This window comes from Sphingopyxis sp. Soil_C_28 (assembly GCF_057657055.1).
On record NZ_JBDGJE010000003.1, the window covers coordinates 334,633 to 392,303 of the forward strand.

Consider the following 57,671-nt stretch of genomic DNA (forward strand, 5'->3'; position numbering starts at 1 on the left):
GTCCCTATTTATCGCGCGCCTCTCGGTTCGCTCTGCCGCGACAGGGACAATGGCGATAAACATGTTCGCAGCTTCAATTCTCGCTTTTTTAGACGCCATTCCTCTTGGCATAGGCGTCGCGTTTGCCGCGCTGACCGGTTTGGTCCTCGGCAGCTTTATTGCGACATTGGTGCTGCGCTGGCCGGCGGGACGTTCAGTGCTCGGTCGATCGCAATGCGATGGGTGTCAGCGGCCGCTCGGCGCGCGGGATCTTGTGCCGCTGCTCTCGGCTTGGATGTCGCGCGGGCGGTGCCGGACGTGCAAGGCAAAGATCGATCCCTTTCACTGTCGGGTGGAGTTGGGTTCGGCGGCAATCGGGATTATCGCGCTCGCGTTGCTGCCCGGAACGGCGGGGTGGCTTTGGGCATTATTCGGCTGGCTTCTCCTCCCGCTCGCGCTGCTCGATGCGCGTCATTTCTGGCTTCCCGACCGGCTCAATGCCTTGCTCGCCATCTTCGGAGTGCTGCTCGCGGGACCGATGCTGGGAACAACGCTGCTCGACCGCTGGATCGCTGTGCTTGCCGGGGGGGGCGGGCTCGCACTGGTCGCCTGGGCGTATCGGCGCACGCGCGGAGCGGAGGGCATGGGCGGCGGTGACCCCAAACTTGTTGCGGCGATCGGCGCATGGCTCGGCTGGCAGGCGCTGCCGCTGATGTTGCTGCTCGCCAGCCTCGGCGGCATCGTCTGGGCGCTGATCGCACAACGAAAAGGGGACCAGCCGCTCAGCGAGCGACGGGTCCCCTTCGGTGTCTTTGCCTGCGCCGCCGCGTTCGCCGCGGTGCCGCTCTGGCCGCTTCTTAGCGCCCGATAACGACGGTCACCGCGCGGCGATTCTTGGCATAGGCTTCCTCGGTCGAACCGAGTTCGGCCGGGCGTTCCTTGCCATAGCTGATGACGCTGATCCGCGACGGATCGACGCCGAGCGAGGCGAGATAGTTCTTGGCTGCGTTGGCGCGGCGTTCGCCGAGCGCGATGTTGTAATCGCGCGTGCCGCGTTCGTCGGCATGGCCTTCGAGCGTGACGCGGACCGCAGGATTGCGCTGCAGCCACTGCGACTGACTCTGCAGCGTCGACTGGTCCTGCGCATCGACATTATACTGGTCAAAGCCAAAGAAGATGCGGTCGCCTTCGAGACCGACACTGGCAAGGAAATCCTCCTGCGAACCGGGGACCACGCCCGTGCCGGTGCCAGCGCCCGTATCGGTGCCGGTGCCTTCGGGTACGGGGGGAAGCGTCTCGGGCGCTTTTTTCGCGCAGGCACCCACAGCAAGCATGGTGATCGCCGCGATCATCGCGGTGCTTTTCCGTATCGTCATGTCTTCTGTCCTCTTGTTGTTGTGGAGAAATTTGTTCGCGCGGGCGAAATGGCCCGTTCAGGACACGATATGGGAACCCCATCGCGCCCTTTTGGTTCCGCTTGCCTCAGGGCAGGACCGGCCCCCAGCTGGGGTCCGATCCATCCTGCGGAGTGGGCAGGCGGCGCATGTTTACGCCGGTCAGGTCGACTTGCCACAGGCTCGACTTGCCTTCGCGTCCCGGCGTGGTGCGGAAGAACTGGATGACGCGGCCGTTCGGCGACCATGTCGGCGCTTCGTCCTGCCAGCTGTTGGTGAGCATCCGGGTGCCACCCCCCGACGGGGTCATCACACCAATGCGGAATTCGCCGCCACCCATGCGAGTGAACGCGATCAGATCGCCGCGCGGCGACCATTCGGGGGTGGCTGAGCGGCCGCCGGCAAAGCTGATCCGCTGCTGGTTCGATCCGTCGATGTTCATCGTATAGATTTGCTGACCGCCCGACCGGTCGCTCTCGAACACGATCTTCTTGCCGTCGGGGGAGAAGCTGCCGCCGACATCGATGCCGGGCGTGTTGGTTAGCCGCACCGGGGTGCCGCCGCTGGCCGAGATGCGATAGATGTCGGTGTTGCCGTTGACGGCCATCGAATAGAGGATCTGGGTGCCGTCGGGCGACCAGCGCGGCGCAAAGGTCGCATTGCTGCTTTCGGTTACCAACTTCTGCGACCCGTTCGCTACGTCATAGATGAAGACGCGAACGCGGTTGTTCAGATAGCTGACGTAAACGATCTTCTTGTAATCCGGCGAGAAACGCGGGCTCAGCGCCAGCGCCTGACCGTTGGTGATGAAGCGGTGGTTGCCGCCGTCCGAATCCATGATCGCAAGCCGCTTGATGCGATTCCCCTTGGGGCCGCTCTCGGCGATATAAGCGACGCGGCTGTCGAAGAAGGGTGCCTCGCCCGACAGACGCGAATAGATGGCGTCGGCGCATTTATGCGCGGCACGGCGCCAGTCGCCGGGCTGAATTTCGAAACCCTTGCGAACAAGTTCGCTACCGAGCGCGGTGTCATAGAGATAGCATCCGACGACAAGCCCGCCGGTGCCGCTCGCATCGACGAAGCCGTGGACGACGTTTTCAGCGTTGCGCGCCTGCCATTCGGCAAAGCGTGGGGCCTGCACCTCAGCACGGCCGATCGCGGGGATGCCGCTGGGTCCCATCGGATCGTAGAGGCCGCTGCGTTCAAGGTCGGCGGCAATGACTTCGGCGATCTGGCGGCCGAGAGTGTCGGTGCGCAGCCCGGCAACGGTTTGCGCCGATGCGGTGGCCAGCGCGGGGATCGCGATGACGGTGCGTTCATTCGACAGCGTTCCCGTGATCGATTCCCGAGGACCTTCCGGTTGCGCCTGAGCGGGGCTCTGATCTTGGGCAATCGCGGGGACGGCGGCTACGGCGAAAATCCCCGCCATAAAATATCTCATAAGAGTCATGCTCATCTCGCTTTGTCAAAATCCAACGTATAATTCTGCCAGTAGCTGTAGTTTTCCTCCGGCAGATCGAATGGAGCGGCCACTTCTATAGCCTTTTTCGCGCACTCTTGATGTCGCGCGACTTGAAATCGGTTGCTGTCATTTTGCCCAGTGGTTGTGACGCTTGAAAAACCCGCTAGCGCGCCCGCCTGAGTGAGCCGGAATTTCACGACCGTCTTGAGCTGCTCGACATCGACACCACTCACGTTGCAGCGGTTCCATCGCGGACCGACCTTGGCCTTGATGCTGACGTCAATCGATCGTCTGACCTCTGCCGCAGTCGCCGCGGCGGGCGCGCCCTTGTTCGGCGGCGCCTTGGTCTGCTCGCGCCCCAGGCCTTCAGTGATCCCATCGAGCCGACCTGTGGGACGCGTTTGCGTCTTTTTTGCGGGCGGCGTTTTCGGCGCCGCCTTGGGCGCCGCTTTTGTAACCGCGGGTGGCTGTTTTTTGGGCGGCGCGGGAACCGGCCTCGCGACCTGCTTCGGTGTCGGGGAAGGCGTCGGGCGAACGATCGGTTCGGGAACCGATGGTGTCGGTATCGGTTCGGGAGCGGCGATATCAACGGCGTCTTCTTCGCCGAGCCGGGCTGACGGCGGGGCTTCGGTAATGATGGGCGCGGTCGATTGCACTGCAGTTTCTGCGATCAGGTCGACTTCCATCGGCGGATTGTCGAATCGCCGGTCGCCCGCGGTCCACTGGACCGAAAGCAGGCCGATGATGAGGACATGCGCCGCCACCGCGATGGCGATGCCGCGTCCTTCATTCCCCCTAACTGCCCGTGTTTCGGCCATCATTTTAACCTAGGGTTGGGTTTCTGAACCACCGGTGACCGCGGCGGGAGCGCTGTCGGCGGCGCCCTCCGATCCCGTCGTCACCAGCGAAATACGCGTCAGTCCGGCGCGATTGAGCTCGCCCATGACTCGCATCACGCGGCCATAATCGAGCCCCTTGTCGGCGCGCAGCATGATCTGGCGCGGTTTATCCTGACCGTCGTTCTCGCGCGCGATCGCGTCGAGCCGCGCCGGAAGCTCTGCCTCGGGCACGACCTCTTCGCCGATATACAGCGTATCGTCGGCGTTGATCGACAGCTGCACGGGTTCGCGCTCTTCGGTTTCGACCGGCTTGGCGCGGCTTTCGGGCAGGTCGATCGGCACTGCGGAGGCGAGCAGGGGGGCGGTAATCATAAAGATGATCAGCAGCACCAGCATCACGTCGACGAGCGGGGTGACGTTGATTTCCGCGATCGGCGCGCGCCGGCTGCCGCGGCCGCGACGGCCGCCGATACCGCCCGAGGGGCCGCTCATCGCCATCAGGCTTCGACCTCGAGTTCGCGGCTGAACGTCGCGTGCAACCCGTCGGCAAAGCGGCCGAGGCGCGATTCGAGCCGGTTGAGGCGCTGGGAAAAGGCGTTGTAGGCGATGACCGCAGGGATGGCGGCGAACAGGCCGATCGCGGTCGCGAACAGCGCCTCGGCGATCCCCGGCGCAACGACCGCGAGGCTGCTGTTATTTTCGGCCGCAATCGCGGTGAAACTGCGCATGATGCCCCAAACGGTGCCGAACAGGCCAACGAAAGGCGCGACCGATCCGATTGTCGCCAGTGTCCCGATCTTTTCGGCGAGGCGGTCGACTTCGCCCGCTACCGCGCTGTTCATCGCGATGCCGAGGCGTTCGCGTGTGCCGTCGCGGTCGACATTCTTGGTTTTGGTCGACCGGCGCCATTCGCTGATCCCGGCGCCCAGCACCTTCGCGCTCGGCAAGTCCTCGCTGCCGTTTTTGTCGAAGAATTTGTCGATATTGTCGGCGCGCCAGAAATCGCGTTCGAAGCGTTCGGACGCGCTCATCAGCTTGGCTACGCTGCGGCCGTGGGTGAAAATAACCGCCCAGACATAGATCGATGCGGCGAGCAGTCCGATCATCACCGCCTTGACGATGATATCGGCCTGCAGGAACAGCGCGACGGGGGACAGAGTCGCCGCGTCGGCGGCCAGCTTGATATTGTCTAGCAAGGGAAAGTCTCTCCATTCATGATGGCGGTAAATCGATCGGCCCAGCCTGCGGGCTGGCGGCGCGGCCGGCCTTCGGGCGACAGGAAGGCGGCGGTGACTTGCCCGTCGGTCAATGTCTCGCCGCTTAACGTGTCAGTTCCGCGAAGGATGCGCTGCGAAATGATCACGCTTGCGCCGCGTACCGCCTCGACGGTGCTGACGACGAGCAGGTCGTCGTCGAGCCGCGCGGGGCGGCGGTATTTGATCGCGAGGTCGGTGACCGCCCAGCTGCCTTCACCCGATTCCATCGCCGCGCGCTGATCGATGCCGGCGATCCGCAGCATGTCGGATCGCGCGCGCTCCATATAGCGCAGGTAATTGGCGTGATAGACGATGCCCGACAGGTCGGTGTCTTCGAAGTACACGCGTGCCCGGTAACGATGCTCAGCCCCGACGAAGGCGCCGGGGATGAAGGGAGGCGGTGCGTTTACCATTGTCCCAACCGATAGCCTGTGGGCGACTCGTCGCAAACCCCTCTTAAACGGTTCGTCGCAGATCGATGCCGGTTGGTGGAATGAAATCCGCGGAAATCCGCCTATTTTCCTTGATCGAAAAGTCCGTCCTGCGATCCCGTCGGCGGGTTCAGCCCAAGATGCTTCCACGCGCTGGCGTTCAGCATCCGCCCGCGCGCGGTGCGCGCGATCAGGCCGACCTGGAGCAGATAGGGTTCGATCACATCCTCGATCGTGTCGCGCGGTTCGGACAGCCCTGCCGCCATGGTCTCGACCCCGACCGGCCCGCCGCGATAGATATCGGCGATCATCGTCAGGTATCGCCGGTCCATCGCATCGAGCCCGAGCGCGTCGACTTCGAGCCGGTTGAGCGCGGCATCGGCGGCCTTCGCATCGACGATTTTATGCCCCGCGACGGTCGCGAAGTCGCGGACGCGACGGAGCAGCCGCCCGGCGATGCGCGGCGTCCCGCGTGAGCGTTTCGCGATCTCCAGCGCGCCGTCGGATGCGATCGGCAGCGAGAGCAATTTGGCGGCGCGCGTGATCACCTGTTCGAGTTCGCCGTGCGTGTAGAAATGGAGCCGCACCGGAATGCCGAAACGGTCGCGCAGCGGCGTCGTCAGCAACCCCTGCCGCGTTGTCGCGCCGACGAGGGTGAATTTGGGCAGGTCGATGCGGACGGAGCGCGCCGAAGGGCCTTCGCCGATCATGATGTCGAGCGCGCGGTCTTCCATCGCGGGATAGAGGATTTCCTCAACCGCGGGCGACAGGCGGTGGATCTCGTCGATGAACAGCACGTCGCCGTCCTCGAGATTTGTGAGCAGCGCGGCAAGGTCGCCCGCCTTGGCGATCACCGGGCCGCTGGTCGAGCGGAAACCGACGCCGAGTTCACGTGCGACGATCTGCGCCAGCGTCGTCTTGCCGAGCCCGGGCGGTCCATAGAAGAGCACATGGTCGAGCGCGTCGCCGCGCGATCTTGCGGCCTCGATGAAAATGCGCAGGTTTTCACGTGCGGCAGCCTGCCCAACGAATTCGGCGAGCGTTTTCGGGCGCAGCGCGGCGTCGGCGTCTTCGGGAGTGCGGATGGGGGTGGTTAGGTCGGTCAAATCAGCATCCCAATTGCGCCGCCAATGCGGTCAGGCTGTCGGCGCTATACTCCCAATCCTGCGCCGCGTCGGCATCGGGCGCGCGGGCGCCGCCATATTCCATGGGCCGGTTGATATGGGCAGTCATCAGCCCGCAAGCGCGCGCGGCGGCAAGATCGCTGTGATGCGAGGCGACGAGACAAAGCTCGTGCGGCACAAGCCCCAGCGCATCGGCGGTCGCGAGATAGGCGGCAGGTTGCGGTTTATATGCGCGGGCATATTCGGCGCCGAGGATGGCGTCCCACACGAAGCCGGCGCGGCGCGCCATATCGATCATCAGCGAGACATTGCCGTTCGACAGCGTGACCACGGGAAAGGCGGTGCGCAGCCGGGCGATCCCCGCGACGCTATCGGGCCAGGGATCGAGCCGGTGCCAAGCGTTGGTCCAGTTGGCGAGCAGGGCGGGATCGAGTGCGGCGGCATCGATGCCATGCTCGTGCAGCACCGCGTCCAGCATTTCGCGGTGCAGGATGTCGAGCTTGACGAAGCCGCGCTGACCGCCGCTGACCGCCGCCATCGCGGGCAGATAGCGGCGGCGCCACTGGTCGGCGAAATCATGCGGGTCGATGTCGCCGCGGTCGATCTTTGCAAGGAAGGTCGCAGATTCGCGGGCGATGCTGGTGCGCCAGTCGACGACGGTGCCGAACACGTCGAAGGCGAGGGCTTTGGGGCGGCGGGCGGCGGCGGGCTCAGTCATGATGCTCTATTGCATCGCCGGTGATCGAAACCCAAGGCTCCATGCGGTCCTCGTACACCGAATAGTCGGGGACGAAGCCGTGGCCGGGTTCGAAATTGCCGACCGGTATCGCGTAGGCATCGTGATAGGGGCGTGCCCGGTACCAGACGCCCGAGCCGCATGTGCCGCAGAAAAAGAAGTCGGCGGTGTTGCCGCTGTCGCCGGCATATTGCCACATCTTCGCACTCGCTTCGCCCTCGATGCGGACCTGCTCGGCCGGAAAGCGAACCTGCGCGGCAAAGGCGCTGCCGCTCCGCGCCTTGCACTCGCGGCAATGGCAGACCGACACGCGGATCGGCTCGCCGGTGCAGGCGATGCGGATCTGGCCGCAGCGGCAGGATGCGCGGCGGATGCGGTCGGTCACGCACCAAGCTCTTTGAGGCCGACATCCTCAGGATGGATCAACGGTAGTTTGGGAAAACGCGCAATTTCGTTCCCCAAGTTAATGATCGAATGCATTAGCAATGCTACTTGGACCATATTCTGCGCGGCTTCTTGAGTGCTTGGATCAAGCCCATGAGGACCGTCAGGGCGCGTACTATCGATCGCTGATTTGCAGTATGCATAGAAGTTTACAATTTTGCAGGCTTGCACAGGCTTCAGAAGACCCAAATCCGACACAAGGCCTTCAAAAACAGTGAAATAGTTCGATCTAATGTCGATAATATAGGACTGACCGTTCCACATTCCTCGTTGCACATCCGACGCGATCTTTCCCACGGTATCTGGGTAGCCCTGCGTAGTAATCAGTCGGCAAATCGAATCGACTTCGCTGCAGATGGCTGTGAGCACAACTTCAGCGCGCTTTCGCTTTTCCAAGAAGTTAGCGAGTATCTGGAATGCTCCGGTCGCAACGGCACCGATCCCCGCAGCGATAAGTTCGGAAACCCCGATGATCACTTCGCCGCTTTCTTCAGCGCCACCCGCACCAGCGCATCAAGGCTGGCATCGGCGCCCAGTTCCTCGCTCGCCGCCGCAACCGCTGCGCTGGCTTCGCCGGGTTTGAAGCCGAGGCCGGTGAGGGCGGTGACGGCGTCGGCGAGGGGGCCGGGGGTGGTGGGCACGTAGGCGGCGCCGCTGCCCGCGATGCCGCCCAGCGCACCTGCCTTGTCCTTTAGTTCATGCGTGATCCGCTGCGCGAGTTTCGGGCCGACGCCGTTGGCGCGGGCGATCATGGCGCTGTCGCCGCTGGCGAGCGCGCGTTGCAGGTCGGTGATTTCGAGCGCCGAGAGGATCGCGAGCGCGACCTTGGCGCCGACGCCCTGGACGCTGGTGAGCAGGCGGAACCAGTCGCGTTCCTCGGCCTTGGCAAAGCCGAGCAGGCGCAGGAAATCCTCGCCGACCAGCATTTCGGTGTGGATGGTGACCTCGCTGCCCGTAGGACCGAGCGCGTCCAATGTGCGCGCCGATGCCTCGACCAGATAACCGACGCCGCCGACGTCGATCACCGCATGGCCTGCGCCGCTGGAGTCCAGCCGTCCGGTGAGTTTTGCGATCATGGTCCGTGCCTAACGCGGGGAGAACGAAAAGGGAATCAATTTCCCTTCGTCGTACAATCCTCCCCATATTTCGTCACCCCGGACTTGATCCGGCATCGATGGCCGCGTGGACTCCGGATCAAGTCCGGGGTGACGAGATGCTAGTAGCGCGGTCTATGGTTCGCGTGGCAGATTGCGACCGCCAGCGCATCGGCGGCATCGGCGCCCGTCACCTTTGCTCCGGGGAGCAGCACGCGCAGCATCGCCTGGACCTGTTCCTTCGCCGCGCCACCGGTTCCCACGATCGCTTTCTTGACCAGCCGCGGCGCATATTCGCCCACCGGCAGCCCGGCGCGCGCGCAGCCGAGCAAGACGACACCGCGCGCGTGGGCGAGTTTCAACGTCGATTGCGGATTGTCGTTGACGAACACCTCCTCGACCGCGGCGCATAGCGGGGCATGGTCGGCGATCACGGCGGCGAGCACGGTGTCGAGATGCGCGAGGCGGTCGGGCAGGGGGGTCTTGGCGTCGGTCTTGATCTGGCCGTTGGCGATATGGCTGATCCGGCTGCCCTCGACGCGGATGACGCCCCAGCCGGTGCAGCTGAGCGAGGGGTCGAGGCCGAGGATGATCATGTGAACAATCCTCCCTGTGCCGCAGGCATGGGGAGGTGGCAGCGCGAAGCGCTGACGGAGGGGCCTTGGCGCAACCGTCGCTGCCCCTCCACCATTCGCTTCGCGAACGGTCCCCCTCCCCATCGCTTCGCGACAGGGAGGATTTGGTTCAACCCAATTTCTCCATCACCGCGTCGGGGATTTCGTAATTGCCCCACACGGTCTGGACATCGTCGTCGTCGTCGAGCGTGTCGATCAGCTTGAACAAGGTCTGCGCGGTCGCTTCGTCGGTGACTTCGCTTTTCAGCGTCGGGCGCCAGGCGAGTTTCACGCCTTCGGCTTCGCCGAGCTTGGCCTCGAGGGCTTTTGCGACTTCGTGCAGGCCGTCGATTTCGGTCCAGATATCGTGGCCTTCTTCGGACGATTCGACATCGCTGGCGCCCGCGTCGAGTGCGGCTTCGAATATGGTGTCGGCGTCACCCGCCTTGGCAGGATAGCTGATCAGGCCGAGGCGATCGAAGCCGTGCGCGACGCTGCCCGAGGTGCCGAGGTTGCCGCCATTTTTGGCAAAGGCGGTGCGGACGTTGGTCGCGGTGCGATTGCGGTTGTCGGTCAGCGCCTCAACGATCAGCGATACGCCGCCGGGGCCATAACCTTCGTAGCGGATTTCCTCGTAATTATCGCCTTCGCCGCCCGAAGCCTTGTCGATCGAGCGCTGGATATTGTCCTTGGGCACCGACTGCGCCTTGGCGGCGTTGATCGCCGCACGGAGACGGGCATTCGCGTCAGGATCGGGCAGGCCCATCTTCGCCGCGACGGTGATTTCGCGCGAAAGCTTGGAAAACAGCGAGCTGCGCTTTTTGTCCTGCGCACCCTTGCGGTGCATGATGTTCTTGAATTTACTATGGCCGGCCACGGGAGGATCCTGCTTGAAGTTAATCTATGAAGCGGCCTATCGCGTAGCGGGCGACATTTTTCAACGCCCTTGCTTGCTGCCCCTTCTCTATTCGGCGGGTTTCCCGGTGCGCAGATCGATCACGCGGCCGCGCTCATAACCCAATATGCCGGGAACCGGCGCGAGCCGGTTGATCCACTCGGCCCCGGGTTCGGGAAACAGCCCCACCGCGTGATAGTCCGCGATCGCCAGGGGAAAGGCCGCGAGCGAAGCCGGCCGCGCAAGCGCATCGGTCGGCGGGACAAGCGCTTGCCCGAGGGTGAAGCCATAGGCGAACATCGACGGTCCCAGATTGTCTTCCAGATGCGGGATCGGCGATTCCTTGTGCACCTTGTCGGCGAACAGCGAACCCATTTCAGTGATCGCTCCGGCGCGCGCCGCGAATTTCACTGTGCCAAGGCAGTTGCACGCGGTGATGCCGCGTCCGCCGACCGAAACGCCATAGAGAATATAGGTTCCGGCGGGCACCTCGACCAGAAACGTGCGCATCGCGCCATCTTCCAGAAAATCGCCGGCATCGACGGCAAAGGCATTTACCGGCCCACCATAGGTAAAGGCATATTCTTCGATCGTCGGCGGTTTCCCATCCTTCGCCTTTTTGGCGAGCTTGGGCAGATCTGCCGCATAAGCGGCTTCCTTTGCGCTGCGGTAAGCGGCGATCTCCGCCTCAGTCGGGATGCGCAGGAAAATATGCTCGATGTTGATCATGCCCGATTTTGCGGTGCTTGACCGGAACAGCAGATAGGCCTTGGCGGGATCGAGAGCGGCGGGCGCGACTTTGTGGTTGAGGACGCCGTCGCCGCCCTTGGCCAGTGCGATTCCGGGTGCGAACACCAGCAAACAGGCGAGGAGCAGGCGGATCATTCGCTAACTTCCGTCGTCGAGAGTTTGGGGCCGGACGCGAGTTTTGCCTGCATCGCGATGAGGGTCGCCTCATCGCCGTCGTTCAACCGGTCCCAATCCGCCTCGGCGATCGCGTAGCGGGCGTAGCCGCGGGGCTTCATACAGCGGCGCAGCTTGTTGTTGCGCTGCCCGCGTTCCAGCTTCGGCACGATGATCGAAGCCATCGCTGCGCCGACGAGACCATAGGAGCCGGCGGTGTAGCCTTGGGGTTTGCGCTTGAGGGGCTCGACCCAGGGACGGAAGGTCGGCAAGGTCGTCACGCCGTCACGAACCAGAAAGCTGCGGCATTCGGCAATGTCGACATAGGCTTCGGCGAAACTGACGGTCGGATTGTGAAAGAAGAAGAATTTATACCCGTCCTTCAGCCCCTTGGGATCGGCTGATGGCGCGATGTCGGGGACGTTGATCGCCGCGGGATCGGGCAGGGCATCCTGCGCCGCGACCGGTCCGCCTAACATCGCCGCGGCGAATATCAGCGCCGCCCTCCTTGTCGATCGCGCCCCCATAAACCCTCCCGTCAGATGATGACGGCCGTCCCGCTTGCCGAAACCATCAGCATCGACCCGTTCTGGCCGAGGACTTCATAGTCGAGGTCGACGCCGATCACCGCATTGCCGCCGAGGCGCGCCGCCTCGGCTTCCATTTCGCTGATGGCTTCCTTGCGCGCGCGCGCAAGGACATCCTCATATTTGCCCGAGCGGCCGCCGACGATGTCGGTGATGCTCGCGAACAGGTCGCGAAACAGATTGGCGCCGACGATCACTTCGCCAGTGACGATGCCCAGATATTCGCGGACCGGACGGCCCTCGACATTGTTGGTGGTGGTGCTGAACATCGTCACTCTCCTGATGGTTGTACGCGTTGGTGTCAGTCGATTCCGAGCGCCGATTTATACACGTCGAGAATCGCTTCCATTTCCTTGCGATCATGCACCGGCAATTTGCGCAGACGGACGATCTGGCGCATGATTTTCGGGTCGTAACCCTGCGACTTCGATTCATTATAGGTGTCGCGGATATCGTCGGCGATGCCCTTTTTCTCTTCTTCCAGACGCTCGATGCGCTCGATGAAAAGGCGCAGTTGTTCGTCGGATACGGTGGCTTCGCTCATTTTTGGCTCCGGTAGTTGGGATGATGTGGCGCGAGAATCACGCCTGGCGCGTCCCTAATAGCCTCAAGGGTTTTTCGCCATGCTTTCTTCCATCCGCGCGAGTTGTTCGGGGGTGGCGGCGGTGTGGTGCAGTGCTTTCCACTCCGCGGTGGAAGTGCCGTGGACGATGGTTCGGCCGGTTTCCTTGTCCATGCCGCCGGCTTCGGCAATCCAGTCGCCAAGGCAGTTGCGGCAGAATCCGGCGAGTCCCATCAGATCGATATTCGCCGCATCGCTGCGATGCCGGAGCAGGCGCACGAGGCGGCGGAACGCTGCCGCAGCAACGGCGTCGTCGAGCGCATCCAGCGCGTCGTTCGCGGCGGTCTGGTCGTCGCTGCAGGACATGGCGGAATTCCTTCTTGTCGGCGGATGAATAGCTATACGCGACTTGCCTTGGTCGGGGCAACGCGCCTACGCAAGCTGCCCCAGCTTTTTCATCCGTTCGGAGCATTTGTGGTCCAGAATTTTACCCCCCGCCAGCGCAAGGTGCGCATCCTGGCGACCCTTGGCCCCGCCAGCGCCAATCCCGAGATGATTGCCGAGCTGCATCGCGCGGGCGCCGACGCCTTTCGCGTCAATATGAGCCATGGTGACCATGCGGGCCATGCCAAGGTCATCGCGGCGATCCGTGCGCTCGAAAAGGAAACCGGTCGCCCGACGACGATCCTTGTCGACCTGCAGGGACCGAAATTGCGCGTTGGTACGTTCAAGGACGGCCCGGCCGATCTGGTGAACGGCAAGACCTTCTCGCTCGATACCGACAAGACGCCGGGCGATGCGACGCGCGTCTATCTGCCGCACCCCGAATTGTTCGCCGCGCTGGAAGCCGGCACGCGCCTGCTGATCGACGACGGCAAGCTGGTGCTCCGCGTGAAGAGCGTCGCGCCCGAGCGGATCGAGACGGTGGTCGAGGTGGGCGGCAAGATTTCGGACCGCAAGGGGGTCAATGTCCCCGACGTCGTTGTGCCGCTCGCCGCGCTGACCGAAAAGGACCGCAAGGACCTGACCTTCGCGCTCGAACAGCATGTTGACTGGATCGCGCTGTCGTTCGTGCAGCGGCCCGAGGATGTGGCCGAGGCGCGCACGCTGATCGGCGGCAAGGCGGCCTTGCTGGTCAAGTTCGAAAAGCCGTCGGGGGTGCAGAGGATCGAGGAGATTCTGGAGCTAGCCGACGCGGCGATGGTCGCGCGCGGCGATCTGGGTGTCGAATTGCCGCCTGAAGCGGTGCCGCCGCTTCAAAAGAAAATTGTCGCAACCGCACGGCGGATGGGAAAGCCGGTGGTCGTCGCGACGCAGATGCTTGAATCGATGATCACCTCGCCGTCGCCGACGCGGGCTGAAGTGTCCGACGTCGCGACCGCAATCTATGACGGCGCCGATGCGATCATGCTGTCGGCCGAAACTGCGGCGGGCGCCTTTCCGGTCGAAGCGGTGACGATGATGGATTCGATTGCGCGCTCGGTCGAAGGTGACCCCGATTATTTCCGCCGCCTGCATTTCACCGAAACATTTCCTGACGCGACGACTGCCGATGCGCTGGCCGAAGCTGCGGGTAGCATCATCTCGACGATCGCCGCCGATGCGATTATCTGTTTTACTTTTTCGGGATCGACCGCGCGCCGCGTTGCGCGCGAACGGCCCAATGCACCGCTGCTCGTGCTGACGCCCAAAAAAGAGGCGGCGCGGCGGCTTGGGCTGCTCTGGGGCGCGCATGCGGTGCCGACGAAGGATATCGGCAGTTTTGAAGAGATGATCGCCAAGGGCAAGCGGATGGCGCTGCGCCATGGCATCTGCAAGGCGGGCGCAAAGCTCGTCATGATGGCGGGCGTTCCGTTCGGCACCCCGGGGTCGACGAATGTGCTTCATGTAGCGACGCTGACCGGCGACGAACTTCGCGGCTACATTTAGGATTCGTGCCTTAGTCGATTCAAATCGGCACAAAAGTTACCGGCTGATTCACAAAATTTTCGGGTTGATTCAGAACGGGACGTCATAAAATGGTAAATGGACTTTGCACCATTGACGCCGCGCGGCATAGTTGGTGCAAGTAGCGCGTCGGACCCGCGTCGGGGGGGCTCCGCATCGCCAGTCCGGAGGTTTTTCCGCGTGTCCGCACCGTTCCGTTTTCCGCGCTTTTTTGTCACCAGCCCGGCGCCTTGCCCATATCTGGCAGGCAAGACCGAACGCAAGGTGTTCACCGAGCTTGGCGGCAACACCGCGAACGAGCTGAACGATGCGCTCGGCCGTATCGGGTTTCGCCGCAGCCAGTCGGTCGCCTATCGTCCGAGTTGCGCCGATTGTTCGGCGTGCGTCTCTGTGCGCGTTTGCGCGAGTGAATTCACGCCAAGCAGTTCGCAAAAGCGCAATATGCGTCGCAACGGCGACCTGGTCGCCACCGCCTGCAAGCCATGGGCGACCGAAGAGCAATATGCTTTGTTGCGCTCGTATCTCGGCTCGCGCCATCCCGACGGCGGTATGGCCGATATGGATGAGCAGGATTTTGCCGACATGGTCGAACAGACCCCGGTCGATAGCTATATGATTGAGTATCGCGAGCCTGCGGCCGAGGGTGGCAAGGGGCGGCTCGTCGGTTGTTGCCTGACCGATCGCCAGGGCGACGGGCTGTCGATGATTTACAGTTTCTTCGACGCGGCGCACCCGATGCGCGAGGGGCTGGGCACCTATATCATCGCCGACCATGTCCAGCGTGCGGCGCGCGCCGGGCTGGCCTATGTCTATCTGGGGTACTGGATCGAAGGGTCGGCGCGGATGGCGTACAAGGCGCGCTTCCGCCCGATCGAGCGGCTTGGCCCTGAGGGCTGGTCGCGGTTCGAGCCGACCGCGTCGGACGGCCTCGCAGCGATGTTTGAACTCGCCTGATCCTGCCGCGCGCGCAGCGCGCCGATGTACCGGTTGTGATTTCCGTCACAGGAGCCGTTCAGCATACTGCTAGCGTTCATCGCATGGGTTGCGATCGGATGACATACCAGCTTGGTTTTTCACAATATTTTTCCTGCGGGTCGATATTGACCCGGGACATGTGGCGCCGTGACCAGCGATTGCGAAACCGCTAGACCTTTAGCTGGAGAAGTTTCGCCCACGGCTCCGTGAAGGACGATAATTAAATGATTTGTCATGGTATTTGGCGCGCGATGATGGCGTTGTCCGTACTGGGCTTGCTGCCCAGTGCAGCGCACGCCCAATCTGCCGAGCAACAGGCCCAGCACGCCCGCGAGATGAACGATATTGCCGCGACGGCGCAAGCGCCGAACGGCAATGGGCCGCGGCCTTACTCCGAGCCAAGCTTTCAATATGATTTGCGACCGTCGAAACCAGGCAACGCGGCGGTCGCCTATCATGTCGATACGGGATCTTCATGGGTAACAACATCTTACAAGAGTGCCGATGCTGCCAAAAAACGGGCGCTGGATGGATGCAACGCGGCCACCGGCGGCGGATGCTACATCGCTGCCGCGTATGAAAGTTCCGGCGACATTTCAGAATCTGGCGAAATATTCATTGCAGAGGATGCGATGGGCCAGCTGTGGATCAAGGCAGTAAAAAAGCGTCCAGACACACCCTACACATATGATTATAGAATAACCGATCCAGCGCGAATCCTCTGCCAGAGGCAGTCCTTCGGTTGTTCGATGTTAAACAGTTATCACAACGGACATATCTTTCTCGACGTCGATCCTGATCGCGATCAGTCCGAAAATTTCTTTCCCAAAGGCAAGCTTCACTGGAATCGCTGGGCCATGGTCGCGCAGCCGACGACCCAGGCCGCCGCGGCGCAGGCCAGAAGCTGGTTGATCAGCGGCAAGCAAAATTCGGCGGCAACCCGCAAGGAAATTCTCGATCGATGTCAGGCGGATGCAGGGGTGCCGTGCGCGATATCGGCCTATGCCGTGAACGACAGCGAGGTGCTGACCAATGACACGGGTTCAGCAAATGGCCTGTTGGTGCATTTCGTCGATGCGCGAGGAGTAAACCGCTGGATCAGCGCCGTGGCGACGAAGCCAAAAAAGAAAAAATACAAAAAGCTGTATCGTGGCGAACCTGATCCGGCGGAGGAGGCTCTCGATCCGGTGACCGTGCAGGAACGCGTCAACCGGATATGCCCGCCATCGTCGTGCCGCGTCATCGCCACCTATGATGCCGCGACGCCGCGGATGCAGGTGATCGAGGATGTGAAGTGACGGCGTGCAAGATGATTTTGGAGTGATGATGATGCAATATTTCCGACCAACCCTGCTCGGCGCGGCCGCCATTTTGGCCTTCCAGCTTTCCGCGCCCGCCCAGGCCTGTTCCGATTTGCCCAATATCTGCGCCGCACAGGCGCAGCATAACCAGAGTATGAACGACATCGCGGCGACGCCGCAGCGGAACGATAACAGCCGCGACGACGACGACGGCCCATCTGGCGAGCGGCCCCGCGATCCGATGGCACAGGCGATGGCCGACATTTACGGCGTCGGCGAAGCATCGTCGGCGTTCGGCGGCGAGCTTCAACAGCGTATGAAAGACCCGGAGTTCAAGGCGGCCTATGATCGTTACCACAATGGCGGCTGGGACTTTTTTCAGGACAGCAACAACCCGAAGCCCGGCGAATATTGCTCGGCCTTATATATGAAGGGCGAAGCCATGGTCCGCATATCGGGTCCCGGCAAAGATTATGACGGCGCAATGCTGACATTTTCGGGGCCCGACATCACCGGGTCGCCGGACGTGAAAAAAATTAAGGTTACGCTCGATCAAAGTGACGGCACCTCGCAGTCGGTCCAGGCTTTCAATTACAAGTTTCCCGGCGAAGTCTACGCCTCGATCGCCTTTGCCGTGCCGACAATCGAGGCGGGGCTGGCAGAAATGAAAGAAACATGGGGCTTCGACGTGCTGGTCGAAGGCAAGTCGGTGTTGAAGATCGAATGGAAAGACGGCCTTGCCGCGCGCAAGCAGCTCGAAAATTGCCTCAGCAAACGCAAGTCGAGCTAAGGCTATGACAAATCGATTTCGCGTGCGGCACACGGCCATGCTGATGGCCATCGGTGTCGGCGTCGTCCCGTCTGCCGCTTCGGCACAGGCGCTCTTTTTCCATGTCGATGGCGATCCGGGCGACCGTCAGGCCTATTATTCGCAGACGCTGGTCATGAACCGCACGTCGCCCAGCGAGGCGCTGGGTCCGATCGCGATCAAACAGCTCGACCTCACCATCATCCATGAAAATGCGGCAAAGCCCGAATGGACCATGCTGCGGCTGCAGTTCGAATGCCCGAGCATGTTCGCAATCGCGACCGGCAAAGCGGACGGGAAAATTCCGGAATCGGCCTCTGTAAGGATGCGGATCGGTGAAGGCAGCGTGACGTTACGCCGCGATTTGCAGAATGAAGAGGTTCCGCCGGGATCGTGGGCAACGACCAGCGATCCGGCCATGCTCAAGGCGCGAAAACTTGCCTGCTATGAAGCCGATATCAAAACGGCGATGTTCGAATCCTATCGCAACCAGCGGTTCGACATGGCTGCGTTCAATGCAAAACTGAAGCCACTTGGGTTTACCGAAAGCGTTATGGTCCTGGCCGAAACAACGGGGCCGGAGCAGATTGAACTCACTTGGTCGCGGCTATGGCGCGGCAGCAAGCGGCCAGACCCAACCGGCATGTTCAGCCGACCCGCCACCGACGCAGAGCGCGCTGAGGCCACGGCGAAAATGGCCGTCCTCACCAAAGAACTCGAAACCTTGACGGCAGAGATTCGCGGCAAATATGAGCAGAGCACCAAAAATTTGGCCGCCGGGTTCGAATTCGACGAAGCCGCCGCAAAGCTGCGCGGCGACCGCAAACCGCGCGGCATCGCATCCCAGCTTCTCATGGCCTGGCAGGCAAAGCCCGAGGAGGATGTGGTCGCAAAGATGGGGCGGCCGCTCATCTCGGATTCTGGAGACCTGCGTGTTCTTTCCTATGGTCAGCAATATGACAATCGCGTGCTGGTCGGCAGCACCAGCGGCGCGACATGGGTCGAGGGCACGTACATGGCGTGCGACGTACAATTTGTAACCATTCCCGACCGCAACGGGGTTCGCCGTGTTGCCGACGTTCGCATCAGCGTCGACAGCAACAAGCCCGGATGGGGTGGCGCCGGCACCGGCGAAGCATGCGGCGAATTGTTGCAGGCACCGGGCCAATGATCGGCCACGTCCCATTGCGGTATAGTGAGGATGTTCAATGACGCTTTTTCGGATGTGGGCGGCGCGTTTCCTCCTGCCGTGCTTGCTTGCCCTTGCGTTTTGTTTGCTGCCAAACGCCGCATCGGCCGAGGGCCGCTGCCCGCCCGGAATGTTTGAAACCGGCTCGCGGGACTTTATCGCCTGCGCCCCAATTCCGGGTTATGGAGAATCCGACCAAGACGGCGGCGATGAACCGAGCCGTCCCCGGGCGCCGCCGGTGGAAATCCAGCCAAGTTATATGGCAGCGGCACAACATGTGGATACCGGTTCGCTCTGGGTATCGGTAGGCCACCGGACGCTCGATGCTGCCAATCAGCATGTGCTCAAAGCCTGCAACGCTGCAACGCGCGGCGGATGTTATGTTTCCGACACGCATTTTGGCGTGGGTGAGCTCTATGTCGCCGAGGACGCCATGGGCCAGCTTTGGACCAAGATGCAGCCCTATGATAAAGCTGCACCCAGGTTCAGTATCGTCGATTGGAATGCAGCGATCGAACACTGCTGGAAAAACTCTTTTGGCTGCAGATATGCGGGCCGCTTCGAAAGCGGTTTGTTGCCGCTCAACGACAATCCAGACAAGGAATATTACGAAGACCGTTTCCCCAAGGGCCAAATGCGATGGAAGCGTTGGGCATTGGTCGCTCGGCCGACGCAGACCGCTACCGCCGCTGGGCAAAACAAGAGCTGGCTGATCAGCGGCAAGGAAGACTCGGTCGCCGCGCGGAAGGAAGTTCTGGATCGCTGCCAGACGGCGTCGGCCGCACCATGCACCGTCGCCGCCTATGCCGCAAAAACCGATGATATGGTGGCATTTTCGGGCGGCCCCACGAGCGTCAATGGCCTGTTGGTGCATTTTGTCGATGCGAGAGGGCGTAACCGCTGGACGAGTGCGGTTCCGGACAGTGCGGAATACCAAAAAAGGAAAAACAGGAAAAAGGCCTACATCAGTCCGATGACGGTCCGACAGCGCATCGACCAGCTGTGCCCACCCAAGCTGCCTTGCCGGGTTGTCGCCACCTACGATGCCGCGACGCCGCGGATGCAAATAATCGAGGATATTCAATGACGCATTTTCGCATATCGGCGGCGCGCTTCATTTTGCCGTGCCTACTGGCCGTTGGTTATTGTTTTCTTCCAAGTACCGCTTGGGGCTGCCCGCCCGGAATGTTCCAAACCGGGTCGCGGGACTTTATCGCGTGCGCCCCAATTCCGGGTTATAATCAGGGCGGCGACGATGGTGGTGATGAATCTCAATCCACATCGCAAACCTACAACGTACCCGTTCGGCCGATTCAGCCCAGCTACATGGCGGCGGTGACGCATATCGATACGTCGTCCTATTGGGTTACGCGCGCGCACTGGACTGCGGATTCAGCCAATAATCGTGCGCTTGCGGCCTGCAAGGCGGCGATGGGTGAAGGATGTGTCCTCAACGAAACGATATATGGATATGGCACTTTCGGTGTGATGATCGATGCGATGGGTCTGCGCTGGATTAAATCCGGTGCCGATGTTCCCAGAGGCACACCAGAATCGATCCGATACCAAGCGCTTGCTATGCTGTGCGTCAAAAATTCGTTCGGCTGCGAGTTCGACGAAACTATATGGCAAGGGGCCATACCAGAAGATGCGGTGCCGCCGACCAATTTCGTCACCGATAATTTTCCGCTTTATGGAGTCAATCGGCACCATTGGGCGTTGCTTGCCAGGCCGGAAAGCACACCATCGACTGCCTGGCAGAACAAGGCCTGGTTGATGAGCGGAAGCCAGAATTCTGCGGAGGCACGCAAAGCAGTTCTTGATCGTTGCCGGGCGGACTCAGGCGTATCTTGTGCCATCGATGTTTATGTCGCGAACGGCGTGCTGGTTCGTTTCGTCGATGCGAAAGGAAAAGCAGGCTGGACGAGCGCGGTGACGAAAAGGGTGGTTGAGTCGATCGGGAGCTACAGGAGGAAAAAGCCCAAGATCGACCCGGCGTCGGTTGCGGCCCGTGTAGAGCGGCAATGCTTCGTCAAGCCATGCAAAGTCATCGCCACCTACGATGCGGCAACGCCGCGGATGCAGGTGATCGATGACGCCCGATAAGGTCGGTCGTCAAGGTTGGGCGAGTTTGTGGGATAGGCATCGACCGAACCCGGCGCTGCCTTGTTCCTGGAAGGAAAGCCCGTCGACGGCGTGTCGAAATCATGGAACCGAAACCGCTTCAAACCATTGAAACAAGCAAGTTTCTCGGCACGAAGGAGAAGGGTCTTGGGCTTGAAAATGTTTGATTCAAAATTTTTGATCGCTGCGGCCTTGCTCGGCATTTCGCTGCCGGCACATGTTGCCGCCCAGTCGGGTACGCGCGACGGCGCGACGGTCAATGGCGTCGACCAGACGCTGACCATCGATTGCGAGGGCCGTCCGGCCGCGGTGTCGGGATCCGACAATCGCATCACCTTTGTCGGCGATTGCCCCAGCCTGACGCTGAACGGCGTCGATAATCAGGTGACGATCAGCCTGCGCGGGGGCGCGCCGCTTAAAGTATCGGGCGTCGACAATGTCGTGACGTGGCGCGTAAATGGAAAGGGCCGGCCGAAGGTGTCTATCCAGGGCGTAAATAACCAGGTTCGCGCGGCGCAATAGCGACGGCGCTGCGACGCAATGGCTCACCTTCGCGGCAAGCTTTTGCCCGCGACCAGAATCTCTTCGCCACCGGTTGACCTTTCCTCGCTTTCAAGGGCATAGCTTTGCGTCCAGGACATTAGTCCGGGTCGCATCCGTTATGAATTCGCCGGGGGGCTGGCGAGAGGGGGAAAGGATGCCCGTGCGCGCGTTCGTCAGCATCTCGGCCAGCGATTGCAAATTCGGCTTTAACTGCCGGGTTCCACGCGCATGAGCGAACCCGTCAAGGTCGCGATCATCGGCTCGGGCCCCGCGGGACTCAGTGCTGCGTCGCGTGCCGCACAGCTTGGGCTCAGCCACATATTGCTCGAAAAGACCGACCATCTGTCGGACACCATCTTCAAATATCAAAAGGGTAAGCGCGTGCTCGCGACGCCCGAACGGCTCGACCTGCGCTCCGACTGCCGTTTTGCCGAAGGCGCGCGCGAATATATCCTCGGCAACTGGGACGAGGACGCCGCGAACAATAAAGTCAACGTGGCGTATCACGCCGAGGTCGCGGAAGTGACCGGCGAGAAAGGCGCCTTCGCGATCAAGACCGCCAAGGGCGACGTCTATACGGCAGAAAACATCGTCCTCGCCATTGGTACGCAGGGCAATCCGAACCGGATGCGCTGCGAGGGCGCCGACATGCCGCACATCATCTATCAGGTCGATGATCCCGAAGATTTCAAGGACAAGCATATCACCGTCGTCGGGTCGGGCGACGCGGGGATCGAAAATGCGCTCGGCGTCGCCGAGGAAGCGCTCGAAAATACTGTCACCATCCTCAATCGCTCGAAGGATTTCGCGCGCGCCAAGGCGAAGAATGTCGCCGACATGACCGAGGCCGGCGAGAATGGCTTCATGTCGATCCGCACCGAAACGCAGCCGAAGAAGGTCGAGGCTGGCTGGCTGACGCTGGAAACCCCGACCGGAGAGGAGCGGATCGAGTGCGACGTGATCGTCGCGCGGCTGGGATCGGTCGCGCCGCGCGGTTTTGTCGAATCGATGGGAATAGAATTCACCGGCCCCGACCGCGAGGCTTTTCCCAAGCTGTCGCCGACCTTCGAAACCACCGTCCCCGGCCTTTATGTCATCGGCGCGCTCGCGGGCTATCCGCTGATCAAGCATTGCATGAACCAGGGCTATGACGTCGTCGAATTCCTGAACGGCAACCAGGCGCTGACGCCCGCCGACGAAAAGGATCTGGCGGCGATCTTTGAAAAGCTGCCGCAGCAGAAATCGGTTAGCGAATGGCTCGAGTTCCTGCGCACGCGCATCCGCATCTTCGCCGACGTCTCGCCGCTCCAGATGCGCGAATTCATGCTCGATTCGAAGGTCGCCTTTTATTCCAAGGGCGACGTCGTGTTCGAAAAGGGGGATCCGGGCTCGTCGCTCTTCGCGATCGCCGATGGTCATGCGGTGGTCGAGGTCGGCCCCGATTTTACGGTGCCGATCGAGGAGGGCTCGATCTTCGGCGAGGTCGGCCTGATCTCGGGCCGCAAGCGCGGCGCGACGATCCGCGCGGGCGAAGACGGCATCTTTGTCGAAGTGTCGCGCACCGCGGCGCTCAAGCTGATGGCGGCGGTCCCGGGCGCCAAACGCGTGATCAACCGCATCTCGCTCGAACGCCAGCTGCTGCAGATTTTCAAGGGCGGGCTGACGGTCGAGGATCTCGAACCGATCGTCGAGGATCCGGCGATCGAACGCGTCGCCGCGGGCAAGGTGGTGCTCGCCGAGGGCGACGAGGGCGACGACGTCTATGTCATCCGGTCGGGGTCGATGGTCGTCGAAAAGGATATCGGCGGAAAACCGATCTTCCTCCGCTATCTGCCCGCGGGCAGCTTTTTCGGCGAAATGGCGGTTCTCAGCGGCGCGCCGCGCAACGCCACCGTCAAGGCCGCAGTCGCGAGCGAAGTGATCCGGCTGAAGGGTGATGTCTTCAAGGCGATGCTCGCGAAACGTCCGCAGGTCCGCGAGGCGACCGAGGCCGCGGTCGCCGAACGTGCGCAGATGAACAGCTTCATCGAATCGCGCAAGGCAAGCTATTCGAGCGCGGTCGATCTCTATTCAGACACCGCGACCTTCATCATGAAGGAAGGGCTGGGCGAGGCGACCGACGCGCTGCTGATCGACGAGAATCTGTGCGTCGGCTGCGACAATTGCGAAAAGGCGTGCGCCGACAGCCACGAAGGCCTGTCGCGGCTCGACCGCGAGGCGGGCAAGACCTTTGCCCATCTGCATGTGCCGACGAGCTGCCGCCACTGCGAGCATCCGCATTGCATGGCCGATTGTCCGCCGAACGTGATCCACCGCGGCCCCGACGGCGAGGTGTTCATGGAGCCGGGCTGCATCGGGTGCGGCAACTGCATGCGCAACTGCCCCTATGGCGTGATCCGCATGGAAGCCGCGCCGCCCGAGAAGCCGAGCCTGCTGCGGTGGTTGCTCACCGGCTTCGGTCCTGGCCCCGGCGAACCCTCGCCCAAATGGACCAAGAAGCAACTGGGCGACGAGAAGCCCAAGAAGATCGCGGTCAAATGCGACATGTGCAAAGGCATTTCGGGCGGCCCGGCGTGCGTGCGTGCGTGCCCGACCGGCGCCGCGATCCGCGTCTCGCCCGAAGAATTTCTGTCGATCGCGCGGCTCGAAGAGGATGCCGACTGATGGCATCGCTTTTTCAGCGCCGCCGCACCAAGGCGACCCAGACCGAGCGCGTGCGCGAGCGGCGGCACGAGGGCTTTCTCCGCTACGCGGGCTTCCGCTGGGCCAAGATTTCGGGCGGACTCTGCCTGCTCATCATTATGAGCTACGCGCTGGTCGACGTCACACCGCGGCATAATGGTGGCAGCTGGTACGGCTATACGCTCGGCACGATCGGCGCGGCGCTCATCCTGTGGCTCACTGCTTTGGGATATCGCAAGCGCAAGATGACGAACGACGCCTGGTCGCTAAAGGCCTGGACGTCGGCGCATGTCTATCTCGGGCTCAGTCTGATCGTCGTCGGCACCTGGCATACGGGGTTCCAGCTCGGCTGGAATGTTCATACCCTAGCCTGGGCGCTGATGATGCTGGTGATCCTCTCGGGGCTCTATGGCGTCATCGTCTATGCGACTTTGCCCGCTGCGCTGTCGAACAACCGCGACGAGATGACGCAGATGCAGATGCTCGAGGCGATTCGCGCCTTCGATCGCCAGCTGCATAGTGCCGCGCAGCCGCTGACCCCCGCCGACACCGCGCCCGTACTCGCGGCGCTCGACGAGGACCCGTTCGCGGGCGGCGCCGTGGCGCGTTTGTCGGGCCGCTATCCCGATTGCGCGACCGCGGCTGCGCTGCGCACGCTGTCGCTCTCCAACAGCAGCGACCGCGAGGCGCGCGAGAAGGTCGTTGGTCTGCTCAAGCAGAAGGAGGCGGCGCTGACGCGGCTGCGCCGGCACCTCAAGATCCGCGCATTGCTCGAAATCTGGCTTTATGTGCATGTGCCGCTGACCTTTGCGCTGATCGCGGCGTTGTCGGCGCATATCATCAGCGTCTTCTTTTACTGGTAAGGCGGGGAGGGGACCATGAGCTTCATCCTGCGCCGTATTTCGACGACGAAGACCGGCAAACAGATCGTCCGCGATACGCCGTTGCCGGGCGATGCGATCACCCTCGGGCGCGAGGGCAGCAATGTCATCCATGTCGCCGACCTGGCGGTGAACCCGCATCACGCGACGATCAGCAGCGCCGACGGCCGCCACGTCCGCGTCGCGGCAAGTGAAGGGCTGGGCTTCGACCTCAACGGCCGTAGTGAAACCGTCGCCGATATCGACAGCAGCGCGGGCGGCGAATTGCGCTTCGGCGGACACCGGCTGACGATCGCGCGGGAGAGCGAGAATATCATCCTGCTTGTCGAGCGTATCGACGAGCTGTCGCAATCATCGAAGGATGTCGATGAGGCCAAGGCTTTCTCGTTGCAGGGCGTGATGCTGGGCAAGCGCATGGGGGCGTGGCTGTTCGGCGTGCTGATGCTGCTCGCTTTCCTGATCGGGCCGATCTGGGCGTGGTACAGCTACAAGAATGTCAACGAGCGCCCCGATGGCTATCACGCCGACAGCGCATGGCTCTCGGGCCCGCTGTCGAGCGCGCATGCCAGTCTGAAGAACGACTGCCAGTCGTGTCATGTCGAGCCCTTCGTCGCGGTGACCGACAAGGCCTGCGTGGGCTGCCACACCGGCGAGCATAAGACGATGAGCATGGCACACGCCAATGCACCGACCGCGATGCTGCTCGCTGCGCGGCATCCGCCGGGCGTTGGCGAGCGCATTCTCGATGGCTTCGCCAAGACCTTCAACAAACCGCAAGGGCGCTGCGTCGAGTGCCATACCGAGCATGAAGGTTCGGGGCCGATGCCCGCGACGCCGCAGAAATTCTGCGCCGACTGTCATGATGGCATGTCGGCGAGGCTCAAGACCGCAGGGCATCCCACGATGCTCGCCGATGCCGCCGATTTCGGCACCAACCATCCCGAGTTCCGTCCGCTCGTCCGCCCGTCACCGGGCGCAAAGTTGGTGCGTGCCGCCGCCGGCAAGGGGACTGTCGATTACAACGGCCTGAAATTCCCGCACGATATGCATTTGCAGGCGACAGGCGGGGTCGCGCGCACGGCAGCGAGCTTCCGCGGCCGCTATGATTTCGGGAAGAAGCTCGAGTGCCAGAATTGCCACCGCGTCGAGGCCGACGGGGTGCGGGTGAAGCCCGTCGAGATGGAGCGCGACTGCGCGATGTGCCACAGCCTTGCGTTCGAAAATGTCGGCGGGGTGACGCGGACGCTGCGCCACGGCGAGCCCGATCAGGTCGTCGCCGACCTCACCGCTTATTACCGCTCGACCCCGCCAGCGCGGCCCTTGCAGCTTGGCGGAATGCAGCGGCGGCGTCCGGGCGCCTATGCTGAGGGGCAGGTCTACAACATCTATTTCAACGAAGTCGCGATGCGGCCCTCACGTGCGCAGGATGCGGTACGCGCGGTCTTTTCGAAGGGCGGCGCGTGCTATGACTGTCACACCATCTTTGCACCGCAGGCGGGTAAGGGGTGGCGCGTGGCAGCGGTCGACCAGACGCCGCGCTATCTGCAAAAAGGCTGGTTCGACCATGACGCGCACCGCGAGACCGAATGCGCCGATTGCCACACCGCGGCACCGGCTTCGACAGTGTCGACGGACCTCCTCGTTCCGGGCCTTCGCCAATGTCGCGATTGCCATGTCGGCGAGGGTGGCGCACGCGTGGTGAAGGTTGAAACCGCCACCGAATCGCCATGCGCGATGTGCCACGAATATCATTCGGACGGGGGCAAGCCGTGGCTGCCGCCGCGCCAGCGCAAGAAAAATACAGCCGCAATCACAAATAAACGTCTTGGTCCTAGCCATGGTGTGAGCATGATCACAGGAACCGGGGGGCGGGGCCTTTACGAAGTGACATGGCGCACACCTTCCTTGCACGCGGCAAGGCAGGGCGGGTAGGTTTTGGGTCGCCGGGCCAGGCCGGCGGGAGCAGGGGACGGATATGCTGATCGCACAGATCACAGATATCCATATCGGATTCGATCCGGACAATCCGGCCGAATATAATCGCAAACGCCTCGACGAGGTGCTCGACGTGCTGATTGACGGGCCAAACCGTCCCGACCTGTTGCTCGCCACGGGCGACATCACCGACCGCGGCGACGACGACAGCTATCGCCGCCTGGCGACCGCTTTTTCGCGCTGTCCCTTTCCCGTCTGGCCCAGCGTCGGCAATCACGACCTGCGCGACAATTTCCACACCCGTTTTCCGGGCTTCGACGACGGACAAGGCTTTGTGCAGTATACGATCGAGCTGCCGCAGTTGCGCCTCGTGACGGTCGATACGCTGGAGGAGGGGCGCCACGGCGGGGCCTTTTGCGCGCAACGCGCGGCGTGGCTCGATGCCGAACTTTCGAAGGACAGCGCCAAGCCGACCTATATCGTCATGCACCACCCGCCGGTCGAAAGCGGCATCGAGTGGATGAACACCGATCCCGACGAGCCCTGGGTCGCAGTCTTTACCGACGTCGTGCGCCGTCACCCCCAAGTCCGCGGCTTGATCTGCGGCCATCTCCATCGCAGTGTCACCGTCGCGTGGGAAGGGCGCACGGTTGCGATCTGTTCTTCGACCGCGCCGCAGGTATCGCTCGATCTTCGCCCGATCGACGAGAACAAGCCCGACTTTCGCCCGATGATCGTCGCCGAAGATCCCGCCTATGCGCTCCACCACTGGAACGGGCGCGAACTCGTCAGCTTCTACGACCATGCCGGCGCGCACACGATGCTCGCCAAATATGACGAGCGGCTGCAACCGCTGGTGCGCGAATTAAAGGCCGAACGGCCGGCTCAATAGCCGAGCGTCAGATCGACCCGCGGTTCGACGGCTTCACCCTGGTTCCAGCGATCGAGATTTTCGAGAAAGCGCTGCGCCGAGCGGACGAACATCTTGTCCTGCGCGCGGCCTGACAGGTGCATCGTGATGTGGGCGTTGTCGAGGCTCCACAGCGGGTGACCTTCGGGCAGGGGTTCGGGGGTAGTGACGTCGAGGAAAGCCGAAGCGATCTGCTGGCTGTCGAGCGCAGCGACGAGCGCTTCCTGATCGACGACGCTGCCGCGCGCGATATTGATCAGCGTCGCGGTCGGCTTCATCGCGGCCAGTTCCGTAGTGCCGATCATGCCGTCGGTTTCGGGGGTGGCGGGGACCGCGAGGATCACCCAGTCGAAATCGCCGAGCTGGCCCCGCCACTGGTCGGGGGTCAGCGTGTTCGGGCCGGGCGAGCGGCGGACGATCGTGACATCGACCGCGAACGCCTTGAGCCGCTCCTCGATCAGCTTGCCGATCGCGCCATAGCCGAGCAGCAGCGCCTTAGACCCAAATAATTCGATCTTGCCCGGCGAATCCATCAGCCATTCGCGGCGGTCCTGCGCGCGGACGACGTCGCGATAGCCCTTGGCGACGGTGAGCATGCCCATGACCACATATTCGGCGATGGTGATGGCATTGATCCCCGCGCCGTTGGTCACCACAGTGCCGCGTTCGTGGAGCAGGTCCAGCGGCATGCCGTCGACCCCGGCATAGATGGAGTTCAGCCATTTGAGCTGGGTTGCGGCAGTGATGATGGCGGCCATGTCCTTCTTGTCGTACATGTCGAACCAGCCGATCTCGGCCTGCGGCGCGAGTTCGAGCGCCTCTTCTTTCGACGCGAAGAAACGCGGTTCGATCCAGTTGGGCAGGCGGTTTTCGACGAGCGGACGGATAAGGCCCGAGAGGACAGTGACGGTCTTGGTCATGATTTTCCTACTGCTGAAATGCGTGCCAGCCGGCCCAGGCGAGCGGGACGAGGCCGATCAGGTCGACGAGGGCGATGGTGCCGAGCGCCGCGGGGCGCCCGTATGACTGATAGAGAAACAGGAAGCTGAGCATCGAGATCGCGGCGAGCAAGGTTGCGAGCTTGCGCCCTCCGGGGTCGAACGCCGCCCAGACGCAGGCGACGAGCACCGCGAAAAACAGCGCTGCGCGGTGGTGCATCAGCAGGAAGAGGGGACTGTCGGGCTGGACCCCGTAAAGCCGCGTGATCAGCGCGGGCCGGAACAGCGCCAGCGCCGGAACCAGATGGACAAGACCGACAAGGAGCCAGCAGATCAGTTGCGACATGCAACGAAGCTAGCATCCCGCGGAGTCAGGGCAAGTCTCTAATTGGCGTCGAGCCGCCAGTCCCAGCCGAGCGGGTCGCCGTCCATCACCTCGACCCCCGCGGCAATGAGTTCGTCGCGAAGCGCATCGGATGCAGCAAAGTCTTTGGCGGCGCGTGCTTCCCTGCGGCGGCCGAGTGCAGCTTCGATCTCGTCCTCGCTTATTGTTGCGGCCTTGGGGCGAACGCGCAGATCTGCGCGTTCGATCGTCAACACGTCGAGACCGAGCACTGCGTCCATCGCGGCTATCACCGCACGCTTTTGGCCGGCGTCGATCTTTTTCAGCGCGGCTGCCTCTTCGAGAAGCGTCATCGCGACCGCCGTATTGAGGTCATCCGAAATCGCCGTGTCGAATTTAGCGAGCAGGTCGGTGACCCGGCGGTCGACCGGGTCGGCATTCTCGGCCTCGCGGACTGGAGCCACGGCCATCACGAGCCGTTTGAGCCGCGTCAATGCAGCACCAAGGCCCTCCCACGAAAACTCCAGCTCGCTCCGATAATGCGCCTGCAAGCACATCAAGCGATAGGCGAGGGGATGATAGCCCTTGTCGATCAAGAGGTGCACGCGGAGGAACTCGCCGCTCGATTTCGACATCTTGCCGCTGCGGTCGATCAGGAAATTATTGTGCATCCACATCCGCGCGCCGCTGTCGGTCGAGCAGCTGTGCGCCTGATTCTGGGCGATTTCGTTCGGGTGATGAATTTCGCGATGGTCGATGCCGCCGGTGTGAATGTCGAACGGAAAACCGAGCAGCGCTTCCGACATGACCGAGCATTCAAGATGCCAGCCGGGGGCGCCGCGACCCCAGGGCGAATCCCATTCCATCTGGCGTGTCTCGCCCGCGGGCGTCTTGCGCCAGATCGCGAAATCGGCGGGATGGCGTTTGCCGTCGACGGGGTCGATGCGGCTCTCGCCCTCATCGGTGCCGTGGCGCGCGAGGCGGCCGTAGTCGGCAACGCTCGTCGTGTCGAAATAGAGGCCGCCGTCGAGCTCGTAGCAATGCTTGCCCGCGATCGTCTTTGCAAATTCGATCATCGCGGGGACATAGTCGGTGGCGATCGACCAGTGCGCAGGCTGGCGGATATTGAGCGCTTTCACGTCGGCCCAATAGGCTTCGGTATAATGGCGCGCGATGTCCCAGATCGACTGGGCGCGTTCGGCCGCGGCCTTTTCCAGCTTGTCCTCGCCCGCATCGGCGTCGTCGGTCAGGTGCCCGACGTCGGTGATGTTGATGACATGGGTAAGCTTGTACCCTTTGTACGACAGCGTGCGGCCGAGCGTGTCGGCAAAGACATAGGCGCGCATGTTGCCGATATGCGGATAGTTGTAGACCGTCGGCCCGCAGCTATAGACGCGCGCCTCACCGGGGTGGACGGGCTGGAATATTTCCAGACTGCGCGTCAGGCTGTTGAACAGCTTCAGCGGGTGGGCAGGAGCGTCGGTCATGACCGCGCACATGCCTTGCGCCGGGGCAATTCGTCAACCGAAACGCGAGTTCCGTTCCCTTAGGGCTGCTCGGTCGGCGCGGTCCACAGATCGTCGTTGCCCGCACCGGTCACCGGATCGTCGAGCAGCGGCTCGCCGGTCAGCGGATCGAGCTCGCGCATCGTGATCAGCGGCTGTGGCAGGTTGTTGCCGTCGCCGTCGCCATCATCGTCGCTATCGATCTCTTCCTCGATGACATCCTGAACCGGGAAGCCGTTTTCGAAGTTGGACGTGAGAGCGGTGCAGGCGGCCGGATTGGCGATGAAGCAACCGTTGACGGTCGACCGCGGATCATATGTGCCCGGCACGCCGCTGGCTTGCGGCGCGATCGTCAGCAGCGGGATCACGTCGAGGCCGGTGACCTGGCCGTTCGCGCCGAGTTGCACGCCGTTGATGGCGATGCGCGACGGTCCCTGAGTCTGCACCGTGAGTCCCCCGGCGCCGAACGTCAGCCCGCGTCGCTCGCCGAAAGCGGTGCCCGCACCGCTGTTCTGGACATAGAAGCCGCCCGCGACATCGGCACGGATTCCGCGCGCGAAAAGCGCGCCTTCGTCGAGAAGGACGCCGTCATTCTGGCCGAGGCGCGCGTTGATCGCGTCGATGCCGGTCGCCGCGCCGACCGCCGTAATCGCGGCCTGCGTCGCGACGATGATGTCGTCCGATACCATGTTGAGCTGCCCGCCCGGCGCGGTGCCGGTGCCGAGCAGCCGGACGCTGCCCTGACCCAGAATGACTTCGAGTGCATCGTCCGCGATAAGATTGAGCGTATTGGTGTCGTTGAGGCCGGTCAGCTGGACGTTGCCGATCACGCGCATCTTGCCCGGCGTCTGGATGGTCAGCGATCCGTTGGTGTTGAAGTTCGAGTTGAACGCGCCGCCGGTAAGCGTGAAACTGTCGACGATGACGTCGGGCGGAGCGGCCGACCCGACCGACGTGCTACCCGCCGCCTGTACCTTTGGGGCGAAGACTTCGATCTGCATGCCGTGCAGGCGGGTCAGCTCGTCTGCGTCGAGGTGATAGCCGCCGCGCGTTCCGGTGCCGCCGATGAAGGTCTGGCTGTCGCTGTTGCTGTTGGTGATCGAAAGCGCTTCCGTCGTACCTTGGACTCCGATGCTTCCGTTGGGGGAAATGATGATGTCGTCGGAGGCAATCGAGACCGTACGGCCGGTGACGATTCCGTTGGCCGTCAACGAGGTACCCGCCACCGCGTCGAAGCTGTTCCTCCCGTTCACGTTGCTCAACAGCATCGCCCCGCCCGAACTGAATTGTGCGTCGAGTCCTACGTAATTGTTGACGGTGAGCTGGCCATCGCTGTGGAATGAGGCGTCTCTGAAGGTCGCGCTGCTGCCTATGAACAGATCGCCGCGCGTCCGTACTGTTGCATACAGCCCGGTCAGCCGGGAGAAGTTCAGGTTTCCGCTGGATGCGATGTTGAGCCTGTCGACTGCGTCAGCACTAACCGGGCCGGCGGATATCAGGTTCCCGATATCGAGGATCCCCCAACTGAACAACTCGGGAGTCCCGGTGCTGGTGAGCTGACCGATCCGGAGTGTAAGGCCGCGACCTCCGTTTTCGATATACATGTTGCGGCCCGAGACACTGGCGAGATCCATCCCTCCAGACGACGACCGGATTTCGAGATCACCCAGCGCCGATATTCCGCCGCCGTTGAGGCTTGTCGCACTGACGAAGATATTGCCATTCGCCGATAGCGCGTGGCGCAGTTCGCCATTGGGCCCCGTGCCAGTACGTGTGTCCAGCGAAACCGGGCGGGCATTGACCCTGATGTTCCGGTTGGCGAATACGAGATTGAAGGACGCCGAGGCGAGGGTGTCCACGAAAATATCGTTCGCAGAATTTACCGATGACAATGTCGTCGCCGCGCTGCTGCTTATTCCGGTGCGCTGGATACGGATGTCGGAACCGGCTCCGACGTTGCCGAACCCCGATGTTATGGCGTTGAAGATGGTGATCGGTCCATCCGAAGCAACCGTCAGATCGTCGCCTGCCGACAGGCCCAGCCCCGACACGCCATTGCCGGCGGATATGGAAAGATCCGACCCATAGCTTCCCGATGCGCCGTCGTCCGCCGCGATCGCAAAGCCGCTTCCCGGTGCATAGGTCAGCGTGCGCGCGTCCGGTCCGCCGCTGACCGCGCTGCCTGCGCCAAGGGTCTGGCCGTCTACGCGGCCCGCCGCCTGGATCGTCATGTCGTCGCCAGCGCCAAAATTCTCGAACGCCAGATTGCCGCCTGTCACGACCAGCGCATCTTCGCCGGCGAAGGTGAACTCGATCGTTGTCGATCCATCGGCGTGGACGCCAAGCATCCTCGCAGCCCGGCTGCCGGTCAGCGTTACATCCCCTGCGGCATCGACGAAAATATTGCCGTCGGCGATTCCGCTGCTGCCGAGGAAACCGCCGTTGGCCGTGGCCGATGCAATTATGTTGGCTCCCGAGTTCAAAAAGATGTCTCCGCCGGCGATATATGTCCCGCCGAGATTGCCCGTCGACGAGACCGAAATGTCGCCGGCGACATTGGCGCGGTTGATTGTGGCACCGCCGCCGGTGGCCGTCGCGAAGAGCGACGCGCCGCCGGTCGTGAGACCGGTGAGCGCGACGCTGTTTCCGGCAAGGGAGATGGTTCCGCCCGCCGTAATGCCGGTTCCGCGAATTCCCTCGGCGCCGGCCGCGGTTCCCGTTGCGGAAAGATCGACCGTGCTGCCGGCGTTGATCGCGGCGAACGTAATGCTGGCGCCGTCGATGTCGGTCGCAAGACCCGACTGGAGAAGGCCGGTCGCGGTTACCGCGCCTGCTGCGGTTGCGGTGAGATTGTGGAACGCATTCATATTGCCGCCGACGATATTGCCCGCTGCGGCGGTGAGCGAGATGTTCGACAGATCGGGCGCTGAGGTCGCGATCTGAAGAATGTTCAATCCCGACGAACTCGAGGGGCCGTAGAACAGCGTCCGATTGTCGGCCCCGGCGCCCGTCGTCAATATGCCATTGGCGGTAATGCCGGCGGGGGCGGTTACGGTCAGGTCGTCGCCGGCCGTCACATTGGCGAGGGCCGCGGTCGTCCCGGCCACTACGAGCACATCTTCACCCGCCGTCGCCGTGGTCAGCGACGCCGCCTGTCCGGCGTGCACGCCGAGCATCGTCGCCGCGCTGCTGCCCGTCAGCGTCGCATTGCCATCGGCGTCGGTGAGGACGTAGCCTTCAGCAGTGATTCCATTACCATCGACATATCCACCCGTGGCATTGGCCTGTGCGACGATATTGCCGTCCGCCGTCAGCGTGATATTGCCGCCCGCAGCATAACTGCCGGTCACATCTCCGTCGGCAACGATACCGATATTGCCATCGACGTCGGCCAGCCCGATTCCCACATTGCCGCCACCTGCAAAGGCAAATAGCGAAGCGGTACCCTGTGTCGTGCCGGTGAGCGCGATGCTGTTGGCGAACAAATTGATATCGCCCCCGGCGGTAATGCTGCCACCGCGGATGCCCTCGGCGCCCGCTGCGGTTCCGTCCGCCGACAGGCCGACGGTCAGGCCGGCGTCGATATTGTTGAAGACGATCGACTGGCCCGTCACCTGGACGAAGCCGCCGGCGGTCGAATTGCCGAGATCGACCGCACCCGGCGAGGTGATGACAATGTCGCCGCCGGTGATGATCGAATTGAGTCCGGTGCGGAAGCTGCCGGCCGTTGCCGTGAAATCATTATCGGCCTCGGCGTGCTCCACGCTGGTGGCGCCATTGCTGGTCAGGGTGATGTTGACGCCGTCGAGGCGATCGACGCCGATCGTACCGTTGACCCCGGTGACGCTCAGCGACAGCGTCTCGCCCACGCCGAACAGGCTGCCCGGCGCGGCGCTGATGCTGGTCACCGCGCTTGCGATCAGGCTGTCACTGGCGCGGATCGTGGCCGCTTCGCCTTCGCGGAATTCGTGCCTGATGTCGATCTGGTCGCCCGCGGCGATGGTCAGGATACCATCCACGTCGAAGAGGCCGTTCGACTGCGCGTAAACGCCGACCGAGCTGTCGGTTGTCAGCGTCACATCGCCTTGACTGCTGATCGTGCCGCCGTTCAGCGCGGCAAAAATGCCCGTCGGCGCTTCGTCGGTGTTGTTGTTGGTCGGATCTGCTGACCCCAAAGCCGCAGCGTTGAGGCCGGCAAAGCTGAGGTTTCCTTGCGCGCGCAGTTCGATGCGCCCGGCGATGTCGCCATTGGCGGCGATGTCCGTTGCACCAAGCGCGATCTGTCCCGCGCTGGCCGACCCGTTAAGCGCATCGATCAGAACGCGGCCCCCGGCCGTGCCGCTGAACCCGCCGTTCGTGCCGTTGGCGCCCGAGCCCTGGCCCGTGCCGCCGGTACCGCCGGTGCCCGACGTGCCCGTGACCGAAATATCGACGTCCTCGCCGTTCGACGTAATCGTGCCGCCGGTGGTGACCAGGCGAACGGCGCCACCCGTTCCGGCGCCGCCATTGCCGCCGTTGCCGCCGCTCGTATTGCCAAAGAAGCCGCCGTTGGAACCGTTGCCGCCATTGCCCCCGGTGCCCGAGCTTCCCAGGACGATGCTGTCGCCGGTCAGAATGCCAAGCGTGACGATGCCGCCTTCATCCGCGGCGATTTCGATCGTGCCGCCCTGGCCGTTCCCGCCGTTCCCACCGGAGGGCGCAACCGCCGGGCTGGCGGAGAAGGCAAGCCCTCCGGCGCCGCCGTTGCCGCCAACGCCGCCACCGATGAAGTTGGTCTCGATCGCCGTGAGGCTGGCGCCTGCTCCATCGGCGAGCATGCGCGATGTACCGCCGACGCCGTTGCCGCCGTTGCCGCCAGCGCCATCGCGTCCGTCGCCGCCGTTACCGCCGCTGCCGGTCGAATCGAGGCTGACCGCCAGCTCGCCGGCCTCAAAACCCGTAACGATGGCTTGAGCGGTGCCGCCAACGCCGTCGCCGCCAGCGCCGCCGACATTATGAGTGCCGCCGGCACCGCCTGTGCCAAGTGCCACGCTGCTGGCCGACCCCACGCCGCCGATCGGCGTGGCTAGCGCGATCGTCGCGCTGCCGCCGCGGCCGGCGCCGCCGGTTCCGCCTACGCCGATGCCCGTCGCAGCGCCGCTGCTGCTCGAGAAGAAACTGTTGCCGCCTTCACCGCCGAGGCCCGCCGCATTGGCGATCATGCCATTCGCGGTCGTCGTGCCACCGGTGACGTTGATGCTTGCGTCGCCGCCGATCCCTTCGCCGCCTGCGCCAGGCGCGCCCGGCACGCCGCTGAAGCTCGAGAAATTGAAAAATTCGCCGCCGGTTCCGCCCAGACCAACGGCGCGGGCCTCGATCACGCTGGCCGTGACGACCGCCGAGCCCGCAATATTGATCGTTGCGTTGCCGGCGCGACCTTGTCCGCCGACGCCGCCGGGGATGATGTTCAACGGATCGTCGTCGGTGCCGAACGAGCCTTGCCCACCTTCGCCATTAGCGGTCGCTACGATGTCGGTTGCATTGATCGTGCCGCCGAGCAGGTCGATCGTCGCGGTGCCGCCGAAGCCGGCGCCCGACTGACCCTGCACGATTCCACCGAAACCGTCGGCGCTGACCACCAGGTCGGCAATATTCACCGCGCCGCCGGTTTGCGTGAAGGTGGCTGTGCCGCCCGTGCCGAGACTGCGGTCGCTGGCGCCGTTGCCGCCATAGCCGTTTGCCGAGGCGTTGATCGCCGACGCGTCGAGCGTCCCGCCCTGAATATCGAAGTCGATGGTGCCGCCTCGGCCGCTGCCCGACGTTTCGCGGGGAAGTCCGGGGGAGCTTTCATAATCGACCTGGGTGCGGCCTTCGGCCGATGCATCGAAATCGCCAAGGCGTATGACGCTGCTGTCCAGTGCGTCGGCGACGACCTGGATCAATATGGAACCGCCCGTGCCCACAGAAGCGCCCGTTCCGGGCGTTATTGCACCACCCGAAAGGCCACCGGCTGCGGCCGTCGCGCCCGCGCCCAGATCGATAGTGCCGGCATTCGCGATCAACCGGATCGCGCCCCCGGTCGCGCTTGTCCCTGACGCGCTGGCGCCCGTCCGGGCACTGGCGTTGAACTGGTTTGGCGAATCGAGCGTCGAAACAATCTGCCCGCCGCCGCGCGCCAGCAGGTCGATTGTCCCGCCCTGCGCGGTACCGCCGGTGCCGGTGACATTGACCGTATTGCTGCTGACGTTCACGTCATAGACTTCGGCCCGGATCGTGCCGCCATCGGCGAGGAAGTCGACGTTGCCGCCAATGCCATTGCCCGCGCTTTGTCCGATCGCGGTCGACATGCTTCCGCCCATCGCCTGAACGGTGAGCCGGTCCGTCGTGGCGATCGTGCCGCCTGCAGTCGCGTTGACGGCAACATCGCCGCCGGTGCCCGTTCCGAAATTCTCGCCCGCGATCCCCATGCCTACTGCGAAAAGATTGATCGCGCCGGTGCTGGTGATGGTCGAGTTGTTCGTTGCGGTCACGGCGACGTCATTTGCACGGGCGTTGCCGGTCTGTCCGCTGGTGCCGCTGGGGCTGAGGGCGGTTCCCGCCTGCGCCGATGCGTTCAGCGTGATCGCCGTGAATTGCGCATTGACCCCGCCGTCCACCGTCAGCGTTGCTGTGCCGCCCAGCGCATCGCCGCCGCGCGCATTTTCGCTGCCGCTGGCATTGCCGCCGACGCCGAGCGCGCTGGCACTGAGGGCGCCCAACGAAATGGTAGAAGCCGCGTCGGTATTGATCAGGACTTCTGCGGTTCCGCCCGTCCCGTTGCCGCCGTTCTGGGTCAAGAAACCGGCAATACTTCCACCGCCCGTGCCGCCAGCCTGAACGAAGCTTTGCGTCGTCGACAGAAAGGATCCGGGACCCGACACCTGAATGCGCGCGGTTCCGCCGGTGCCGTTACCCGACTGGACGGTCCCGATACCGCCAATGCCTCGTGCGTCGAGCGAAAGCAGCGCGGCGGGTCCTACGCTGCCGCCATTGGCGACGGTCAGGCTGGCGGTGCCGCCCGTTCCGTCGCCATTGATCGCGGGAGGGCCGCTGACGAAGTTGAAATCGCCGCGACCGAGCGCGTCGATGAAGATGTTGCCGGCGGTCAATATGCTACCGCTGTTGCTGACCGTGATGCTGGCGTTGCCGCCGCGCCCATTGCCGCTGACGCCGCTTGTGCCCAGGTCGCCGATGCCGTTGGCTTCGACCGTGACGCCCGACGTCGTCACGCTGCCGCCGGTGATCGTCAGGCTCGCCGTGCCGCCTTGGGCATTGCCGGTCACCGCGTCAGCTACGCCGGACGCCCGGATCGTCAGGGCGCCGGGTGCCGAAAGCGTGCCGCCCGTGACATTGACCGCCGCGTTTCCGGCCGCGCCGTTGGCGCCGCCCGACTGCACGGTCAGGGTCCCCGTCGCACCGCCGCGCTGGCCCGCGCCGATGGTGAGCGTCGCGCCGGCATCGCCGATGAACATGCCGCTACCCTCGACGAAAAACTGGCCCGCAGAGGATAGGGGCGGCGGGGTCGCCGGCAATTGCTGCGTCGGCGCAGCCGCGAACGCTCCGCTCGCGCGGGCGATCGTGTTGCTGCGGAACAATGTGTCACCGGCCGTGATATTGGCGGCAGTGGTATTGACCGGCGTCGCGGCCAGTTCGCCGGCGACGATGTTGTACCCCGCCGACAGACGCACCGCGCCGTCGGGGTCGACCTGCGCCGACAGGGCATCATCATAACCGATCGCGCCCGACACCAGCATCGTAACCGCGTCATTCTTGGGAATGGCGACCATATAGATGCGGCTCTGGTCGGTATCACCCTGCTGATGCGCGGGGCCGGTGGTGGTGCCGGTATGCGTGATGGCGTTGCCGCCTTCCGCGCCGGTCGTGACATTGATGTCAAAGAGGCCGCCGTTGATCCGGATTTCGGCCTGTTCGGCGGCGACATAGGCGGCCGAACCATCGACGCGGACGGCTCCGGCCTGCACCACGCGCGGTGCGACGAGCGCGACGTAAGCGCTGCCCGCGTTGAACGCATTGTTGGCGTTGATCGCTCCGTTGACGGTGATTGCCGATGTGCTGCCCGAGGCGCCGTTGAAGCGGATCGTGCCGCCGGGGCCGAACAGCCCGCCGGTGGTAATGATATCGTTGGTGGTCAGCACCAGGCTTCCGACGTTGATCACACCTGTCGCGCCGATCAGGATGCCGCCGGCGTTATAGAACCAGATGTTGCCGCCGCGTCCGCCCGATGTGAAGAAGTCCGTCGAATTGACGGTTCCGTTGAGCGCGATCTGGCGACTCAGCGCGCCGCCGCCGCTGTCTACGAAACGGTTGAGGACGGTATAGTCGCCGCCGCCGTTGAAATTCCAATTCTCCCCGACTGGAAGAAAATCGATCGCGCCGCCGGTCGCTGCGCCGTCGGTCGGGATCCAATTGATGATGCTTTGGGTGCCGTCCACATTGACTGTGGTCGTGTTGGTCCCGGCATTGCTGTTGATCGAGCCGGTGCCGGATGTGAAGCTGCCGGTGCCGGCAACCTGCGCCAGCGCCGGTCCGCCATACGCCAATGCGACGATGCCCGCGGCGATCGCGCAACTGGCCAGCAGGCGCTGCTTGCCTTCGCGAACGGGCGAGAGAGAGACCGTGGCACGCATGTCGGTTGTCCTTGATGTAAAGGTCATGGTCAGCGCGCCCTCACGCCGAATTGGGTGGTAAATGACACCAGCAGCCGCGGATCGGGCCGTTCGGCAAGGAAGCCGCCGCGATTGAGCGGGACGGCCATTGTCACGTCGAGCCGAGCGAAATCGCCATAAGCGACGCGCACGCCGCCGCCCGCCGAATAGAGTTTCTGCGGGTCGAGGCCGTCGAAGGCCACATCCTCGTTCCACACCCATGCTGCGTCGAAAAAGACAAAGGGCTGGAACGCGAAGCTTTTGGTGTTGGCGGGGACGAACGAGCCGTAGCGGGCTTCGAGCGCGACCGAGATGCCACTGTCGCCGATCACCGTGCCGGGGTCGAAACCGCGTCCCACGGTGAAATTGCCGCCCGAAAACTCCTCATAGGCGAGCAGCGGATCGCTGGCCCATTGCGCCCGCGGTGCCGCCGACAGCGTGAAGAGCTTGGTCGGCCGCCATTCGGCGAGCGCGTTGGTGCGGATGAGGAAGGCGTCGGGCTGACCCTCGACGCGCGTGAGCGGCACTGCGCCGGGCAGGAAACAGGCCGCGCCCCCGGGACCGCAATCATCGCTGGCGCCAAGGAAGTCGACGCCTTTCCGTGCTTCGAACGATGTCGTCAGCGACCAGCGCGGTTCGCTGGGGCTATAGCCGCCGCGGCCGGCGATCGACGCCGGATCGATCCAGCTGGCGTCGGTGCGCAGGTTCAGGACGCGCAGGCGGTCCCTGTTGATCGGGACGCCGGTCAGGCTGATGTCCTGATCGATTATGTCGAGCCCGCCACCGATCGTGACGCGCCGCGCCTGCGTCAGGACGAGCGGGTAGGCGCCGAACAGGCTGACGATCTGGGTGTTTGACTTGACCGGAAGACCGGTAATGTCGGGGCGCGTCCAGGCGTAGGTGTAATTGGCCCCGAAGCGCAGCCCTTCGCCGCCAACGCGGAATTCATGGCCAATTTGCACGACCTTTTGTTCGTCGAGATCGGGGGTCGAATAGAAGCTGACTGTGGTGAGGTCGCCCATGCCGGTCAGGCCCGCAAAGCGCGCGCGCGCGATGCCGCCCCAACGGCCGACATCGCGCGACCCGAAATTCTGGGCGTTGAAGTCGAAGCTGAACGGCGTGCGTGCGACCGTGACTTCGCCGACGACTTCACCCGGGACCGCGCCGGGGCGCAGCGTCAGGCGCGCGTCCATGCCCGGGATGTCGCGTGCGAGCAACAGATACCGCTCGGCGTCGACGATGTTGAACACCGGCTGGTCGTCGAGCCGCGACAAATAGCGTTGAAGCAGTTTTTCGTTGGACCCCGCATCGCCCCGCACCTCGATCCGCGCCATGCGTGCGGACAGGATATCGAGCTTGACGACACCGTCGCCAATCGTCTGTGCGGGCACGCGGACGGCGGCCAGATAGCCTTGTCCGCGTAATATCGTCGCGGCGCGGTCGCGGATGTCGCAGACCGCCGATATCGGCAGTTCCTGGCCGACGCGGTCGGACCAGCTCGGCGCGAGGATTGCGTTGTCGATACCCTCGACGCTAGAAAATTCGACGGCGCGCAGCGTGAAGCGGATGTTGGCGAATTCGGGGCTGGCGAGCGGGCATGGGGCGTGTTCGATGCCGTCGTCGACCGCGACGACCTGTTCGCTCGGCGGCGCTGCGGGGGCGATCGTCGGGCGCTGGATTTCCTCGCGCGTCGGGATTTGCGGTGTCGCCTGCGCCAGCGCCGCGACGGGCAGCGCTGCGGCGATCAATCCCGCCGAACCGGCCAGCGCCCTGCGGATCGCGGCCCGCTTTGGCCTTGCGATCGCGATAGTCCCCAAATCCCCCGAAACGCTCATTACCACCCCTTGCGCGCAGGCGCCGCCGCGAGAATCGCGGTGCGCCCATTCCACTGGCTCTGCCGAAAAACGACAGGGCGAATTGCGACCCAAGGAAAGGTCCGCCGATTGTTTTGGCGGAATTTCCTCAGATAAATATCAGACGGATAGGGCGGCGACAATGGCTGCCCGGCTCCGTTCACCTCATCTCGCTTCGGCTTCCGACATCGTATCGACCAGTCGGTTGAGCTGCGGCGTGCAGCCCTTTGCCATCAGCAAATCGATCGACCCCTCGACGGTATCGGGCGCGCTCTCGACGGCCGCGAAGCGCACCGTCATCGGCCGCGCGAGGCCGCCCCCCGACAGGTGATAGTCGGCGCCATATTTCACCGGCAGCACATCGACTGGCCATTTGCGGAAATTCGCGCCATCGACGATCGCAACGGTCGTCTTCTTGCCGGCGCTTTCGATTTCAAGCGCAGTGTCGCCTTCCATGTTCGGACGCCAGAGCATCAGCATCGCGGGATCGAGGACGCAAAAGGTGCCTGCCTCGCGATAATCTAGCAGCCACAGGTTCGGTGCGCGCAGTTCGGTCGGCGCCTGCGTTACGGCGTCGCGCGAAAATCCGCCGCGCGACCGCATCGTCGGCCCTTTGGCGAGCATCCGCGTCACATTGCCGCCGAGCGACTGGCTCGCCTGCACGGTGCCCGTCGCGCCGAACGTCCCGGGTCCCGACAGCGTGCGGGTCTTGCCCGCCTGCATCAGGACGACCTTGTCGCCGTTTACCAACGTCAACTTGTCGGCGGACTTGAGCTTTGCGCCAGCGGGATATTTGCTGGCCGATGGCCCCGTTGAGCGGACGACCATCGATTGGGCGGCAGCGGTGCCGACGATGGCTACCGCGACGGTTGCGGCGGCAGCGGCCAGGCCGATGCGGCGCATCCGGAAGTCAGGAAAGGACATAGCTTTCTCCCTTTTTGGTATCGTTCAAGCGTTCTATCAGGAACATGATGGATGCATCCTGACCGAATTCGGCCTGTATTGCTGTGGCACAGGTCACATAGGTATTTTCACCCTCCGCAGCATGCGCCGCGACAAGCGCCGCGATGCGGTCCCGCTGCGGGGCGGTTAGGTCGGGGCGCGGGGTGAAGACGTCGACGGGTTGCGCGCGGCCGCGTAGCGTGACGCGGCCCATCGGGACCAGATCGTCGCGGTCCGACCGCGCCGCCGCCTCGGCCGAGATCAGCACGCCCGTTTTCAATCCTTTGTTCGCGGCCTCGAGCCGCGACGCGGTGTTCATGCTGTCGCCAAGTGCGGTGTACTGGATGCGTCCTTCGCCGCCGAAGTTGCCGACGATCGCATCGCCAACGTGCAGGCCGACGCGGGTCATGCCAAGCGGCGGGACGCCTTCGGCCAGGTCGGTGCGAAATTTCTCGCCTGCTTCGTACAGCGCGATGGCGGCAGCGGCGGCCTGCCAGCCGTCGTCGGGCCGGCTGAGCGGTGCTCCCCAGAAGGCGACGATGGCATCGCCGACGAATTTATCGATCGTCCCGCCATGTTGCAGAACGATGTCGCTTAGCCGGTCGAGATAGGCGTTGAGCAGGCGCGCAACGGTTTCCGGCGTCACCGCGTGGCTGAGCTTGGTAAAGCCCTCGAGGTCGGTAAAGACGCAGAAGATGTTGCGCCGTTCGCCGTGGAGAGACAGCTGGTCGGGGTCGCGCATGATCTGCGCCGCGACGTCGGCGGGCAGATATTTGCCGAGCGCTGACTGCGCAAAGGCGCGCTGGCGCGACCCGACGGTGCGCGCGGCGGTGCCGACCGCGGCATAGCCGAACAGCCAGCCGATCGCCCAGCCGAAGGTGGGAAGCGTCGTCGTGTCGACGCCGCGACTCTGCAACCAGAAGGGGAAAGCGATGAAGAAGGCCATCTGGCCGAGGAAAGCGAGCGCGACCCAGCGTGCGCGAAGATCGATCAGGCTGGTCAGTCCGCCCGCAAAAACAATCAGGATCGCGAGCGCCCATAACGCCGGGCTGGCGATCGGCCGCGTCCAGGCCTTGTCGAGTTGCTGCGCCAGCATATGCGCGTGCACCTCGAGCCCGATCATCGTTTCATGCTGCCCGGTGACGGCATCGGGAAAACGGCTGAGCGGCGTGTTGAACTGATCATTGTCGATGATGTCGCCGCCAATCAGGACATAGCGACCCTTGACCAGCGCTGAAAATCCGGCGCGCATCTCGGCATCCATCGGCAGCGCGAAGGTGTCGATCGGGATGTTGGCAAAGACGGGTTCCTCCTGTCCCGCCGCGGCGCGCGCGGGGACGAGGAAGCGGATATTGCCCTGAAAATTCGCATGCGCCGGGTCAACCGGAGCGAGCGCATTGGACATGAGCGGCGGCAGGTTTTTGGGCCGATCGGGCCAGTTGCGGATCACGCTGTCGTCGTCGGTGCGGAAGAGGACGCTCGTCGGCTTTGTCTTCGCGGTCGTGACGTCGGCGATGTAGGTTTGAAGGAATTTCTGCTGTTCGTAAAAGATCGTGTTCGGATTGCTTGCCTGTTCGGCATAGGCGAGCCAGGTCGGCGTCTTCATCGAGCGCAACTGCGCCTTCAGCGCGTCGTCGTCGGGGCGCGGTGAATCGAACGCGATATCGATGCCGATCGCCTTGGCACCCATCTGGTCGATATTGCCGAGCGCATTGGCAAGCAGGGTGCGGTCGAGTGGCGAGCGGATGCCCGTATTGAACAGGGTTTCGTCATTATAGGTGACGAGGACGATGCGTTTGTCCTGCTCGACATGCGGCGCCATCAGCGTCACGCGGGCATCGTAAAGCGCGCGTTCGGCCGCGTCGATCAGCGGCATCTGCCAGCTGAAGCGCGCGATCAGGATTGCGACGAGAAGAAAGACGATCGTCGCCGCCATCCGCGACGGACCAAGCTGTGTGACCAGCCGCCGCAACCGCTTGCGCAGCGGAACCGCGGCCTGCCGGCCGTCCTGCGCGGGCGTATCCGCGGGAATAAGGACTTCGGGTGCGTTCATTGGATCAGCGAGCAGCGCGGCCGGCAGCCTCTCCGCTTTGGGCGGTCGCAGTGCCGCTGTGCAGCAGCGCCTGACCACCGTCGCCGATGATGGCGAAGCCCGCCCAATAATAGGGGTGAGACGTCTGTTTGTCGTTCATCAGTCGCATCTGCGTTCCCCACAAAGCGTCGGCGACGCTCGCGCCCTGATTGGCTGTAAATAGTCCGCCGATCAGGCGCTTGGTCGCGTCGAAATCGTCGGGCGCGGGCCAATGGCTTGCGATCACCGATCGGCCGCCGGCACCGATAAAGCTGCGCACCAGCCCATCAAGGGCGTTGCCGCCGCCCGAGAGGCCGGCCTCGCGCGTCGCCGCGACGCTCGCCGCGCCGGCGGTGTCACACGCCGACAGGATGACGAGGTCCGCATCGATCTTGAGGTCGAAGATTTCCTGAAAAGTGAGAAGACCATCGGAATCCTGCCCGCCGAACGAAGTGACCAGCGCCGGCCGTGCGGGGCAGGCGGGGCGCGGCGCGGTGACGAGGCCATGAGTAGCGAAATGGATGATACGATAGTCACTCAGGTCGGCGCGGCTCTTTACCGCGGTATCGGTAAAGGCGCCGCCAGTGAGCAGCGTGCCCGCCGCGCCGCCCATCGCATTGCGCGCGGTCACCAGTTCATCGGCCGAGATCGGGCGTGCCCACTGCGCGGCATCCCACAGGCAGTCGCTGTCGAGGCTGGCGCTTGCGGCGCCGCGGGTACCCAGCGATGGCAGCCGGCCGCCGACCGGCAAATTCTCGCCAAGGCCGAAATACTGATTGCTCGCCTTCGACGGCGCGGCCTGACGCGCATTGCGGAAGCCGAGCGTCGAAACCGCGGTGCTCGGCCGCGTCGTGCGGCCCAGCCATGCGATCTGGCGCATGTCGAAGGGATCGGCGTTGGGGTCGAGCAGCCGCTGTTCATAGGCGGCAAGCCCCGTGTCGGCTGTGACAAGAAGGTTGATCGGCAGGCGCAGCATCGCGCCATCGGGCTCAAAGATCAGGTGCGCCACGCTCGGCAGGCGCGCCGCGACGGGTGCGAACAGCTGGCCATAAAGCTTGTACGCGGTCGCGGCATCGAACGGATAGGTGACGCGGCGCCCGTTTTCCATGATCGAGATGGTCGAGCGGATCGTATCGACTGCGGTGTCGAGCCCCGATGCGTTGATGTCCGATTTCCAGAGCTGAGCGCCGCTCTTTTCGATCAGCATCGCATAGACCGAGTCACCGACGACGAGCATCTTCAGATAGGCTTCGTCGGGGCGCAGAACCTGCTGCAGTTCGGCAAGGTCGAGCTTGCCCGATGCGACGACGCGATATTGCGGGAAGGCCGACAGCGCGACGACGGTCTCGGCCTGCTGGAAACCGAGGTTGTCGAGCTGGGTCTTGAGATCGGCACGCAGCGCATTGATTTCAGGCGAAACCGGCAACTGGGCAAGACGTGCATCCTCGATCCGCGCGCGTTCGATATCGCGGTTGAGTGTCGTCGCCTGCCGGAACAGTCGCGCGCCATCGTCGCTGCCGCTCGACAATTCGCGCGCGAGCACGGCCTGTGTGTCGGCGACGCCGGGGCGGACCTGCAACTGACTGGCGACGAAAAAATCGCCTATCGCGGTGGGATCGGCCGCCGAACGGCTGGCGAGCAAGCGGTAATAGGGCGCCATCATGTTCGCCATGCCGGTGGTCGACCGCTGCGAGCTGACAAGCGCGCCAACGACTTCCCGGTAAATGGTGAGCGCCTTGTCGTCCTGCCCCTGCCGGGTCAGGAAGGCGGCGTAACGTGCGCGTGCCGAGGCCAGTGCGTTGGTCTCGGGATATTCGATCGCCAGTGCGTTGACCGATTCGAGGAAGCGCGCGTCGGCCGCGCCCTTGTCGCCGAGCGCTTCTTCGGCGAGCGCGAGTTCGCCCAGCATCTGTGAACGCAGGCGAATAATCGACGTCACGCGGCCTTCGCGAACCGCGAAGGCATCCGCCAGGCCTTTCATCTGCGCCGATTTTGCCGCCTGTGCATTGCCACGCAGCCGCTCGACTGTACCCAGAAGGTGAACCGCCTGCGCGTCGATGATCTGGGCACGTTCGAGCGGGCTCAGCCTTTCGCGGTCTCCCGTCTGGCGGACCGCCCGCGCATTGTCGCCGCTGTTCACGCCGGCGACGATCTCGGGCGTCAGCGTCACTGCCGCTCCGTCGACCGTGACCCCGCTGGTCAGCGCCGGAATCGGCCTTTTCAGCAGGTCGGCCGCGCCGTCATAATCACGCTGGTTCAGCGCGTTGATCGCGCGGAAATTGCGGCGGAGCCGAATCTGGACCGGATCGCTGGTCGGGATCGCTTCGACCTCGCCGAACAGTCGCTCGGCTTCGGCAAATTCGCCAAGGTTCGAGCGTTGCAGCGCGCGGTTGAGCGTGAATTCGGTGGGGTCGATGTCGGCGACCGATTGTTCGTCGAGCGCGCGACGCGACAGGGCTTCGAAAAATTCGGCCGCCTCGGCATAATCGCCGCTGTGATTGCGGCGGTATCCCTCGGCCAATGCTTTGTCGACGTCGATCGTGCCGGCCAGCGTGCGCGCGAAACCGTCGTTGCCGCCGACCGATGTCGTCGCGACCTTGATCACACCTGGCGCGACCTTGTGCTGGCGAACCGATTCGAGCGCGAGGTTCAGTGCGTCACCGTAGGCGGTGAAACCTTCGACGCTGTAGGTCACATTGCCCTCGGCCTCGATGCGCGTTTGCCACGCGATATTGCTATCCTTGACGGTGCAGGCGCTGTCGGCGGTGCAGACGATCGTACCGGCGCGGCCCTGTTCGATCCGGGCGAGAGCCTCGGCCGGCGTCGCGCGAAGTTCGCGAACATAGCCGACCGGCTGGCTGGCATCGCGGCAAATGATCGTCCAGGCCCGGTCGAACATGCCTTTGATCACGCCGTCGCGGACGGTCGCCTGGACTTCGCATAGCGAGCCGCCCTGATCGCCGATTGAAAAGCTATCCCGGAGCGTGGGGTCGCTGCCCTGCGCCAGTGCAGATCCGGGCGCGGCAAAAGCCAGCAGCGCCAGAATCGGCACAAAATGCGGACGTCGAACGGTCATCACAATCCCCCAAACACAGGCGTCGAAACGCCGTGCCGACGCTATGCCGGCATGGCGTAGTCTTTATTGCTGCGGTGCGACCCATTTCCCTTGTCCGGAACCCTAAACCCTTCGTAACAGAAAGGGAAGTGATCTGCCGCACAGGCGGCTTGCGCCGCCGGGGTGTGCAACCTATCTGCAAAGAGACATTTCATTCGGATGAGGACAAAATGAGCGGATTCGACGATCGTGAGCGCGCCTTCGAGGCTCAATTCGCCCGTGACCAGGAGGTGCAGTTTCGCATCACGGCGCGGCGCAACCGGCTTGTCGGCGAATGGGCGGCCGAACGCATGGGTCTGACTCCCGAAGAAACCGACGCCTATGCCAAGGCGGTGGTGCAGGCCGATTTCGAGGAAGCCGGCGACGAAGACGTCATCCGCAAACTGGCGGGCGACCTGACCGCGGCGCAGGTCGAGATCAGCGACGCCGAAATTCGCGCGGCGCTGAACGACAAGGCGGTCGAGGCACGGCGCCAGTTCATGGACAGTCAGGGCTGATCTCATGGGTATGCGCGAGGATGATTTGCGGGCGATGATCGTCGCGGCGTTCCCCGATGCGGAGGTCGCGATCACCGACCTCGCCGGCGACAACGACCATTATGCGGCGCATGTCGTCAGCGAATCCTTTCGTGGGCTCACCCGCGTCGCACAGCATAAGGCGGTTTACGCCGCGCTGGGCGGGCGCATGGGCGGTGAACTTCATGCCTTGCAATTGACGACCGCGATCCCCTCATAAGGGACATGGAAATTTTGGGGCGCGACGGCGCGCCTGCCCGGAGACAGACAATGACCGACCCGACCACCCACGACCGCATCGCCAAGCTGGTCGCCGACAAACCCGTTCTGCTGTTCATGAAGGGCACGCCGCTCTTTCCCCAATGTGGTTTTTCCTCACGCGCGATCGCGATGCTCGACCGCCTCGGTGTCGAATATGACACCGTCGATGTGCTGCAGGACATGGAAGTCCGCTCGGGCATCAAGGAATTTTCGGACTGGCCGACGATTCCCCAGCTTTATGTGAAGGGCGAATTCGTTGGGGGATCCGATATCATGATGGAAATGTGGGAAGCCGGCGAACTTCACACGCTGATGACCGGAATTCCGGCCCGCGCCGAATAAGGGCGTTTCGTCGGACAATAAAAGCCCGCCGGCGCTCAGGCTCCGGCGGGCTTTTTGATTGCTAGCGGTATTCCACCGTGATGTCGGGCGCCAAGCGGGCAAGGAACGGCTTCGCGTCAAATAACTCGCCCGGCGCGCGCACCCCTGATTTATGCTCAGCGTCGAGCACCGAAAGGCATGCCTTGACGATCAGCGGGGCCGAAACGGCGTAGATGTCGATGCCCGTCGCTGTCGCGTGCCTGTTCTGTCCGTTCGCCGTAACGCGCGCCTCTAGGACGAACTTTTGCGCCGACCGCCCGCGCGCATCTTTCGGCCGCGGCGGTGGCGTGCTGTTGTCGTGAAGATCATCGAGCGGCTTCAGGTTCATGAAGCTGGTGATTGAGTTCGCGTTGATATGCCGCGAGATCAGGATTATTTCGCTGAGCGCGACGCAAGTGACGGGCTGCTCGCCGAGCGGAGCGGGGAAGGTCCATTGTCCGGCGGGGGCCGGATCGGGAATCGGAGCAAGCGCGCCGTCGCGTACGATGACGCGTGGATAGACATTTTTCTCGCCGGTTAGCCGCGTTCCTGGCGTCGGTTGCCAACTGTCGAGCCCGACCGCGATCTCGATGGAATCCGCAGAGCCACCCGCCAGCAACGCCGAAACGAGAAGGTCGGCGAGGCCGCCGTAAAAGGCCATTGCGGGTATAATCGTCACTCCGGCGCTTTTTGCTCTTTCGTCGAGCGTGTCGAACAGGCGCAATGTGGTGGTCTGTTCGGCGGCGACGTCGAGATAGGGGATGCCGGCGCGCAGCGCGGCTTCGGCCGCGGGCAGGGCGGTGTCGAAAAACGGGCCCGCGCAATTGATGACTGCACTCGCGCCGCTCAGCGTCCGGTCGAGCGCGTCGGATCGTGAAAAGTCGAGGATGCGGCCGTCTTCTCTGGTCCCGTCGATCGCGGTGAACTCTCCCGAACGGGTCGCGGGGATCGCGGTGGCGCCTTCGCGGCGCAGCGTGTCGATCACAAACCGGCCGGTATGACCACCCGCGCCCAGTACAACCACCTTGTGAACCATCATTTTCATCTCCGCTACCAATCGGTATCGTTTTATTGAGTGACACCGATCGGTATCGTTGTCAATGAGGCACGATGAGCGATGAGATTTCCGGAGCCTCCAAACCTGCCACCCGTTCGCAGCGCGCGCGTCTGCAGGCGCTGAACGTCGCGTCTTCGCTCTTCTATAAAAAGGGCGTGCGGGCGGTCGGGATGGAGGAGATCGTTGAGACGTCCGGGATCGCCAAGACCACCATCTATCGTCATTTCCCGACCAAGGACGCGCTGATCGAGGCCTTTCTGGAAAAGGAGGATGCCGAGTTCTGGCGGCAGTGGGACGAGACGGTCGGGTCGGCGACGACCGGCATCGCAAAGCTCGATGCGCTGAGCGACTGGATCGGAAGCCGTGTCCAGCGCGATGCCTATCGGGGGTGTCCGCAATTGAATGTCGCGGCGGAGTTTGCCGACGCGAGGCATCCCGCCCGCGCGATCGCGCGGCGGCACAAGGCCGAGATGGTGCGGCGGCTGGCAACGATCTGCGCCGAAACCGGAGCGAACCCTGCCGACCGCGCGGCCATGCAGGTCGCGCTTCTGCTCGACGGCGCATTCATGAACGACGGGCGTCTCGGCACATTTGACGCGTCGGGTCTGATCAGGGACGCCATTCATCGCCTCGTGACGACCGCCTAAAGTTTCCGAGGGAAAAGCATCCGGGGGGCGGGGCCTTTCGGCCGCTCCGCCCCCCGTTTGCATCGGGGGCAAGTGGGGTTTTCCCGGGTGGGGGCAGGGGACATCAGGGACCAGACTGATGTCCCCCACCGCTCCATTTGAGCGGAACACTCGGGAACATCAGATACTATTCAATAGCCGTGCCAGTTTACAGTCGGCGCGGATTCCGGCGCGACATGCTGGTTAGCGATTCCTTACCGGCAGCACGCCGTGTCAAAAATTCCGACACTCTATCGCTCCCCTTTGTTCAGGAAGCGTTCAGCCCACTGACTACATTTGTAGTCGCATCGGTATGACGACGCCAATGGGAGGGGTCCGCATGGCAGAACGAGCAAGTGATTCGGAGATGCAGGTGCTGTCGGCACTGTGGGACGAAGCCCCGCAGACGGCCGCCGACCTGACCTCGCGCATCGGCAAGATCAACGGCTGGACGCAGGCGACGGTGAAGACCTTGCTCGCGCGGCTGGTTCAGAAAGGCGCGGTCAGGGCCGAGGCCGACGGCCGGCGCTACCTCTATAGCCCGGCGATCGAGCGCGCTGACGCCGTCGGCGAGGAATCGCAGCGCTTCGTCGATCGCCTGTTCGGCGGCCGCGTCAGCCCGCTGATCGCGCATCTCGCCGATCGCGAGGCGCTGACCGACACTGACATCGCCGAGATCGAAGCGCTGCTCAAGAAGCTCAAGTCATGAGCGCCGCGATGCTGCTCCAGGCGTGGGCCGATACGCTCGTCACGACGGGCGTTCTTGTCCTGCTGGTCCTGCTCGTCCGCAAGCCATTTGCGCGGCATTTCGGCCCGCGGTTGACCTATGCGCTGTGGGCGGTGCCTGCGCTGCGGCTCGTGCTGCCGCCTTTGCCCTTCGCCGATCCGGTGATCGTTGTGCCCGAGCCCGCGGTCGAAGTCGCAGTCATGGTGCCGGTGGGATTGCCGGCTGCGGCATCCGCGCCGGTCGCCGAACCGCTCTGGTCGCTTTCCGAACTGATACCGTTCTTCTTCGCGCTGTGGGTCGCGGGCATGATTGCCGTGCTCGTGACCGCGATGGTGTCGCATCAGCGGTTCCGCCGCGCGGTACTGAGCGAGGCCGTCGAACTCGAACCGATCGGCAAGATCCGGCTGGTGATATCAGACGCGGTCGACGGTCCCGTCGCCTTTGGCCTGTGGCAACGCTACGTCGCGGTGCCGCACGATTTCTTCGCGCGCTACGTCGCGGAGGAGCGTGCCTTGGCGATCGATCACGAACTGTCGCATCACCGCCACGGCGATCTGTGGGCGAACAGCGCAGCGCTGGTTTTGCTCGCCGCCCAATGGTTCAACCCGTTCGCCTGGCGCGCGATCCGCGCCTTTCGTTTCGATCAGGAGGCCGCATGCGACGCGCGCGTGTTGACGATGGCCGACTGCAACGAACGGGGTGAGCGGACAGCGCGCTACGCGACCGCGATCGTCAAGGCGGCCGTCGGTCCGCGCCTGTCGCTCGCCGCGCCGATGGCGGTCCACGATAATCTGCAGGAGAGGCTGACGATGTTGACGCAAGAGGATATTTCGAAGAAGCGCGGCCTTGTCGGCCGGTTGTTGATCGGCAGCGCGACGCTGGCCGTGCTGGGCGCGACCGCAACGCTCGTTCCGGCGGGGATCGTAGTAGCGAAGGCGCAAACCGCCGACCTTGGCGAACCGCCGGCGCCGCCCGAACCGCCGCTGCCGCCCGAGGCGCCCGACGCGCCGGGGTTGATGGTCTTTACCGAGCATAGCGACGATGTGACGACCGACGACGGCAAGAAGAAGCGCGAAGTCCACCGCATCGTCATTCGCCGCGACAGTGAAGGCGAAGGCAAGGCACCCGTAACGATGTTCGCTCCGGCCGACGGCAAGGACAAGATGCGCCGCATCGAAATCCGTGCCCCCGGCGGCCTGTCACGCGATGATGTTCTGGCGACGCTGAAGGAGCAGGGCATCACCGGCAAGCGCGCCGAGGCGATCGCCGACAAGCTTGAGGCGAAACGCACAGAGCGTATCCGCACCGTCATGGCGCCGATGCCCCCGATGCCGCCCATGCCATCGATGCCGCACGGCGCATGGACGATGCACGGCAAGGCAATGGTCATGGGCAAGTGCGGCGACGGCAAGGCTGCACCGATCGTCAACCGCGACGAAAGCGAAGGCAATCAGCGCAGCCGTGTCGTCATGTTTGCGTGCAGCGACACGGCCGAAGGCAAGGCGGCCCGCCTGTCGGCCCTGAAGAAGGCACGCGAGGCCTTCGCCGAAGGCGAACGCGCGCGCGGCCTGTCCGACAACATGCGCGCCAAGGTCGCCGCTGACCTCGAAAAAGCGATCGCCGAGATCGAGAAATCGGGCAACTAGCCCGGCAGCTTCGACGCCGGTCTTTGCTCCCCGGTGGGGCCGGCGGCAGGGGCGGGGAAAGGGGGCGACCCATGTCGCTCCCTTTTTCGCGTCCGCTTTTTCGCACCCATCCCTTTTCCTTCGCGGCGGGCGATGCCACATGGGTGGTATGAGCGAAGAAAAGCCCTGGCCCGACAGCATCCACGCCGGCGAGTGCGAACAGCATGAGCCGCTTGTCCGCCGCGTGCTGGCGCCCAACCCGTCGCCCTATACCTTTACCGGCACCCAGACGTGGATCGTCGGGGCGGGCAGCGACGTTGCCGTCATCGACCCGGGCCCGACGGGTTCGGGGCTGAGCATCGGCGATCCCGCCGACATCAACGGCACCGGGCATGTCGATGCGATCCTGCGCGCCGTCGAGGGTCAGCGCGTCGCCGCGATCCTGTGCACCCATACACACCGCGACCATTCGCCCGCGGCAGCGCCGCTGAAGGAAGCGACGGGCGCGCCGATCATCGGCTGTGCGCCGTTGGCATTGTCCGATGACGGACCCCGCGCGGATTCGGCGTTCGATACCGATTACTCGCCCGATCGCATCCTCGTCGATGGCGAGCGGGTCTCTGGCGACGGCTGGACGATCGAGGCGGTCGCGACCCCCGGCCATACTTCGAACCACCTCTGCTTCGGCCTTGTCGAAAGCGGCGCGCTGTTCACCGGCGATCATGTCATGGCGTGGTCGACGAGCGTCGTCAGCCCGCCCGACGGCGATATGGCGGCTTATATGGCCAGCCTGTCGAAGCTCTATGACCGCGAAGATCGCGTCTATTATCCCGCGCACGGGCCCGCAGTGACCAAGCCGCGGCAGCTGGTGCGCGGCATGCTCGGCCACCGCAAGCAGCGCGAGCGGCAGATCTTGCGGGAACTCGAAAAGGGGACGAACATCATCCCCGAGATGGTGAAGCATATGTATAAGGGGCTCGACCCGCGGCTGACCGGCGCCGCCGGCCGGTCGGTGCTCGCGCACCTGATCGACCTCAAGACGCGCGGCGCCGTGCGGGTGCAAAACGACGAATGGACGCTGGCCTAGATGCTGATGTCGCTTCTGATCGCCGCCGCGCAGCCCGCGACCGCGCCATATCCCGTCGTTATAGACCTGGTGGCGGGCGAGGGTGAGCGGCGATGCCTGCCCGACAAGAGCTTGTGCCTTGACGTGCCGGGCAGCGCCGAGGCGGGCGACGGCGGGCTGGTGCTGACCGCGCCGCAAACGGGACAGGCCGACGATCTGGCGCTGCCATACGGCCGCGACGACGGGCAAACGCTAAGCCTGTGGCCGCATTTGATCGCCGTGGCGCCCCCCGAGGGCGCGCCTGCGGATTCGCGGCAATATCTGATGGGCGTGATCGTCGGCACCAGCACGATGTATTCGGGCGGGGGCGGCAACGGCAGTCGGCTGCATCTCTTTCGCCTCGACACGACGCCGTCGAACACACGGCTTGGTGACCAGTTACTCGATGTCGTGTGGGACAGTTCGCTCATGATCCGCGCCTGCTTTTCCGAACAGGACATCAAGGACCGGCGCGAGGCATGCCATGACGAATATAGCTTTACCGGAACGCTCGCCGCCGGCCCCGCCGAAGCGAGCGAACTCCCCGCGCTGACTTATCGCAGCGTTGCGACCAGCTATCCGCGCACCTCGCGCCGGTCGCAGGACAACAGCAACCTGCGCCTGAAGGCGGCCGACCTCATCCATGCGAAAGACCCCGAGTGCAGCTATGAACGGACGCTGCGCTATAACCCCGCGACGTCGCGCTATGAAATGGACCGGCCGGCGCCCGATTGTTCGGATTATACGACACCATGACCCAGCCTCTTTCCTCGCCCGCGCCGCGGCTGTTGCCGCGCCTGATCCTGCTCGCCGCCGCGGCGCTGCTTGCGCTCGCCGCCTGGTGGGCGGTCTCGGCGTGGCGGGACTGGCAGCGCGGATATGATCCCGAAACCGTCGTCGCGGCGAGCCTGCAGGGATTGCAGGAGCAGAATGTGCTGGTTCCCTTCACCGCGCGCTATGTCGCGGTGGTGACGTCGACGCAAAGCCGGATGGGGCTGAGCGCCAAGAAGACGATGATCATGCCCGGCACCGTTCGCTACGAACTAGACCTCGGCAAGCTGAAGCAGTCCGACCTCGACTGGGATGCGACCACCAGCGCGCTCACCGTCACGCTGCCGCCGCTGCGGCTCGCCGGTCCCGAGATCGATATCGACGCGATCAGCGAATATCGCGACGGCGAAATCCTGCTGACGCTGACCGACGCCGAACGAACGCTCGACGCCGCCAATCGCAAACGCGCGCAGGAAGAATTGATCGCGCAGGCGAAGGGCGCGACCCCGATGCGGCTCGCGCAGGGCGCCGCGCGGACGGCGGTCGAGCAGAGCTTTGCGATGCCGCTGAAAGCTGCGGGGATCGAGGCGAAGGTTACCGCCCGCTTCGCGGACGCGCCGTCTGGGTAAATCCCGGCTTTTCGCGCTTTCACTGCTGGGCTATTCTTCCGCCCGGGTCGGGCAGGGGGAACAGGCATGGCTATCAATGCGGAGGGCGCCGCGCGCGCCGAACTTTTCTGGCATCGCATGGCGATCGGCCTCGCGGTCTTCATCGTCCTCGGTTTCCTGCAATTCGCGCTGAGGGGTTTTGTCGATCCGGTTGCTGCGCCTTTCTGGGTACACCTGCATGGGGTCGCGATGCTGGCGTGGCTCGCGCTGTTGATCGTCCAGCCGACGCTGGTGTCGCGCGACAATCTGGCGTTGCACCGCAGACTCGGCTGGGCCGGCGCGGCTCTGGCGATCCTCATCACCTGCCTTGGCATTTTCACCGGCATCGCTTCGCTGGCCCTCAATCGCTTCCCCCCCTTTTTTTCGCCGCCCTATTTTCTCGCGCTCACGACTGTCGAGTCGCTGGTCTTCGGACTGATGGTGTGGGCGGCGGTCCGCCGCCGCCATACTACCGCGTGGCACCGGCGGCTGATGATCGGCGCGACGATCGTCATCCTAGAACCCGCACTCGGCCGCATTTTGCCGATGCCGCTCATGATCGGCTGGTCCGACATTCCGATCGGGCTGATCCAGCTCGCCGTCGTCGGCATCATCGCTGTTTACGATCGCCGCACGCTGGGGCGCGTCCATCCGGCGACGAAGGTAATCGCGGCAATTGTCATCGCGGTGCGCATCACCATCTATATGTTGGCGATGGCGCCCCCCGTCATTGCGCTCGCGGAGCGGCTCGCCGGTTGATGCGGCGAATTGCCCTCCTGCGGGCAGCGGTGTAGGGGGTTCGCCAAGGCAAAAGCCATATAAGGAAAAGCGATGACTGCTCCCATTCGCGAGAATCTCTCGGGCCTCGACCTGCGCGCCGAAATCGAGCGCCTGCGCAAGGAACGCAACGCCGTCATCCTCGCGCATTATTACCAAAAGCCCGAGATACAGGACCTCGCCGATTTCGTCGGCGATTCGCTCGAGCTGTCGCGCAAGGCCGCCGACACCGATGCCGATGTCATCGCCTTTTGCGGCGTGAAATTCATGGCCGAGACCGCGAAGATCCTCAGCCCCGAAAAGATCGTCATCCTGCCCGACATGGATGCGGGTTGCAGTCTGGAGGACAGCTGTCCCCCCGAACAGTTCAAGCGCTTCCGGGAGAAGCATCCGAACCATATTGCACTGACGTACATCAACTGCTCGGCGGCGGTGAAGGCACTCAGCGACATCATCGTCACCTCGTCGAGCGCCGAGACGATCATCAGCCAGATTCCCGAGGATCAGCCGATTATCTTCGGTCCCGACCGTCACCTTGGCGGCTATCTCAACCGCAAGTTCGGGCGCGAGATGCTGCTGTGGCCCGGCGTGTGCATCGTGCACGAGGCGTTTAGCGAGACCGAACTCATCAAGCTGAAGGCGCAGCATCCCGGGGCCCCGGTCGCGGCGCATCCCGAATGTCCGCCGCATATCGTCGATCACGCCGACTATGTCGGGTCGACAAGCGGGATCTTGCAGTTCGCGAAAAGCTTCCCCGGTGATACGCTGATCGTCGCGACCGAGCCGCACATCATCCACCAGATGGAACTCGCGCTGCCCGAAAAGACTTTCATCGGCGCGCCCGGAGCCGACGGCAACTGCAACTGCAATATCTGCCCCTATATGGCGCTCAACACGATGGAAAAGCTCTACATCGCGCTCCGCGACCTGAAGCCGCAGATCGAGATGGAAGAAGGTCTTCGCCTCGCGGCGCGCAAGAGCCTCGACCGGATGCTCGAGATGGCATCGGGAACGGTGGGCAAGGGCGATCTCGGCAAGCGATAACCTCGATATCCGGCCGCGTTGTTGCATTTCCGGAAAATGATATAAGTTCCGCCGCCTAAGGCGCGAGTCTCGCCCCCCGTGCGAGCGCCGAACGGCGAAGCCTTGCGTCTGGGTAGGAGCATGGTCGCATGGCAGAAGATTGGCTGGCGGATGTCAGGAAATATGTCGCGGACGCTGACGAAAATGTGGTGTCGGCGATTGTAAAATATCTCGGCATTGCACTCAGAAACCGCGATTCATCGCTCGTTTCCTTTTCCGACAAAAAAGAAACCGACCGCGTTCGCGAAAACTTCCTCAAGAAAAAGCTCGGGTTGACCATCGACGACGCCGCGCTCGATGCGGCGATCGCCGGTGTCGCTGAACGGATGAAGGAAGACCGGACAAAGAACCGCGTCACCGTCTATTATCTCCTCGCGCAGCATTTCGGTCTGCTTACGCTCTTTGGCGGTGCCGCTGGCGCAGTCGGTGCCGCAGAAACCGCCGCGGGCCTGGCGGCCGTTGGCGATTTGGACGGCGACGCTGGCACGGGCGATGACGCGACGTCGGCTGTCCCGCTGGCCGCGGCAGGTCTGGCCGGTGCCTCGGCAATACCGGCTGCTGCGGCTCCTCCGCCTGCCGCAGCGGCCCCGCCGTCTCCGCCGGCTCCGTCGGCGGCCAGTCCACAGGCCGCCTATTCGAGCGGCGACAGTGAAAAGAGCGGCGGCATGGGCTGGTTGCCCTGGCTCCTGCTCTTGCTGGTTCTGGCTGCGCTGCTCTTCTTCGGTCTGCGTTATTGTTCGAAACAGGATGCGGTCGTTGCCCCGGTCACCGATCAGGCGGCGATCAGCGAGACGGTCGCGCCAGCTGACGGCGCTGCGGGAACGGCTACAGCGGCGGCCATCCCCGAAGGCGCCGGGGTCGTCGCGGCGGACCGCGAGGGCAAGCCGATGCTGACGGTCTATTTCGACACCGGCAAATCGGACGTGTCGAACGATCTCACCACCGCAGCGGCGTCTGTGAAGGCGTATCTCGACAGCAACCCCGCCGCAACGCTGGCGGTGTCAGGCTATAA

General features: G+C 63.7%; 52 protein-coding genes (1 of these 52 running past the window's edge). 25 read left to right on the forward strand and 27 right to left on the reverse strand.

Features of this window, described 5'->3' with window-relative positions; translation table 11 throughout:
• The first annotated feature begins 61 nt into the window (after positions 1 to 61).
• Positions 62 to 850, forward strand: coding sequence for a prepilin peptidase (locus tag AC3A43_RS15080; protein WP_487793368.1), 789 nt, complete (start codon positions 62 to 64; stop codon positions 848 to 850).
• Here the strand turns inward: AC3A43_RS15080 and pal are convergent.
• From pal to AC3A43_RS15170, 18 genes are all read right to left on the reverse strand, one after another.
• Entirely contained in the window at positions 837 to 1,355 is a 519-nt protein-coding gene (pal, locus tag AC3A43_RS15085; RefSeq protein ID WP_487793369.1) for a peptidoglycan-associated lipoprotein Pal, read from the reverse strand. The two genes, AC3A43_RS15080 and pal, sit on opposite strands and share 14 nt — an antisense overlap.
• Positions 1,356 to 1,461: 106 nt before the next feature.
• Positions 1,462 to 2,829 (reverse strand): Tol-Pal system beta propeller repeat protein TolB, encoded by a 1,368-nt coding sequence (gene tolB, locus AC3A43_RS15090; RefSeq protein WP_487793370.1) that lies wholly within the window; start codon positions 2,827 to 2,829, stop codon positions 1,462 to 1,464.
• Positions 2,826 to 3,656, reverse strand: a complete 831-nt coding sequence (locus AC3A43_RS15095; protein ID WP_487793371.1) for a hypothetical protein — start codon at positions 3,654 to 3,656, stop codon at positions 2,826 to 2,828. The genes tolB and AC3A43_RS15095 overlap by 4 nt, the downstream gene beginning before the upstream one ends.
• Positions 3,657 to 3,662: 6 nt before the next feature.
• On the reverse strand, positions 3,663 to 4,172 hold the full coding sequence (gene tolR, locus AC3A43_RS15100; protein WP_487793372.1) for a protein TolR: 510 nt from the start codon (positions 4,170 to 4,172) through the stop codon (positions 3,663 to 3,665).
• Positions 4,172 to 4,870, reverse strand: coding sequence for a protein TolQ (gene tolQ / locus AC3A43_RS15105; protein WP_487793373.1), 699 nt, complete (start codon positions 4,868 to 4,870; stop codon positions 4,172 to 4,174). The genes tolR and tolQ overlap by 1 nt, the downstream gene beginning before the upstream one ends.
• Complete coding sequence (locus tag AC3A43_RS15110) at positions 4,864 to 5,343, reverse strand: YbgC/FadM family acyl-CoA thioesterase (protein WP_487793374.1); 480 nt, start codon at positions 5,341 to 5,343, stop codon at positions 4,864 to 4,866. The genes tolQ and AC3A43_RS15110 overlap by 7 nt, the downstream gene beginning before the upstream one ends.
• Positions 5,344 to 5,444: 101 nt before the next feature.
• A complete protein-coding gene (gene ruvB / locus AC3A43_RS15115) occupies positions 5,445 to 6,467 on the reverse strand; it encodes a Holliday junction branch migration DNA helicase RuvB (protein WP_487793375.1) in 1,023 nt (340 codons plus the stop codon).
• A 1-nt stretch (position 6,468) separates the two neighbouring features.
• Positions 6,469 to 7,203, reverse strand: a complete 735-nt coding sequence (locus AC3A43_RS15120) for a haloacid dehalogenase type II (RefSeq protein WP_487793376.1) — start codon at positions 7,201 to 7,203, stop codon at positions 6,469 to 6,471.
• Complete coding sequence (locus AC3A43_RS15125) at positions 7,196 to 7,606, reverse strand: GFA family protein (RefSeq protein ID WP_487793377.1); 411 nt, start codon at positions 7,604 to 7,606, stop codon at positions 7,196 to 7,198. The genes AC3A43_RS15120 and AC3A43_RS15125 overlap by 8 nt, the downstream gene beginning before the upstream one ends.
• Positions 7,603 to 8,142, reverse strand: a complete 540-nt coding sequence (locus tag AC3A43_RS15130) for a hypothetical protein (RefSeq protein WP_487793378.1) — start codon at positions 8,140 to 8,142, stop codon at positions 7,603 to 7,605. Before AC3A43_RS15130 ends, AC3A43_RS15125 begins: the two co-directional genes overlap by 4 nt.
• A complete protein-coding gene (gene ruvA, locus AC3A43_RS15135) occupies positions 8,139 to 8,741 on the reverse strand; it encodes a Holliday junction branch migration protein RuvA (protein WP_487793379.1) in 603 nt (200 codons plus the stop codon). The genes AC3A43_RS15130 and ruvA overlap by 4 nt, the downstream gene beginning before the upstream one ends.
• A 140-nt stretch (positions 8,742 to 8,881) precedes the next feature.
• A complete protein-coding gene (gene ruvC / locus AC3A43_RS15140; RefSeq protein ID WP_487793380.1) occupies positions 8,882 to 9,355 on the reverse strand; it encodes a crossover junction endodeoxyribonuclease RuvC in 474 nt (157 codons plus the stop codon).
• Positions 9,356 to 9,503: 148 nt separating this feature from the next.
• Positions 9,504 to 10,250 (reverse strand): YebC/PmpR family DNA-binding transcriptional regulator, encoded by a 747-nt coding sequence (locus AC3A43_RS15145; RefSeq protein WP_487793381.1) that lies wholly within the window; start codon positions 10,248 to 10,250, stop codon positions 9,504 to 9,506.
• An 87-nt stretch (positions 10,251 to 10,337) separates the two neighbouring features.
• Positions 10,338 to 11,153: a hypothetical protein gene (locus AC3A43_RS15150; RefSeq protein ID WP_487793382.1), complete on the reverse strand. Its 816-nt coding sequence runs from the start codon at positions 11,151 to 11,153 to the stop codon at positions 10,338 to 10,340.
• Positions 11,150 to 11,698, reverse strand: a complete 549-nt coding sequence (locus tag AC3A43_RS15155; RefSeq protein WP_487793383.1) for a hypothetical protein — start codon at positions 11,696 to 11,698, stop codon at positions 11,150 to 11,152. Before AC3A43_RS15155 ends, AC3A43_RS15150 begins: the two co-directional genes overlap by 4 nt.
• 11 nt (positions 11,699 to 11,709) lie before the next feature.
• Positions 11,710 to 12,027, reverse strand: coding sequence for a YbjQ family protein (locus AC3A43_RS15160; RefSeq protein ID WP_487793384.1), 318 nt, complete (start codon positions 12,025 to 12,027; stop codon positions 11,710 to 11,712).
• Between the two features lie 32 nt (positions 12,028 to 12,059).
• Positions 12,060 to 12,302, reverse strand: a complete 243-nt coding sequence (locus AC3A43_RS15165) for a DUF2312 domain-containing protein (RefSeq protein WP_037514655.1) — start codon at positions 12,300 to 12,302, stop codon at positions 12,060 to 12,062.
• A gap of 63 nt (positions 12,303 to 12,365) precedes the next feature.
• Positions 12,366 to 12,686, reverse strand: a complete 321-nt coding sequence (locus AC3A43_RS15170) for a DUF1244 domain-containing protein (protein ID WP_487793385.1) — start codon at positions 12,684 to 12,686, stop codon at positions 12,366 to 12,368.
• A gap of 108 nt (positions 12,687 to 12,794) precedes the next feature.
• Here AC3A43_RS15170 and pyk point away from each other — a divergent pair, with 108 nt between their 5' ends.
• The 12 genes from pyk to AC3A43_RS15230 all read left to right on the forward strand — a co-directional run bounded on the left by pyk (position 12,795) and on the right by AC3A43_RS15230 (position 27,597).
• Positions 12,795 to 14,249, forward strand: a complete 1,455-nt coding sequence (gene pyk / locus AC3A43_RS15175) for a pyruvate kinase (protein WP_487793386.1) — start codon at positions 12,795 to 12,797, stop codon at positions 14,247 to 14,249.
• A gap of 198 nt (positions 14,250 to 14,447) precedes the next feature.
• Entirely contained in the window at positions 14,448 to 15,221 is a 774-nt protein-coding gene (locus AC3A43_RS15180) for an arginyltransferase (RefSeq protein WP_487793387.1), read from the forward strand.
• A 272-nt stretch (positions 15,222 to 15,493) separates the two neighbouring features.
• Complete coding sequence (locus AC3A43_RS15185) at positions 15,494 to 16,540, forward strand: hypothetical protein (protein ID WP_487793388.1); 1,047 nt, start codon at positions 15,494 to 15,496, stop codon at positions 16,538 to 16,540.
• 4 nt (positions 16,541 to 16,544) lie between these two features.
• Positions 16,545 to 17,333, forward strand: coding sequence for a hypothetical protein (locus tag AC3A43_RS15190; RefSeq protein WP_487793389.1), 789 nt, complete (start codon positions 16,545 to 16,547; stop codon positions 17,331 to 17,333).
• A gap of 37 nt (positions 17,334 to 17,370) precedes the next feature.
• Positions 17,371 to 18,522, forward strand: a complete 1,152-nt coding sequence (locus tag AC3A43_RS15195; protein ID WP_487793390.1) for a hypothetical protein — start codon at positions 17,371 to 17,373, stop codon at positions 18,520 to 18,522.
• 37 nt (positions 18,523 to 18,559) lie between these two features.
• Positions 18,560 to 19,627: a hypothetical protein gene (locus AC3A43_RS15200; RefSeq protein WP_487793391.1), complete on the forward strand. Its 1,068-nt coding sequence runs from the start codon at positions 18,560 to 18,562 to the stop codon at positions 19,625 to 19,627.
• On the forward strand, positions 19,624 to 20,646 hold the full coding sequence (locus AC3A43_RS15205; RefSeq protein ID WP_487793392.1) for a hypothetical protein: 1,023 nt from the start codon (positions 19,624 to 19,626) through the stop codon (positions 20,644 to 20,646). Before AC3A43_RS15200 ends, AC3A43_RS15205 begins: the two co-directional genes overlap by 4 nt.
• A 177-nt stretch (positions 20,647 to 20,823) precedes the next feature.
• Positions 20,824 to 21,186: a DUF3060 domain-containing protein gene (locus AC3A43_RS15210; RefSeq protein WP_487793393.1), complete on the forward strand. Its 363-nt coding sequence runs from the start codon at positions 20,824 to 20,826 to the stop codon at positions 21,184 to 21,186.
• Positions 21,187 to 21,435: 249 nt separating this feature from the next.
• Positions 21,436 to 23,871, forward strand: coding sequence for an NAD(P)-binding domain-containing protein (locus AC3A43_RS15215; protein WP_487793394.1), 2,436 nt, complete (start codon positions 21,436 to 21,438; stop codon positions 23,869 to 23,871).
• Positions 23,871 to 24,752 carry a hypothetical protein gene (locus AC3A43_RS15220; RefSeq protein ID WP_487793395.1) on the forward strand — a complete coding sequence of 294 codons (882 nt, stop codon included), beginning with the start codon at positions 23,871 to 23,873 and terminating at the stop codon, positions 24,750 to 24,752. Before AC3A43_RS15215 ends, AC3A43_RS15220 begins: the two co-directional genes overlap by 1 nt.
• 15 nt (positions 24,753 to 24,767) lie before the next feature.
• The gene (locus tag AC3A43_RS15225) at positions 24,768 to 26,702 is read left to right on the forward strand and encodes a cytochrome c3 family protein (protein ID WP_487793396.1); all 1,935 of its coding nucleotides are present in this window, start codon (positions 24,768 to 24,770) and stop codon (positions 26,700 to 26,702) included.
• Positions 26,703 to 26,745: 43 nt separating this feature from the next.
• Entirely contained in the window at positions 26,746 to 27,597 is an 852-nt protein-coding gene (locus tag AC3A43_RS15230) for a metallophosphoesterase (RefSeq protein ID WP_487793397.1), read from the forward strand.
• On the opposite strand, the gene AC3A43_RS15235 is transcribed toward AC3A43_RS15230, so the two are convergent.
• The 8 genes from AC3A43_RS15235 to AC3A43_RS15270 form a co-directional block, all read right to left on the reverse strand.
• The gene (locus tag AC3A43_RS15235) at positions 27,591 to 28,535 is read right to left on the reverse strand and encodes a D-2-hydroxyacid dehydrogenase (protein WP_487793398.1); all 945 of its coding nucleotides are present in this window, start codon (positions 28,533 to 28,535) and stop codon (positions 27,591 to 27,593) included. The two genes, AC3A43_RS15230 and AC3A43_RS15235, sit on opposite strands and share 7 nt — an antisense overlap.
• A 7-nt stretch (positions 28,536 to 28,542) precedes the next feature.
• A complete protein-coding gene (locus AC3A43_RS15240; protein ID WP_487793399.1) occupies positions 28,543 to 28,899 on the reverse strand; it encodes a hypothetical protein in 357 nt (118 codons plus the stop codon).
• Positions 28,900 to 28,937: 38 nt separating this feature from the next.
• Positions 28,938 to 30,383 (reverse strand): cysteine--tRNA ligase, encoded by a 1,446-nt coding sequence (gene cysS, locus AC3A43_RS15245; protein ID WP_487793400.1) that lies wholly within the window; start codon positions 30,381 to 30,383, stop codon positions 28,938 to 28,940.
• A 59-nt stretch (positions 30,384 to 30,442) separates the two neighbouring features.
• Entirely contained in the window at positions 30,443 to 39,067 is an 8,625-nt protein-coding gene (locus tag AC3A43_RS15250) for a hypothetical protein (protein ID WP_487793401.1), read from the reverse strand.
• 29 nt (positions 39,068 to 39,096) lie between these two features.
• The gene (locus AC3A43_RS15255) at positions 39,097 to 40,920 is read right to left on the reverse strand and encodes a ShlB/FhaC/HecB family hemolysin secretion/activation protein (protein WP_487793402.1); all 1,824 of its coding nucleotides are present in this window, start codon (positions 40,918 to 40,920) and stop codon (positions 39,097 to 39,099) included.
• A 183-nt stretch (positions 40,921 to 41,103) separates the two neighbouring features.
• Positions 41,104 to 41,862, reverse strand: a complete 759-nt coding sequence (locus AC3A43_RS15260) for a hypothetical protein (protein WP_487793403.1) — start codon at positions 41,860 to 41,862, stop codon at positions 41,104 to 41,106.
• Positions 41,849 to 43,933, reverse strand: coding sequence for a CHASE2 domain-containing protein (locus AC3A43_RS15265; RefSeq protein WP_487793404.1), 2,085 nt, complete (start codon positions 43,931 to 43,933; stop codon positions 41,849 to 41,851). Before AC3A43_RS15265 ends, AC3A43_RS15260 begins: the two co-directional genes overlap by 14 nt.
• Positions 43,934 to 43,937: 4 nt before the next feature.
• Entirely contained in the window at positions 43,938 to 47,027 is a 3,090-nt protein-coding gene (locus AC3A43_RS15270; RefSeq protein WP_487793405.1) for a CHAT domain-containing protein, read from the reverse strand.
• Between the two features lie 209 nt (positions 47,028 to 47,236).
• On the opposite strand from AC3A43_RS15270, the gene AC3A43_RS15275 reads away from it, so the two are divergent.
• The 3 genes from AC3A43_RS15275 to grxD are packed head-to-tail and all read left to right on the forward strand — an operon-like array spanning position 47,237 to position 48,184.
• Positions 47,237 to 47,563, forward strand: a complete 327-nt coding sequence (locus AC3A43_RS15275; protein WP_487793406.1) for a DUF1476 domain-containing protein — start codon at positions 47,237 to 47,239, stop codon at positions 47,561 to 47,563.
• Positions 47,564 to 47,567: 4 nt separating this feature from the next.
• Positions 47,568 to 47,801, forward strand: a complete 234-nt coding sequence (locus tag AC3A43_RS15280; RefSeq protein WP_487793407.1) for a BolA/IbaG family iron-sulfur metabolism protein — start codon at positions 47,568 to 47,570, stop codon at positions 47,799 to 47,801.
• A 50-nt stretch (positions 47,802 to 47,851) separates the two neighbouring features.
• Positions 47,852 to 48,184 (forward strand): Grx4 family monothiol glutaredoxin, encoded by a 333-nt coding sequence (gene grxD / locus AC3A43_RS15285; protein ID WP_487793408.1) that lies wholly within the window; start codon positions 47,852 to 47,854, stop codon positions 48,182 to 48,184.
• A gap of 61 nt (positions 48,185 to 48,245) precedes the next feature.
• On the opposite strand, the gene AC3A43_RS15290 is transcribed toward grxD, so the two are convergent.
• Positions 48,246 to 49,241, reverse strand: coding sequence for a saccharopine dehydrogenase NADP-binding domain-containing protein (locus tag AC3A43_RS15290; protein ID WP_487793409.1), 996 nt, complete (start codon positions 49,239 to 49,241; stop codon positions 48,246 to 48,248).
• Between the two features lie 71 nt (positions 49,242 to 49,312).
• On the opposite strand from AC3A43_RS15290, the gene AC3A43_RS15295 reads away from it, so the two are divergent.
• From AC3A43_RS15295 to AC3A43_RS15335, 9 genes are all read left to right on the forward strand, one after another.
• Complete coding sequence (locus AC3A43_RS15295; protein ID WP_487793410.1) at positions 49,313 to 49,906, forward strand: TetR/AcrR family transcriptional regulator; 594 nt, start codon at positions 49,313 to 49,315, stop codon at positions 49,904 to 49,906.
• 358 nt (positions 49,907 to 50,264) lie between these two features.
• Entirely contained in the window at positions 50,265 to 50,633 is a 369-nt protein-coding gene (locus AC3A43_RS15300; protein ID WP_487793411.1) for a BlaI/MecI/CopY family transcriptional regulator, read from the forward strand.
• The gene (locus tag AC3A43_RS15305; protein ID WP_487793412.1) at positions 50,630 to 52,297 is read left to right on the forward strand and encodes a M56 family metallopeptidase; all 1,668 of its coding nucleotides are present in this window, start codon (positions 50,630 to 50,632) and stop codon (positions 52,295 to 52,297) included. The genes AC3A43_RS15300 and AC3A43_RS15305 overlap by 4 nt, the downstream gene beginning before the upstream one ends.
• Before the next feature lie 148 nt (positions 52,298 to 52,445).
• Entirely contained in the window at positions 52,446 to 53,363 is a 918-nt protein-coding gene (locus tag AC3A43_RS15310) for an MBL fold metallo-hydrolase (protein ID WP_487793774.1), read from the forward strand.
• Positions 53,364 to 54,137 (forward strand): hypothetical protein, encoded by a 774-nt coding sequence (locus AC3A43_RS15315; protein ID WP_487793413.1) that lies wholly within the window; start codon positions 53,364 to 53,366, stop codon positions 54,135 to 54,137.
• Entirely contained in the window at positions 54,134 to 54,781 is a 648-nt protein-coding gene (locus AC3A43_RS15320) for a DUF4230 domain-containing protein (RefSeq protein ID WP_487793414.1), read from the forward strand. The genes AC3A43_RS15315 and AC3A43_RS15320 overlap by 4 nt, the downstream gene beginning before the upstream one ends.
• A gap of 66 nt (positions 54,782 to 54,847) precedes the next feature.
• Positions 54,848 to 55,558 (forward strand): adenylate cyclase, encoded by a 711-nt coding sequence (locus AC3A43_RS15325; RefSeq protein WP_487793415.1) that lies wholly within the window; start codon positions 54,848 to 54,850, stop codon positions 55,556 to 55,558.
• Positions 55,559 to 55,630: 72 nt separating this feature from the next.
• A complete protein-coding gene (nadA, locus tag AC3A43_RS15330) occupies positions 55,631 to 56,620 on the forward strand; it encodes a quinolinate synthase NadA (protein WP_487793416.1) in 990 nt (329 codons plus the stop codon).
• A gap of 128 nt (positions 56,621 to 56,748) precedes the next feature.
• Positions 56,749 to 57,671: the 5' portion of a DUF2853 family protein gene (locus AC3A43_RS15335; protein ID WP_487793417.1), read on the forward strand. The gene runs 187 nt beyond the window's last position; the window shows 923 of its 1,110 coding nt (coding positions 1-923); the start codon lies at positions 56,749 to 56,751; its stop codon lies beyond the right edge, outside the window.

What these genes read in the sequence shown, in the direction of transcription:
- AC3A43_RS15080 (WP_487793368.1), top strand. Translation starts at nt 62, where the DNA reads ATGTTCGCAGCTTCAATTCTCGCTTTTTTAGACGCCATTCCTCTTGGC.
- pal (WP_487793369.1), bottom strand. Translation starts at nt 1,355, where the DNA reads ATGACGATACGGAAAAGCACCGCGATGATCGCGGCGATCACCATGCTT.
- tolB (WP_487793370.1), bottom strand. Translation starts at nt 2,829, where the DNA reads ATGAGCATGACTCTTATGAGATATTTTATGGCGGGGATTTTCGCCGTA.
- AC3A43_RS15095 (WP_487793371.1), bottom strand. Translation starts at nt 3,656, where the DNA reads ATGATGGCCGAAACACGGGCAGTTAGGGGGAATGAAGGACGCGGCATC.
- tolR (WP_487793372.1), bottom strand. Translation starts at nt 4,172, where the DNA reads ATGGCGATGAGCGGCCCCTCGGGCGGTATCGGCGGCCGTCGCGGCCGC.
- AC3A43_RS15110 (WP_487793374.1), bottom strand. Translation starts at nt 5,343, where the DNA reads ATGGTAAACGCACCGCCTCCCTTCATCCCCGGCGCCTTCGTCGGGGCT.
- AC3A43_RS15120 (WP_487793376.1), bottom strand. Translation starts at nt 7,203, where the DNA reads ATGACTGAGCCCGCCGCCGCCCGCCGCCCCAAAGCCCTCGCCTTCGAC.
- ruvA (WP_487793379.1), bottom strand. Translation starts at nt 8,741, where the DNA reads ATGATCGCAAAACTCACCGGACGGCTGGACTCCAGCGGCGCAGGCCAT.
- ruvC (WP_487793380.1), bottom strand. Translation starts at nt 9,355, where the DNA reads ATGATCATCCTCGGCCTCGACCCCTCGCTCAGCTGCACCGGCTGGGGC.
- AC3A43_RS15150 (WP_487793382.1), bottom strand. Translation starts at nt 11,153, where the DNA reads ATGATCCGCCTGCTCCTCGCCTGTTTGCTGGTGTTCGCACCCGGAATC.
- AC3A43_RS15155 (WP_487793383.1), bottom strand. Translation starts at nt 11,698, where the DNA reads ATGGGGGCGCGATCGACAAGGAGGGCGGCGCTGATATTCGCCGCGGCG.
- AC3A43_RS15160 (WP_487793384.1), bottom strand. Translation starts at nt 12,027, where the DNA reads ATGTTCAGCACCACCACCAACAATGTCGAGGGCCGTCCGGTCCGCGAA.
- AC3A43_RS15165 (WP_037514655.1), bottom strand. Translation starts at nt 12,302, where the DNA reads ATGAGCGAAGCCACCGTATCCGACGAACAACTGCGCCTTTTCATCGAG.
- AC3A43_RS15170 (WP_487793385.1), bottom strand. Translation starts at nt 12,686, where the DNA reads ATGTCCTGCAGCGACGACCAGACCGCCGCGAACGACGCGCTGGATGCG.
- AC3A43_RS15185 (WP_487793388.1), top strand. Translation starts at nt 15,494, where the DNA reads ATGATGGCGTTGTCCGTACTGGGCTTGCTGCCCAGTGCAGCGCACGCC.
- AC3A43_RS15195 (WP_487793390.1), top strand. Translation starts at nt 17,371, where the DNA reads ATGCTGATGGCCATCGGTGTCGGCGTCGTCCCGTCTGCCGCTTCGGCA.
- AC3A43_RS15200 (WP_487793391.1), top strand. Translation starts at nt 18,560, where the DNA reads ATGACGCTTTTTCGGATGTGGGCGGCGCGTTTCCTCCTGCCGTGCTTG.
- AC3A43_RS15205 (WP_487793392.1), top strand. Translation starts at nt 19,624, where the DNA reads ATGACGCATTTTCGCATATCGGCGGCGCGCTTCATTTTGCCGTGCCTA.
- AC3A43_RS15210 (WP_487793393.1), top strand. Translation starts at nt 20,824, where the DNA reads ATGTTTGATTCAAAATTTTTGATCGCTGCGGCCTTGCTCGGCATTTCG.
- AC3A43_RS15215 (WP_487793394.1), top strand. Translation starts at nt 21,436, where the DNA reads ATGAGCGAACCCGTCAAGGTCGCGATCATCGGCTCGGGCCCCGCGGGA.
- AC3A43_RS15220 (WP_487793395.1), top strand. Translation starts at nt 23,871, where the DNA reads ATGGCATCGCTTTTTCAGCGCCGCCGCACCAAGGCGACCCAGACCGAG.
- AC3A43_RS15225 (WP_487793396.1), top strand. Translation starts at nt 24,768, where the DNA reads ATGAGCTTCATCCTGCGCCGTATTTCGACGACGAAGACCGGCAAACAG.
- AC3A43_RS15230 (WP_487793397.1), top strand. Translation starts at nt 26,746, where the DNA reads ATGCTGATCGCACAGATCACAGATATCCATATCGGATTCGATCCGGAC.
- AC3A43_RS15235 (WP_487793398.1), bottom strand. Translation starts at nt 28,535, where the DNA reads ATGACCAAGACCGTCACTGTCCTCTCGGGCCTTATCCGTCCGCTCGTC.
- AC3A43_RS15240 (WP_487793399.1), bottom strand. Translation starts at nt 28,899, where the DNA reads ATGTCGCAACTGATCTGCTGGCTCCTTGTCGGTCTTGTCCATCTGGTT.
- cysS (WP_487793400.1), bottom strand. Translation starts at nt 30,383, where the DNA reads ATGACCGACGCTCCTGCCCACCCGCTGAAGCTGTTCAACAGCCTGACG.
- AC3A43_RS15250 (WP_487793401.1), bottom strand. Translation starts at nt 39,067, where the DNA reads ATGCGTGCCACGGTCTCTCTCTCGCCCGTTCGCGAAGGCAAGCAGCGC.
- AC3A43_RS15255 (WP_487793402.1), bottom strand. Translation starts at nt 40,920, where the DNA reads ATGAGCGTTTCGGGGGATTTGGGGACTATCGCGATCGCAAGGCCAAAG.
- AC3A43_RS15260 (WP_487793403.1), bottom strand. Translation starts at nt 41,862, where the DNA reads ATGTCCTTTCCTGACTTCCGGATGCGCCGCATCGGCCTGGCCGCTGCC.
- AC3A43_RS15265 (WP_487793404.1), bottom strand. Translation starts at nt 43,933, where the DNA reads ATGAACGCACCCGAAGTCCTTATTCCCGCGGATACGCCCGCGCAGGAC.
- AC3A43_RS15270 (WP_487793405.1), bottom strand. Translation starts at nt 47,027, where the DNA reads ATGACCGTTCGACGTCCGCATTTTGTGCCGATTCTGGCGCTGCTGGCT.
- AC3A43_RS15275 (WP_487793406.1), top strand. Translation starts at nt 47,237, where the DNA reads ATGAGCGGATTCGACGATCGTGAGCGCGCCTTCGAGGCTCAATTCGCC.
- AC3A43_RS15280 (WP_487793407.1), top strand. Translation starts at nt 47,568, where the DNA reads ATGGGTATGCGCGAGGATGATTTGCGGGCGATGATCGTCGCGGCGTTC.
- grxD (WP_487793408.1), top strand. Translation starts at nt 47,852, where the DNA reads ATGACCGACCCGACCACCCACGACCGCATCGCCAAGCTGGTCGCCGAC.
- AC3A43_RS15290 (WP_487793409.1), bottom strand. Translation starts at nt 49,241, where the DNA reads ATGATGGTTCACAAGGTGGTTGTACTGGGCGCGGGTGGTCATACCGGC.
- AC3A43_RS15295 (WP_487793410.1), top strand. Translation starts at nt 49,313, where the DNA reads ATGAGCGATGAGATTTCCGGAGCCTCCAAACCTGCCACCCGTTCGCAG.
- AC3A43_RS15300 (WP_487793411.1), top strand. Translation starts at nt 50,265, where the DNA reads ATGGCAGAACGAGCAAGTGATTCGGAGATGCAGGTGCTGTCGGCACTG.
- AC3A43_RS15305 (WP_487793412.1), top strand. Translation starts at nt 50,630, where the DNA reads ATGAGCGCCGCGATGCTGCTCCAGGCGTGGGCCGATACGCTCGTCACG.
- AC3A43_RS15310 (WP_487793774.1), top strand. Translation starts at nt 52,446, where the DNA reads ATGAGCGAAGAAAAGCCCTGGCCCGACAGCATCCACGCCGGCGAGTGC.
- AC3A43_RS15315 (WP_487793413.1), top strand. Translation starts at nt 53,364, where the DNA reads ATGCTGATGTCGCTTCTGATCGCCGCCGCGCAGCCCGCGACCGCGCCA.
- AC3A43_RS15320 (WP_487793414.1), top strand. Translation starts at nt 54,134, where the DNA reads ATGACCCAGCCTCTTTCCTCGCCCGCGCCGCGGCTGTTGCCGCGCCTG.
- AC3A43_RS15325 (WP_487793415.1), top strand. Translation starts at nt 54,848, where the DNA reads ATGGCTATCAATGCGGAGGGCGCCGCGCGCGCCGAACTTTTCTGGCAT.
- nadA (WP_487793416.1), top strand. Translation starts at nt 55,631, where the DNA reads ATGACTGCTCCCATTCGCGAGAATCTCTCGGGCCTCGACCTGCGCGCC.